The 57534-nt window shown below is 70.5% G+C and carries 45 protein-coding genes and 3 pseudogenes (1 of these 48 only partly in view); 27 read left to right on the top strand and 21 right to left on the bottom strand.

The genetic code is table 11. The features are described from left to right. Positions 1 to 577 carry the 5' portion of a lytic polysaccharide monooxygenase gene (locus tag ACIRA5_RS43360; protein ID WP_403701019.1) on the bottom strand. It extends 362 nt beyond the left edge of the window, so only the first 577 of its 939 coding nucleotides appear in the window; the start codon lies at positions 575 to 577; its stop codon lies beyond the left edge, outside the window. A 122-nt stretch (positions 578 to 699) separates the two neighbouring features. On the opposite strand from ACIRA5_RS43360, the pseudogene ACIRA5_RS43355 reads away from it, so the two are divergent. The 3 genes and pseudogenes from ACIRA5_RS43355 to cyc2 all read left to right on the top strand — a co-directional run. Continuing rightward, positions 700 to 917 (top strand): annotated as a pseudogene (locus tag ACIRA5_RS43355) (proprotein convertase P-domain-containing protein); the annotation flags it as partial. An 83-nt stretch (positions 918 to 1000) separates the two neighbouring features. Next, positions 1001 to 2167 (top strand): damage-control phosphatase ARMT1 family protein, encoded by a 1167-nt coding sequence (locus tag ACIRA5_RS43350; RefSeq protein ID WP_403701015.1) that lies wholly within the window; start codon positions 1001 to 1003, stop codon positions 2165 to 2167. 180 nt (positions 2168 to 2347) lie between these two features. Beyond that, positions 2348 to 4705 carry a germacradienol/geosmin synthase Cyc2 gene (cyc2, locus tag ACIRA5_RS43345; RefSeq protein WP_403701012.1) on the top strand — a complete coding sequence of 786 codons (2358 nt, stop codon included), beginning with the start codon at positions 2348 to 2350 and terminating at the stop codon, positions 4703 to 4705. Here cyc2 and ACIRA5_RS43340 read toward each other — a convergent pair. Continuing rightward, the gene (locus tag ACIRA5_RS43340) at positions 4665 to 6263 is read right to left on the bottom strand and encodes a hypothetical protein (RefSeq protein ID WP_403701009.1); all 1599 of its coding nucleotides are present in this window, start codon (positions 6261 to 6263) and stop codon (positions 4665 to 4667) included. The genes cyc2 and ACIRA5_RS43340 overlap by 41 nt on opposite strands. 38 nt (positions 6264 to 6301) lie before the next feature. Next, positions 6302 to 7084 carry a gamma-glutamyl-gamma-aminobutyrate hydrolase family protein gene (locus ACIRA5_RS43335; protein ID WP_403701006.1) on the bottom strand — a complete coding sequence of 261 codons (783 nt, stop codon included), beginning with the start codon at positions 7082 to 7084 and terminating at the stop codon, positions 6302 to 6304. A 117-nt stretch (positions 7085 to 7201) separates the two neighbouring features. Here ACIRA5_RS43335 and ACIRA5_RS43330 point away from each other — a divergent pair, with 117 nt between their 5' ends. From ACIRA5_RS43330 to ACIRA5_RS43315, 4 genes are all read left to right on the top strand, one after another. After that, complete coding sequence (locus ACIRA5_RS43330) at positions 7202 to 8068, top strand: LysR family transcriptional regulator (RefSeq protein WP_403701003.1); 867 nt, start codon at positions 7202 to 7204, stop codon at positions 8066 to 8068. Positions 8069 to 8160: 92 nt separating this feature from the next. Beyond that, positions 8161 to 8799 (top strand): PDZ domain-containing protein, encoded by a 639-nt coding sequence (locus ACIRA5_RS43325; protein ID WP_403701000.1) that lies wholly within the window; start codon positions 8161 to 8163, stop codon positions 8797 to 8799. 283 nt (positions 8800 to 9082) lie between these two features. Next, positions 9083 to 10222 (top strand): aminopeptidase P family protein, encoded by a 1140-nt coding sequence (locus ACIRA5_RS43320; RefSeq protein WP_403700998.1) that lies wholly within the window; start codon positions 9083 to 9085, stop codon positions 10220 to 10222. 67 nt (positions 10223 to 10289) lie between these two features. Continuing rightward, on the top strand, positions 10290 to 11219 hold the full coding sequence (locus ACIRA5_RS43315) for an aminoglycoside phosphotransferase family protein (RefSeq protein ID WP_403700996.1): 930 nt from the start codon (positions 10290 to 10292) through the stop codon (positions 11217 to 11219). Positions 11220 to 11246: 27 nt separating this feature from the next. Here the strand turns inward: ACIRA5_RS43315 and treZ are convergent, their stop codons facing one another. Further along, entirely contained in the window at positions 11247 to 12992 is a 1746-nt protein-coding gene (gene treZ / locus ACIRA5_RS43310) for a malto-oligosyltrehalose trehalohydrolase (RefSeq protein WP_403700995.1), read from the bottom strand. A 261-nt stretch (positions 12993 to 13253) separates the two neighbouring features. On the opposite strand from treZ, the gene ACIRA5_RS43305 reads away from it, so the two are divergent. From ACIRA5_RS43305 to ACIRA5_RS43295, 3 genes are all read left to right on the top strand, one after another. Next, on the top strand, positions 13254 to 13805 hold the full coding sequence (locus tag ACIRA5_RS43305; RefSeq protein WP_352048121.1) for a DUF1707 and FHA domain-containing protein: 552 nt from the start codon (positions 13254 to 13256) through the stop codon (positions 13803 to 13805). A 150-nt stretch (positions 13806 to 13955) separates the two neighbouring features. Continuing rightward, entirely contained in the window at positions 13956 to 15323 is a 1368-nt protein-coding gene (locus ACIRA5_RS43300; RefSeq protein ID WP_403700993.1) for a M14 family zinc carboxypeptidase, read from the top strand. After that, positions 15320 to 15736, top strand: a complete 417-nt coding sequence (locus tag ACIRA5_RS43295) for an SSI family serine proteinase inhibitor (RefSeq protein ID WP_403700990.1) — start codon at positions 15320 to 15322, stop codon at positions 15734 to 15736. Before ACIRA5_RS43300 ends, ACIRA5_RS43295 begins: the two co-directional genes overlap by 4 nt. Before the next feature lie 66 nt (positions 15737 to 15802). Here ACIRA5_RS43295 and ACIRA5_RS43290 read toward each other — a convergent pair whose 3' ends face one another. Continuing rightward, positions 15803 to 17053 (bottom strand): M14 family zinc carboxypeptidase, encoded by a 1251-nt coding sequence (locus tag ACIRA5_RS43290; protein ID WP_352048124.1) that lies wholly within the window; start codon positions 17051 to 17053, stop codon positions 15803 to 15805. Between the two features lie 520 nt (positions 17054 to 17573). Here ACIRA5_RS43290 and ACIRA5_RS43285 point away from each other — a divergent pair. Beyond that, entirely contained in the window at positions 17574 to 18674 is a 1101-nt protein-coding gene (locus ACIRA5_RS43285) for a cytochrome P450 (RefSeq protein WP_403700988.1), read from the top strand. On the opposite strand, the gene treY is transcribed toward ACIRA5_RS43285, so the two are convergent. Beyond that, entirely contained in the window at positions 18634 to 21039 is a 2406-nt protein-coding gene (gene treY / locus ACIRA5_RS43280) for a malto-oligosyltrehalose synthase (protein ID WP_403700985.1), read from the bottom strand. The two genes, ACIRA5_RS43285 and treY, sit on opposite strands and share 41 nt — an antisense overlap. Positions 21040 to 21099: 60 nt before the next feature. Further along, positions 21100 to 23208: a glycogen debranching protein GlgX gene (glgX, locus tag ACIRA5_RS43275; protein ID WP_403700982.1), complete on the bottom strand. Its 2109-nt coding sequence runs from the start codon at positions 23206 to 23208 to the stop codon at positions 21100 to 21102. Positions 23209 to 23385: 177 nt separating this feature from the next. On the opposite strand from glgX, the gene ACIRA5_RS43270 reads away from it, so the two are divergent. The 5 genes and pseudogenes from ACIRA5_RS43270 to ACIRA5_RS43250 all read left to right on the top strand — a co-directional run bounded on the left by ACIRA5_RS43270 (position 23386) and on the right by ACIRA5_RS43250 (position 28268). Then, a complete protein-coding gene (locus ACIRA5_RS43270) occupies positions 23386 to 24201 on the top strand; it encodes a Tat pathway signal sequence domain protein (protein ID WP_403700979.1) in 816 nt (271 codons plus the stop codon). 96 nt (positions 24202 to 24297) lie between these two features. Then, positions 24298 to 25617 (top strand): copper amine oxidase, encoded by a 1320-nt coding sequence (locus ACIRA5_RS43265; RefSeq protein WP_403700976.1) that lies wholly within the window; start codon positions 24298 to 24300, stop codon positions 25615 to 25617. Between the two features lie 113 nt (positions 25618 to 25730). Then, positions 25731 to 26969, top strand: a complete 1239-nt coding sequence (locus ACIRA5_RS43260; RefSeq protein WP_190173009.1) for an SAV2148 family HEPN domain-containing protein — start codon at positions 25731 to 25733, stop codon at positions 26967 to 26969. A gap of 130 nt (positions 26970 to 27099) precedes the next feature. Next, positions 27100 to 27405, top strand: a pseudogene (locus ACIRA5_RS43255) (exonuclease domain-containing protein); the annotation flags it as partial. 119 nt (positions 27406 to 27524) lie between these two features. Next, positions 27525 to 28268 carry a 3'-5' exonuclease gene (locus tag ACIRA5_RS43250; RefSeq protein ID WP_403700973.1) on the top strand — a complete coding sequence of 248 codons (744 nt, stop codon included), beginning with the start codon at positions 27525 to 27527 and terminating at the stop codon, positions 28266 to 28268. On the opposite strand, the gene ACIRA5_RS43245 is transcribed toward ACIRA5_RS43250, so the two are convergent. The 5 genes from ACIRA5_RS43245 to ACIRA5_RS43225 form a co-directional block, all read right to left on the bottom strand. Next, positions 28265 to 29578 (bottom strand): MFS transporter, encoded by a 1314-nt coding sequence (locus tag ACIRA5_RS43245; RefSeq protein WP_403700970.1) that lies wholly within the window; start codon positions 29576 to 29578, stop codon positions 28265 to 28267. The genes ACIRA5_RS43250 and ACIRA5_RS43245 overlap by 4 nt on opposite strands. After that, entirely contained in the window at positions 29575 to 30231 is a 657-nt protein-coding gene (locus tag ACIRA5_RS43240) for a helix-turn-helix domain-containing protein (RefSeq protein ID WP_403700967.1), read from the bottom strand. Before ACIRA5_RS43240 ends, ACIRA5_RS43245 begins: the two co-directional genes overlap by 4 nt. A gap of 290 nt (positions 30232 to 30521) precedes the next feature. After that, complete coding sequence (locus ACIRA5_RS43235; RefSeq protein WP_403700965.1) at positions 30522 to 32564, bottom strand: hypothetical protein; 2043 nt, start codon at positions 32562 to 32564, stop codon at positions 30522 to 30524. A gap of 98 nt (positions 32565 to 32662) precedes the next feature. Then, positions 32663 to 34435 carry a hypothetical protein gene (locus tag ACIRA5_RS43230; protein WP_403700962.1) on the bottom strand — a complete coding sequence of 591 codons (1773 nt, stop codon included), beginning with the start codon at positions 34433 to 34435 and terminating at the stop codon, positions 32663 to 32665. A gap of 35 nt (positions 34436 to 34470) precedes the next feature. Next, a complete protein-coding gene (locus ACIRA5_RS43225; RefSeq protein WP_403700959.1) occupies positions 34471 to 35925 on the bottom strand; it encodes a tyrosine-type recombinase/integrase in 1455 nt (484 codons plus the stop codon). 65 nt (positions 35926 to 35990) lie between these two features. On the opposite strand from ACIRA5_RS43225, the pseudogene ACIRA5_RS43220 reads away from it, so the two are divergent. Further along, a pseudogene (locus ACIRA5_RS43220) lies at positions 35991 to 36413 on the top strand (3'-5' exonuclease); the annotation flags it as partial. 92 nt (positions 36414 to 36505) lie between these two features. On the opposite strand, the gene ACIRA5_RS43215 reads toward ACIRA5_RS43220, so the two are convergent. Further along, positions 36506 to 37369, bottom strand: a complete 864-nt coding sequence (locus tag ACIRA5_RS43215) for a phosphotransferase enzyme family protein (protein WP_403700955.1) — start codon at positions 37367 to 37369, stop codon at positions 36506 to 36508. A gap of 215 nt (positions 37370 to 37584) precedes the next feature. Here ACIRA5_RS43215 and ACIRA5_RS43210 point away from each other — a divergent pair, with 215 nt between their 5' ends. The 4 genes from ACIRA5_RS43210 (at position 37585) to mgt (ending at position 42017) form a co-directional block, all read left to right on the top strand. Beyond that, entirely contained in the window at positions 37585 to 38520 is a 936-nt protein-coding gene (locus ACIRA5_RS43210; protein ID WP_403700952.1) for a carbohydrate ABC transporter permease, read from the top strand. Next, entirely contained in the window at positions 38517 to 39350 is an 834-nt protein-coding gene (locus tag ACIRA5_RS43205; protein ID WP_403700949.1) for a carbohydrate ABC transporter permease, read from the top strand. The genes ACIRA5_RS43210 and ACIRA5_RS43205 overlap by 4 nt, the downstream gene beginning before the upstream one ends. 29 nt (positions 39351 to 39379) lie before the next feature. Next, positions 39380 to 40684, top strand: a complete 1305-nt coding sequence (locus ACIRA5_RS43200) for an ABC transporter substrate-binding protein (protein WP_403701262.1) — start codon at positions 39380 to 39382, stop codon at positions 40682 to 40684. A 130-nt stretch (positions 40685 to 40814) separates the two neighbouring features. Next, positions 40815 to 42017, top strand: coding sequence for a macrolide-inactivating glycosyltransferase (gene mgt, locus ACIRA5_RS43195; RefSeq protein ID WP_403700946.1), 1203 nt, complete (start codon positions 40815 to 40817; stop codon positions 42015 to 42017). Between the two features lie 67 nt (positions 42018 to 42084). Here the strand turns inward: mgt and ACIRA5_RS43190 are convergent, their stop codons facing one another. Next, complete coding sequence (locus ACIRA5_RS43190) at positions 42085 to 44352, bottom strand: MMPL family transporter (RefSeq protein ID WP_403700943.1); 2268 nt, start codon at positions 44350 to 44352, stop codon at positions 42085 to 42087. Between the two features lie 276 nt (positions 44353 to 44628). Here ACIRA5_RS43190 and ACIRA5_RS43185 point away from each other — a divergent pair, with 276 nt between their 5' ends. Next, positions 44629 to 45177: a DUF1697 domain-containing protein gene (locus tag ACIRA5_RS43185; protein ID WP_403700940.1), complete on the top strand. Its 549-nt coding sequence runs from the start codon at positions 44629 to 44631 to the stop codon at positions 45175 to 45177. Further along, entirely contained in the window at positions 45170 to 45547 is a 378-nt protein-coding gene (locus tag ACIRA5_RS43180; RefSeq protein ID WP_403700937.1) for a DUF4440 domain-containing protein, read from the top strand. Before ACIRA5_RS43185 ends, ACIRA5_RS43180 begins: the two co-directional genes overlap by 8 nt. Here the strand turns inward: ACIRA5_RS43180 and ACIRA5_RS43175 are convergent. Both ACIRA5_RS43175 and ACIRA5_RS43170 read right to left on the bottom strand, forming a co-directional pair. Further along, entirely contained in the window at positions 45528 to 46394 is an 867-nt protein-coding gene (locus ACIRA5_RS43175; protein WP_403700935.1) for a transglutaminase-like domain-containing protein, read from the bottom strand. The two genes, ACIRA5_RS43180 and ACIRA5_RS43175, sit on opposite strands and share 20 nt — an antisense overlap. Before the next feature lie 34 nt (positions 46395 to 46428). Next, complete coding sequence (locus tag ACIRA5_RS43170) at positions 46429 to 47259, bottom strand: aldo/keto reductase (RefSeq protein WP_403700932.1); 831 nt, start codon at positions 47257 to 47259, stop codon at positions 46429 to 46431. Between the two features lie 39 nt (positions 47260 to 47298). Here ACIRA5_RS43170 and ACIRA5_RS43165 point away from each other — a divergent pair, with 39 nt between their 5' ends. The 4 genes from ACIRA5_RS43165 (at position 47299) to ACIRA5_RS43150 (ending at position 52426) form a co-directional block, all read left to right on the top strand. Next, entirely contained in the window at positions 47299 to 48336 is a 1038-nt protein-coding gene (locus ACIRA5_RS43165) for a ketopantoate reductase family protein (RefSeq protein ID WP_403700930.1), read from the top strand. Between the two features lie 10 nt (positions 48337 to 48346). Further along, the gene (locus ACIRA5_RS43160; protein ID WP_403700927.1) at positions 48347 to 48946 is read left to right on the top strand and encodes a TIGR03086 family metal-binding protein; all 600 of its coding nucleotides are present in this window, start codon (positions 48347 to 48349) and stop codon (positions 48944 to 48946) included. A 93-nt stretch (positions 48947 to 49039) separates the two neighbouring features. Continuing rightward, positions 49040 to 49669 (top strand): DsbA family protein, encoded by a 630-nt coding sequence (locus tag ACIRA5_RS43155; RefSeq protein WP_403700924.1) that lies wholly within the window; start codon positions 49040 to 49042, stop codon positions 49667 to 49669. Positions 49670 to 49825: 156 nt separating this feature from the next. Beyond that, complete coding sequence (locus tag ACIRA5_RS43150; protein ID WP_403700922.1) at positions 49826 to 52426, top strand: fibronectin type III domain-containing protein; 2601 nt, start codon at positions 49826 to 49828, stop codon at positions 52424 to 52426. Positions 52427 to 52430: 4 nt separating this feature from the next. Here ACIRA5_RS43150 and ACIRA5_RS43145 read toward each other — a convergent pair whose 3' ends face one another. From ACIRA5_RS43145 to ACIRA5_RS43125, 5 genes are all read right to left on the bottom strand, one after another. Continuing rightward, positions 52431 to 53171 carry a sirohydrochlorin chelatase gene (locus ACIRA5_RS43145; RefSeq protein ID WP_403700919.1) on the bottom strand — a complete coding sequence of 247 codons (741 nt, stop codon included), beginning with the start codon at positions 53169 to 53171 and terminating at the stop codon, positions 52431 to 52433. A gap of 7 nt (positions 53172 to 53178) precedes the next feature. After that, positions 53179 to 54099, bottom strand: coding sequence for an ABC transporter permease (locus ACIRA5_RS43140; RefSeq protein ID WP_403700917.1), 921 nt, complete (start codon positions 54097 to 54099; stop codon positions 53179 to 53181). Next, the gene (locus ACIRA5_RS43135) at positions 54086 to 54874 is read right to left on the bottom strand and encodes an ABC transporter ATP-binding protein (protein WP_403701259.1); all 789 of its coding nucleotides are present in this window, start codon (positions 54872 to 54874) and stop codon (positions 54086 to 54088) included. Before ACIRA5_RS43135 ends, ACIRA5_RS43140 begins: the two co-directional genes overlap by 14 nt. A 36-nt stretch (positions 54875 to 54910) precedes the next feature. Continuing rightward, on the bottom strand, positions 54911 to 56026 hold the full coding sequence (locus ACIRA5_RS43130) for an aliphatic sulfonate ABC transporter substrate-binding protein (protein ID WP_403700914.1): 1116 nt from the start codon (positions 56024 to 56026) through the stop codon (positions 54911 to 54913). A gap of 232 nt (positions 56027 to 56258) precedes the next feature. Beyond that, positions 56259 to 57534 (bottom strand): sulfate adenylyltransferase subunit 1 (locus ACIRA5_RS43125; protein WP_403700911.1); only part of this gene is annotated, 1276 nt, incomplete at its 5' end.

Raw genomic sequence — 57534 nt, 5'->3', positions numbered from 1 at the left:
AGATCGTGTACAGCATCTGCCGGCCGGTCCGGTCGGAGGGCAGCGTGGCCTTGATCCGGTAGGCGCCGTTCACCAGCGCCGGGTCGGTCGCGGTGGCGAACGGTTTCGTCGGCAGATCGGACCACTTGAGGGGCTTGGCCGGGTCGTACCCGGGCTTGGACAGATACAGCTTGAAGGTCCCCGTGTGCGGAATCGTCGAACTGTAGGAGAGCGTGAAGGTCGCACCCGGCGTCATCCGCGTGGAGGGCCAGTCGGCGCGGGCCAGGTCCAGCCCCTTGTAGGCGGGCAGACCCCCGCTGCACAGCTGCCCGTCCGGGATCACCTGACGGTCCCTGCCGTCCACACCGGCGACCCGGAGGTTGTCCCAGGCGGTGAAGGGGGCGCCGTTCGCCGCGATCGCCGCCTTGCAGGCCGCCGTACCGGTGTTGCTGCCGCCTTCAGGCGAACAGGCCACCACCCGGCTGACCGGATCCGTCGGCGCGCCGTGCGCCTGGGCCGGACCGGCGGCCCACGTCAGGAGAAGCAGCGGGGCCGCCACGGCGACAGCGGCCGCGGTGGCGGTGCGGTGTGCGGTCATCCGGTGGGTCTCCTCGCGGGGTGGGGGCGGCGGGTGCGGCCGTACGGCATCGCGCGCAGGCGTGGCCGCACCGTGAAGTACGGGGGCACGGGGCCGTGCGTTCAGATGCGCGAGCCGGGTGAAACCGGGCGTCGGCAGTCGAGTCCTCGATCGCTGTAGGCGGCCGCACCGGCAACGCGCCCTCCGCCCTCCGCCCTCCAGCACCTCGGACTCCGCGGACAACGTCAACACCACCTACACGGTCGACGCGTCCAGTGAGACCGCGAACGGCACGTGGAGACTCCGCGTCCAGGACGTGGCCGCCTCGGACACCGGCAAGCTCAACAGCTGGAAACCGACCCTCCGAGCGCGGCCCACGGGGGGAGGGGCGGCCCACGCGCGGCGTGGGCCGCCCCTTTCCGCTCGGCCGGTACCGTGAGCCACATGTCTGAACCCGCCGACGCGCCCGTGATCCTCAGCGACGAGCCGGGCTCGTTCCCCTGGAGCGTGCTGGCCGAGCGGCATCCGGCCCTCATCCGGAAGGTCCGGGACGCCTTCCCCTACGGCCCCGAGCAGCACCGCGCGCTCGACGCCCTGCTGAAGAACGCCGCCGAGGGCGTCATCGAACCGCTCGGCGAGCGGGCGGCGGACCGCGAGCAGTGGGAGCGGTGGGGCGCCGAGGAGTACACCGGCCGCTCCTGGTTCGACGTCCCCTTCCTCTGGTCCGAGAGCTACTTCTACCGCCAACTCCTCGAAGCCGTCGGCTACTTCACCCCAGGCGCCTGGAAGGGCATCGACCCCTTCCGCCCCTTCAAGCTCGCGGAACTCGACACCCCGGAGGCCGACGAGGAGCTCGCCGCTCTCGACCCGCTGGCCGAGCGTCCGGTCGAGGAGCGGGAGGAGGCTCTGCTGCACGGCTCGCTGTGGGGCAACCGGGCGGACCTCGGCTTCCGTCTCGCCGCCGCGGACGGGGGCCCGGTCGTCGACGCCCAACTGGTCGCCGACGACGGCGAGTCGCTGCGGTCCCTGTTCGCGGGCGGCACCCTCTGCCTGGTCGCGGACAACTCCGGCCGGGAACTCATCCCCGATCTGCTCCTGATCGACCACCTGCTCCACCAGCGCCGCGTCGGGCGGGCGCTCCTGCACGTGAAGCCGTACCCGTACTACGTCTCGGACGCCACGACCGCCGACGTGGTCGACGCCCTGCGCCACCTCACCGGCGCGAAGGGCGTGGCGGCCGAGTCCGGCCACCGGCTGTGGGCGGCCCTGACCGACGGTCGCCTCACCGTCCGGGCCCACCCCTTCTCCTGTGCCCCGCTGCCCTACGCCGACATGCCCGACGACCTGCGCCGTGAGTTCGCCGAAGCCGATGTGACCGTCGTGAAGGGCGACCTGAACTACCGCCGCCTGGTCGGCGACCGGCGCTACCCCGCCACCACCCCCTTCGCGGAACCCACCGCGTACTTCCCGGGCCCGGTCGCCGCCCTGCGCACCCTCAAGTCCGATGTGATCGTGGGCCTGGACGCCCGCACAGAGGCCGCCCTCGACGCGGCCGAGGGCGGACGCTGGCGCACGAGCGGCACACACGCCCTGATCCAGGTGCGGGCCTGAGGGCCAGGTGCGGGCCTGAGGGCCAAGCGGACACCAGCCGTGCACCGCGATCACCTTGTGGGCGCCGCCGTGCACTTCACTTGCCTCGAAACTTGCCTCGAAAAGGGGTAAATTCACGCGATGGTGTGATCATGTCCCGCCCGGCGGATGCCCCCGGAGGGCCCTGGGTAGGGCCCGGCCATGACGCAGCCGTTCGAACTCCCGCACTTCTACATGCCGTATACCGCGCGGCTGAACCCGCACCTCGACGAGGCGCGCGCCCACACGGCCGAATGGGCCCGTGGGATGGGCATGTTGGAGGGCTCCGGCATCTGGGAACAGTCCGACCTCGACGCGCACGACTACGGACTGCTCTGTGCGTACACCCACCCCGACTGCGACGGCCCGGCCCTCTCGCTCATCACCGACTGGTACGTGTGGGTCTTCTTCTTCGACGACCACTTCCTGGAGACCTTCAAACGCACCCAGGACCGCGACGGCGGCAAGGCCTACCTGGACCGGCTGCCCCTCTTCATGCCGCTGGACCTCTCGACCCCCGTACCGGAGCCGGAGAATCCGGTCGAGGCGGGGCTCGCCGACCTCTGGGCGCGCACGGTGCCGGCGATGTCGGTGGACTGGCGCAAGCGGTTCGCGGTGTCCACGGAGCACCTGCTCAACGAGTCGATGTGGGAGCTCTCCAACATCAACGAGGGACGGATCGCCAACCCCGTCGAGTACATCGAGATGCGCCGCAAGGTGGGCGGCGCCCCCTGGTCGGCGGGGCTCGTGGAGTACGCGACGGCCGAGGTGCCCGCCTCCGTCGCCGGGACGCGTCCGCTGCGGGTGCTGAAGGAGACGTTCTCCGACGGGGTCCATCTGCGCAACGACCTGTTCTCCTACCAGCGCGAGGTCGAGGAGGAGGGCGAGCTCAGCAACGGCATCCTCGTCCTGGAGACCTTCTTCGGCTGCACCACCCAGGAGGCCGCCGAGACCGTCAACGACATCCTCACCTCACGTCTGCACCAGTTCGAGCACACGGCCCTCACCGAAGTGCCCGCACTCGCCGCGGAGAAGGGACTCACCCCGGACCAGGTCGCCGCCGTCGCCGCGTACACCCAGGGGCTCCAGGACTGGCAGTCGGGCGGCCACGAGTGGCACCTGCGCTCCAGCCGCTACATGAACGAGGGGGCGGTGGAGGGCAGGTGGCCGCTCGGCAGCGCCGGGTTCGGCACCTCGGCCGTCGACATCGGCGCCCTGCTCTCCGCGGCCGGGGCGCAGCGGCTGCGCAGGTACACCCACGTCCCGTACCAGAAGGTCGGCCCGTCCCTGCTCCCCGACTTCTACATGCCCTTCGAGCTCGCCCTCAGCCCCCACCTCGACGGCGCCCGCGACCGCCTCACCGGCTGGATGTACGACAAGGGCATGCTCCAGGAGGGCGTCTGGGACGAGGACAAGCTGGACGCGTACGACCTTCCGCTGTGCGCCGCGGGCATCTACCCGGACGCGACCGAGGAGGCCCTCGACCTCGGCTCGCAGTGGCTGGCCTGGGGGACGTACGGCGACGACTACTACCCGCTGGTCTTCGGACACCGCCGCGACCTGGCGGCGGCCAGGACGACCACCGAACGCCTCTCGGCCTGCATGCCCATCGACGGCGAGCCGACCCCGGTCCCGGCCAACGCCATGGAGCACGGCCTCCTCGACCTGTGGGAGCGCACGACGGCGACGATGACGCCGGACGAGCGGCGCAAGCTGCGCGGTGACGTGGACAAGATGACGGAGAGCTGGGTGTGGGAGCTGTCGAACCAGCTCCAGCACCGTATCCCCGACCCGGTCGACTACCTGGAGATGCGCCGCGCCACGTTCGGCTCCGACCTCACCCTGAACCTGTGCCGCCTCGGCCGCGGCCCCAAGGTCCCGCCCGAGGTGTACCGGAGCGGTCCCGTCCGGTCGTTGGAGAACGCCGCCATCGACTACGCGATGCTGATCAACGACGTCTTCTCGTACCAGAAGGAGATCGAGTACGAGGGCGAGGTCCACAACGCCATCCTCGTCGTGCAGAACTTCTTCGGCTGCGACTACCCGACCGGCCTCGGCATCGTCCACGACCTGATGACCCAGCGCATGCAGCAGTTCCAGCACGTCGCCACCTGTGAACTGCCGCTCCTGTACGAGGACTTCAAGCTCTCCCAGGAGGTGCGCGGGATCATGGACGGCTATGTGGTGCAACTCGAGAACTGGCTGTCCGGAATCCTGAAGTGGCACCAGGACTGCCACCGTTACGGTGCCGAGGACCTGGCCCGCCGCGCCCACGGCTTCCTGCCGGACCGGGCCCCCGCGGTCCCGTTCCCCGCGGCGGGGGCCGGGACCGTACCGGTACCGGTACCGGTACCGGAGCCGGTGCCCAGTCCGCATGGCATGGCGGAGACGGAAGCCCCGCCGGACCTCACTCCCCGGATCGCAGCAGGCGCCACCCCGTCGTTCACCCTGCCGAAGGGGAGGGGAGCCGCCGCGGAGTTCAGCCTGTCGAAGGCCGGGGCGACGTCCGCTCCGCACTGACGTCGGCACCGGCGTTCGCACCGGTGTCCGTATGGATGTCCGTCGTCCTGGCGAGGCTCCGCTCCACGTTCGCCCTGGCCGTCCCGGAGAGTCTCGCCAGGAGCTCCCCGGCGGCCACGGTGACGGCGCGGACCTCGTCGGTGAGCGCCGAGTCGGTGGCCGCGGTCCGGGCGAGCGCGTAGTGCTCCTCGACGATGTACGCGCCCAGGTTGGTGCGCCACCAGTGCTCCAGCGAGCCGTCGCTGTCGCCGACGCCGCCGTCCGGCTCGGGGAGGGTGTCCCGCAGCGAGGCCAACGAGCGTATCGCCGCACCGAACCGGCCCTCCTCCCGCTCCAGCCGGGCGAGCCTGAGGAGGGCCGAGACGCGGTCCCAGGCTTTGGTCTGCAGCGGCACGTCCAGCCGATGGGCGCGCAGCGCCTGAAAGGTGTCGCCCAACTGCTCGAACTCGTACACGAGTGTGCTCAGTTGGCATGCGTGGCGGCGCTCCATGGCCTTGCCGTCCCGCGCGTCGCAGTACGCCCGGAAGTCGATGTCGTCCAGCCGCCGGATCAGCGCGGCGCGGGCGAGCTCGACCAGACCCTGTTCACGGGCGAGTTCGGTCCAGGTGAACAGCGGCTCGTCGGCGGGGTCGGTGCCGAAGAGCGAGTCGTCCAGGTCGCGCGCCCACCTCCGCAGCTCGGCCGGATCGGCGCCCGGCTCGGGCATCCCGCCGAGCCCGCACCAGGTGTCGAAGTCCGTCTCGCGGGCCTCGTGCAGCAGCGGCAGATCCTCCGCCTGGCCGTGCAGGCCCACCAGGACGGCGGCGAGCCGCAGTTCGTCGGTCATCGATGCCTCGGCCTCGTGCCTCAGCAGATGCCGCAGCAGCGGCAGATCGCCCTCGCGCCGGTCGAACTGGGCGGCGCGCAGCGCGAGCGCCCGGCGTGCCCGGTCCCCGGCCACCTCGTCCCACGCCGAGCCCTCGCGCAGCAGCGCGAGGTCGGTACGGCCCCGCGCGAGGACCGCCTCCCACAGCGGGGGACGGGGGTGGCGGTCGAGGAGGTCGTGCGCGCCGCCCTCCTCCGCGTTCAGGAGGAGGAAGTCGGGCTCGGTGCGCAGCAGGGCCGCGTGCAGCAGGCCGACGAGCTCGACGGGCGAGCGCTCGGGCAGGCCGAGACCGGCCCGCAGCTCGGTCCGCTCGTCGTCGATCCCGTGGTACTCCCGGATCTCCTCCTCCGTCTCGGCGACCGCCGCGCGGATCTTCTCCTCGCCGTCGGCCGGCGCGAGCCCCAGGTGGTCGTGCCAGCCGGGCAGCCCGACCAGCACCTCCAACGCCTCGTCGACGCTGTTGCCGATGACTCCGGCGGAGCCCTCCGAGTCCGCGTACAGCACGGAGCCGTCCCCGCACACGAAATACGTGCCGCCCGTGTCGTCCCCCGCCACCGCCTCCAGCGGACCGCCCGAGGCGAGCCGGACGTCCTCGCCGTGGTCGGCCCGGGCCAGGTCGAAGTTGAAGGGGAACGCGGCCAGTTCGGCCAGGTGAGGCTGCTCCCGGAGCAGCCGCAGGGCGTGATCGCTCATGCCGTCGAACGTAACAGCCGGCACCGACAACGGCTCCGTCACACCGGCTGACGCCGTCCGCCGACCACGCCGACCTCGTCGGCCCCGCCGGGTTCCCTGAGTTCCCCGACGGCCGCGTGGGCCACGGCGGCTCGCGCCAGCGCCCGCACGATCGGGTGCGGGCGTGAGCCGTCCCCGTACTGCTCCGGCTGGAAGAGGGTGCCCAGGAAGAAGGGGTGGCCCGGGAGTTCGACGATCCGTACGTTTCCGTCCTCGTCGTGGCCGCTGAAGCGCAGGCCGTGGGCGCGCAGGGTGTCGAGATGGCGGGTGGGGCCGTACGCGCAGAAATAGCGCTCGATCGTCCGCTCGGCGCCCATGACGGACTGGGCGAGCGAACCCGGTTCGATGGTGACGGCGGCCTGGTGGCCCAGGAGGGAACAGGTGAGCGGTTCGATCAGAAGGTCATCGGCGTCGGGGTCCTGCTCGGCGTGCGCGACACGGGTGAGCCCGCAGACGTCGCGCGCGAACTCCAGGAGCGCGTGCTGGAATCCGCCGCATGTGCCCAGGAACGGGATGCCCTCCTCGCGCGCGGTGCGGATCGCGGTGAGGGTCCCCGCCTCGCTGCGGTACGGGCTGCCGGGCAGCACCCACACCGCGTCGAAGCCGCGCACCGCGGCCGGGTCCTCGGCGTCCTCGGACGGCACCCAGTAGGCGTCGAGGACGAGGCGGTCGCGGGTGGCCAGGGCGTCCAGGAGAAGGGGGACACGGGTGTGGGCGAGGACGTTCGGGGAGCGGTCGCCCACGAGGGCGAGGCGAGCGGTCTGCGCCGCGATGTTCGTCATGCCCTCATCCTCGGCGCGCCCGCTCGTTCACGTCCAACGATGATTACTGCACCTTCGATAAGCAACGCTGATGGGAATGCTGGTGAGGTACAGGTTCCGTACGGGATCCTGGAGCGCATGGATCCGCATCTTCTGCGCACATACGTCACCGTGGCCCGCGTCGCCTCCTTCTCGGAGGCCGCACGGGAACTCGGCTACACCCAGTCCGCGGTGTCCCAGCACATCGCCGCGCTGGAGCAGGACCTCGGCGCGCCCCTGCTGACCCGGCGCCCCGTGGCACCGACGGCGGCGGGCGAACGGCTTCTCGAACACGCCGGGCCGCTGCTGCTGCGCCTGGACGCGGCCCGCGCGGACGTCGTACGGATGGTGGGCGCGCCCGAGCACGGGCTGACGCTCGCGGCGACACCGACGGCGCTCGGTTCGCGCACGCTCGCGGCGCTGCCCGCCGCCGGGGTGACCCTGCGGGTGCTGGCCCGCGAGGAGATCCCCGCCGCCGTCGCGCAGGGCGCGGCGGAGCTGGGTCTGGTGGACGGACTCACGGCGCCCAACGACCCCTTGCACCATCCCGACGTGGCCCCGCTGACCACGTACGGCGTCGGCGAGGAACCCGTCTGCGTGCTGCTGCCCGAGACCCATCCGCTCGCCCGGCGCGACGGGCTGCGCCTCGCCGATCTCGTCGACGCCCGCTGGCTGGACGCCCCCGACGCGGGACTGCCCCTGGCCCACCTCCGCCGGGCGAACGGCAGCGGGGGCTTCCGCCCGGCCCTGCGTTACGAGGGCACCGACGTGCGCACCCTCGCCGCCCTGGCCGCCGCCGGGCACGGCCTCGCGCTGCTGCCGCGGGCTGCGGCCACCGGCGTCCCCGGGGCGGTGGCCGTCCCGCTCGTGGCGCCGCGCCTGGTGCACCGGACGGAACTGGTGCACAGCGGGTCGCCGCGCGGAGCCGCCGCGGCCGTGGTGGACACACTTCTCGAACGTGTTTGACAGTCTCACTCGTTCGTGAATCGTCGTGCGCCGGAGCGCAGGGTAGAGCAACAGCCGGGGGCGGTCCGTAGAGCATCTGCCGGAGGCGATCCATGGAACAGGCCGCACTGCGTCCCAAACCGATGCCCGGTCAGGATCCGGGCGGTGCCGGGAGTCCGACCGGCACCACCAAGCGCCCGCACGCCGCGCGACGGCGTGGCAGGCGGCTGATGTCCCTGCTCTTCGGTCTCCTCGTCGCGACCGTGCTGGTCCTGTCGGGCGTCGGACTCGGAACCGTAGGCGCCACGGTGATCGGTATGAGCAGGCTGGCGGACTTCCAGAAGCGGGCGGAGGCGGCGCAGGGGCCGTCCGGCCGGCCGTCCCGGCCCGGGCAGGCCTCCGGCGCGTCGCAGGCCGGTGGTACCAAGTCGGCGCCCGGCGACGGGAGTCCGGTCGCTTCGACGGCACCGGAGCCCGCGCCCGGGAAGGCCACGCTCGGCATCGAGGCGGTCGACGCCCCCCACGGCGGGGGCGCGCTCGTCGTCGGTGTGCACATCCCCGGCCCCGGCTACACCGCGGGCCTGGTCCGCGGTGACACCCTGACCGCCTTCGGCGGGACACGGCTCGGCTCGGCCGGCGACCTCGCACGGGCGGTCTCGACCGCGGACCCCGGGACGACGGTCACACTCGACGTGCGCCACGCGAACGGCAACCACCAGGAACTGTCCACGACCCCGGGCATCGTGACATGAAACGCGAAGCGGCTCCCCGTCACGTGGCCCGAACAGGCGCGCCGCCTCCTCGTACGCAGGATGTGTGCCAGTACGCGCGGGGACTGAGACCTCCCCCTGGAAATAATGGAGCATCCGCATCCAACCATGAGCGCTCATGGACGCTAATGGACTGGCAGCGATCAGTCATTAGTTTGAGCTCCCTGACCGACGCCATGGCCGCAACCGGCTCGCGTCCGCATCGGCGAACGGGCAGGATGCTGCCCGTAGCCCCTGGGGAAACTCCGGACAGACGGAGGCATGGATGACCGGCACGCCCGCGCGCTTCACCGCCGGTGACCCCGCGCCCTTCACCACCGGTGACTACGAGGCCCGTATGCGGCGCGCGGCCGAGGCCGCCGCGGACGCGGGACTCGACGGCGTCCTGATCGCCCCCGGGCCCGATCTGGTGTGGCTGACCGGCTACCGGCCCGTGGAGACCGAACGCCTCACCCTGCTGGTGCTGAGGGCCGGGCAGGACCCCGTGCTGGTCGTGCCGACCCTGGAGGCCCCGGACGCGGCAGCGGCGGCCCCCATGCTGACCCTGCGCGACTGGACCGACGGCAAGGACCCGTACGCGGCGGCCGCGTCCCTGGTCGGGAGCGACGGCCGCTTCGGCGTCAGCGACAACTCCTGGGCCCTGCATCTCCTCGGCCTCCAGCGGCGGCTGCCGGACACGCGGTACGTGGCACTCACCGAAGCCCTGCCGATGCTGCGGGCGGTCAAGGACGCGGCGGAGGTGGCGCGATTGGCGGAGGCCGGGGCGGCCGCGGACGCCGCGTACGAGGAGATCCGGAAGGTGCCCTTCGCGGGACGCGGGGAGGCCGACGTCGCCGCCGACCTCGCCGGGCTGCTGCGGCATTTCGGGCACTCCCAGGTCGACTTCACCATCGTCGCCTCGGGCCCGAACGGCGCCAACCCGCACCACGAGGCGGGCGAGCGCGTCATCGAGCGCGGCGACATGGTCGTCCTCGACTTCGGCGGTCTCAAGCACGGCTACGGCTCCGACACCTCCCGCACGGTCCACGTCGGCGAGCCGGACCTCGAGGAGCGCCGGGTGCACGACGTCGTGCGCGCGGCCCAGGAGGCGGGCGTCGCGGCGGTCCGGCCGGGGGCCGCGTGCCAGGACGTCGACCGGGCGGCCCGCGCCGTCATCACCGAGGCGGGATACGGCGAGTACTTCATCCACCGCACCGGGCACGGCATCGGCGTCACCACCCACGAACCGCCGTACATGATCGAGGGCGAGGAACTGCCCCTCGTGCCCGGGATGTGCTTCTCCGTGGAGCCCGGCATCTACCTGCCCGGCCGCTTCGGGGTACGCATCGAGGACATCGTGACGGTGACCGAGGAGGGCGGATGGCGCCTCAACACCACGTCCCGCGAGATGGCGATCGTCGACTGACCGGCCACCAGGAGTACTCCCCAGGGCCTCCCGGCTGTCCAAGGCCCCCGACGGCAACGGCGCGACCATGACCCAGGCACCGACACCGACCGCGCAGACCGTCCGCCGACTGGTCCGTTCGCTGCTCGCCGACAGCGAGACGGCAGGCGCGGGACCCGACGTCCGGCCCGTCACCGAGGGCGGTGAGCACTCCACCTGGTGGGTCGGCACCCGCCATGTGCTGCGGCTCGCTCCGGACCGCGAGACCGCCGTGCGCCGGCGCCGCGAGCTGCGGCTGCGCGACCTCGTCCGCCCGCTCGTCGGGGTCGCGGTGCCGACCAGCGTCGCCCACGGCGACTGGGCGGGCGGCCTGCCCTACACCCTGGACACCCGGCTTCCCGGCCGCTCGGGCGAGGCACAGGACGTCTCCGCGGTGGGGGAGGCGGACCTCGCGGGACTGCTCACGGGGCTGCGTGAGGTGCCCGTACGGCAGGCCGAGGCGCTCGGGGTGCCACGGGTCGCGCCCCGCTCCCTGGAGGAGCTGCGGACGGCCGCGGAGCGGGCCGCCGAGGGGCTGGCCGCCGCTGACGAGTTCGACCCCGGACGCCTCGCCCAGCTCACCCAGCCCGCCGCCGGCCAGCTGGCCGCGCAGACCGCGGCCGCCGTCCTCGTCCACCACGACCTCAGGGGCGACCACCTGGTGGTGAGTGCCGACGGGCGGGTGCGCGGCGTCCTCGGCTGGGCCGGCGCGGTCCTCGGGGACCCCGCCGAGGACATCGCCGGGCTCGCGATCGCCGTCGGCGCCCCCGCCGCCGTACGCGCCGCCACCCTCGCCGACTACGGGGCCCGCCCCTGCCTGCGCGGCCTGTGGCTGTCCCGCTGCGACACGGTGATCCGCCTCGCCGAGCACCTGCGGGGCCGCGGCGAAGGCCCGCTCCCGCTGCTGCGGACCCAACTGGGTCGCGCCTGGGAGCCGATCCTCCTCGAACGGGTCACGGAACTGCCGGGCGACAGCTGAGCCCGGCCGCGCGAAGCCGCCAGGCGCTCACGCCTGCGTCAGCACCACACACGACTCGCCGGGCACGCTCAACACCCCGTGCGCGTCCGGCGTCTCGACCGGTTCCCACGCGGCCAGCACGCGCGCGTGGCGCAGCCCCAGCGGGATCGCGGCGGCCTCCTTGCCGAGGTTCACCGCCACCCGTACGTCCCCGCGCCGCAGGGCCAGCCAGCGGGCCTGGTCGTCGTAGGCGACCTTGACGGCGGCCAGATCGGGGTCCGCGAGGTCGGGTTGACGTCGGCGCAGGGCGATCAGGTCGCGGTACCAGGCCAGCACACGCGCGTGGGGTGCCTTTTCGGGTTCCGACCAGTCCAGGCGGGAGCGATTGCGGGTCGCCGGGTCCTGCGGGTCGGGGACGTCCTCCTCCGCCCAGCCGTGGGCCGCGAACTCCCGCCGCCTGCCCCGCCGTACGGCCTCAGCGAGCTCGGGATCGGTGTGGTCGGTGAAGAACTGCCAAGGGGTGCCCGCCGCCCACTCCTCGCCCATGAACAGCATCGGGGTGAAGGGCCCGGTGAGCGTCAGCGCGGCCGCGCAGGCCAGCAGGCCGGGGGAGAGGGACGCCGACAGCCGGTCCCCCTGGGCACGGTTGCCGATCTGGTCGTGGGTCTGGGAGTAGCCGAGCAGCCGGTGCGCCGAGACGCGCGTGCGCTCCAGGGGGCGGCCGTGGCGGCGGCCGCGGAAGGTCGAGTACGTATCGTCGTGGAAGAAGCCGGACGTCAGCGTCTTCGCGAGCGCCGCGAACGGGGCCTGCGCGAAGTCCGCGTAGTAGGCCTGCTTCTCACCGGTCAGCGCGGTGTGCAGCGCGTGGTGGAAGTCGTCGTTCCACTGCGCGTGCAGTCCGAGACCGCCCTCCTCGCGCGCGGTGACGAGCCGCGGGTCGTTCAGATCCGACTCCGCGATCAGGAACAGCGGCCGGCCCAGATCGTCGGCGAGGGCGTCCACGGCCGTCGACAGCTCCTCCAGGAAGTGCGTCGCGCGCGTGTCCCGCAACGCGTGCACCGCGTCCAGCCGCAGCCCGTCCAGCCGGTAGTCACGCAGCCAGGCCAGCGCGCTGCCCACGAGATACGCGCGCACCTCGTCCGAACCCGGTGCGTCCAGGTTCACGGCCGAGCCCCAGGGCGTCTGGTGGGTGTCCGTGAAGTACGGCCCGAACGCGGGCAGATGGTTGCCGGACGGGCCGAGGTGGTTGTGCACGACGTCGAGGACCACCCCCAGGCCGAGCTCGTGCGCCCGGTCGACAAAGCGCTTCAGCGCCTCCGGGCCCCCGTACGGCTCGTGCACGGCCCACAGACAGACCCCCTCGTACCCCCAGCCGTGCCGCCCGGGGAACGGGCACAGCGGCATCAACTCGACGTGCGTGACGCCCAGTTCCGCGAGGTGTTCGAGCCGCTCGGCCGCCGCGTCCAGCGTTCCTTCAGGGGTGTACGTCCCCACGTGCAGCTCGTACAGGACCGCGCCCGGCAGCGGTCGCCCCGCCCATTCGGCGCGCCACGCGTACTGAGCCTGGTCGACCACCGCGCTCAGCCCGTCCGGGCCGTCCGGCTGCCGCCGCGAGCGGGGATCGGGCAGCACGGGGCCGTCGTCCACCGCGAACCCGTACCGCGAGCCGTCCTGCGCGTCCGCGTCGCCCGTCCACCATCCGGCGCGCTCCGGATCGCGCTCCAGCGCGCGCGTGGCGCCCGCGCAGTGGAGCGTCATCCGGTCGGCCTGCGGTGCCCACACCTCGAACCGCACAGACGGTTCCCCCTTGTCCGCTCTCCGTTGCCTGTTGCCTGTTGTCCGTGTCCGCTCTTCGTGACAGAGCGCGACGTGAGTGACGCAACATGTCGTGACGTAGCACGTTCATGGTGCTTCACACGAGATCAATTCGCTTTCGAATCCACCCTTTTGCCGCGTGTTTGCCACGTGATGGACGCGTGGAGCCCACCTGTCGGCGCCAGTGGCCTCTTCCGGGTCTTCTGGACACCCCGCTCCTACTGACCGACAATCACCTCCGTGACGTCGTCCTTCGAGTTCCACACGTACCCCGCGCGGCTGTCCGACGCGGAGCGCGACCGGGCGCTGAAGGCGCTCAGTGACGGCGTCGCCCTCGGGCGCCTCTCGCACGACACGTTCGTCCGCCGGATGGAACTGGCGCTCGCCGCCCGACGCTCCGACGAACTCGCCGTACTCATCGCCGACCTGCCCACCGAGGGACGCTGGTCGAAACTGGTGTTCGGCACCGTCGAGGCGCTCTCCGGCTTCACCGTACGGCTGCGCAGGGCCTGGCAGGCCGAGCGGCTCCCCAAACTGCTGCTGCCCCACCCCGGCAACAACTATCCCCTGCGGATCGGCCGCGACCCCGCGAGCGGACTGCGCCTCAACCACGAGACGGTCTCCCGTGTCCACGCCGAACTGAGCCGCCAGGGCGGCCTGTGGGTGCTGCGCGACCTCGGCTCGACCAACGGGACGACCGTCAACGGACGGCGGGTGATCAGCGCCGCCGTCGTCAAAGAGGGCGACCAGATCAGCTTCGGACGCATGTCCTTCCGCCTCTCGTCCTCCTGAGCGACCGACCCGCACCCGCATGAGCCTTGGCCTCGGGTTCACTCAGCGATTTCCTTAAATTCCCTTACGTTCGACGGTGTTGACGTACCTCCACAGCCGTGACTGACTGTGCGTACACCATGTACATCAGGTGAATCGACGGCACCACATTTGTGGAGGTGTGCCCTGCCGCCACTCCTCCGCTACCCGACCGTGGACGAGCTGGGCGCCCGTGCGGCCGCGCTCGTCGCCCGCCGGCCGCGCGACGCCCGACTGCGCCGCGTGGGCACGTCACGGGCGGGCACGCCGCTGTGGCTGCTGTCCGTCGGACACGGCCGCCGCCAGGCCCTCGTCGTCGCGGGACCCCACGCCAACGAGCCGGTGGGCGGTGCCACGGCCCTGCGCCTGGCCGAACGGGTGCTCGCCGACCCCCGGCTCCGCGAGGGCGCCGACGCCACCTGGAACCTGCTGCTCTGCCTCGACCCCGACGGCGCCCGCCGCAACGAGGCCTGGCTGTCCGGCCCGTACACCCTCGGCCACTACTTCCGGAACTTCTTTCGCCCCGGCTTCCTCGAACAGCCCGAGTGGCTGCCCGAGGGCGCGGCCGGTGCCACCCTCCCCGAGACCCGCGCCCTCCTCGACCTCCAGGACGAACTGCGGCCGGTCTTCCAGTGCTCCCTGCACGGCGTCGACGTCGGCGGCGCCTTCGTCGAACTGACCCGCGAGCTGCCCGGGCTCGCCCAGCGCGTCGCCCACACCGCGGCCCGCCTCGGCATCCCGCGCGAACTCGGCCCCTACGACACCCTGTACTGGCCGAGGCTCGGCCCCGCCGTCTACCGCATCCCGCCGCCGCACCCCGGCGACCTGGCCGCCGCCATCACCGAGGCCGCCGTCGAGTCCACCTGGTTCCATCCGCACCGTTACGGCACCGTCACCGCCGTCGTCGAGGCCCCCATGTGGGGCGTGGCGGCCGTGGAGGACGCCACCCGGCCCGCCGACGCCGACGCCGTGCTGCGCTCCGTCAGCCACACGCTGCGCCACGACACACGGCTCCTGGAAGGCATCCTCGGCCGGATCCGCCCCGGCCTCGACACCTCCCCGGACGCGGCCTGCCTCCTCGCGCCCGTCGACGACTATTTACTCGTCGGCCCCGGCCTCGCCGACTCCTGGGACCCCGACGTGCACGACGCCGGGGCGCGCCCTCTGCCACCGCTCGACACGGCCCGCCTGACCGCCCTGCGCCTCGCCGGACGCCGGGTCGCCCTGCGCACGGCCGGGTTGCTGCACCAGCTCGTGACCGGCTCCGGGCGCGACCCGAGCGGGGCGATGCCGGAGCTCGACCGGCTGATCGACGCATGGTGCGCCGACTACCGCGAGGGCTGCGGGGCGCGCTGGATCCCGGTCGCCCGCCAGGTCGAGTACCAGGCGCGCGTGGTGATCGCCGCGTTCGAACTCGCCGGGCGGTACGCTCCCGCGCGCTCCCATTCGGGTGAGGCGGGGTGGGGTGCGCAGGCCGCGCTGCCGATGCACCGGGAATGACGAGAAACATCCACACGGTACGCAACGCTCTCCTCGCGGCCGTCGCCCTGCTCACCCTGGGCGCGACCCCGGCCCAGGCGACGTCCCCCCAGGCGTTCCCCGGCAACTGGCTCTACCTCACCCTCACCACCGGCGACGCCCACTCCAGCAGCACCCGCGGCACGCTCCTGCTCTGCGACCCGCCCCAGGGCCACGCCCGCGCGGCCGAGGCCTGCGCCGAACTCGCCACCGCCGGGGGAGACATCTCCCGGATCCCGCCCAAGCCCGACACCATCTGCTCGATGATCTACGCCCCGGTCACCGCCTCCGCGCGCGGGGAGTGGGAGGGGCGGCAGGTGACGTACGCGCACACGTTCTCGAACTCGTGTGTGATGGGGGCTGAGACGGGGGCGGTGTTTGCGTTGTCGGGTTGAGGTGGCATCGGATGACAGATGGCGATATCTGTCATCCGATATCCGATATCCGTCATCTGTCAGACGTCAAGCCGCACCGTCCCGCGCATGCCGCGCCGCCGCGACCACGGTGCGGGACTGGTGCTCGACCTGGTGCTCCAGGGGAACCCAGCGGGCCCGGAAGCGTTCGGCGAAGGCGTCGCTCCACGCGGCGACCAGGCGCTCGAGGCGTGGTGCCGCCCGGTCGTCGGCCTCCTGGAGGACCCGCAGCAGCATCGCGGCGGCTCGCAAAGGGAGCCGGCGTCCGAACGCGTCGACACTGCCGACGTAGGCCATCGTCGGATCGGGAGGCGGCGTCCGCACCCAGTCGTGGGCCAGGCCCGGCACCAGCTCCAGTGCCCACTTCGCGGCGCGCAGGAGGGGCCCGTCGGGGCCGGGGAGCCTCGGCAGCACCTCCGTGAGCACCGTCTGCACCTGGAGCGCATCGCGCAGCAGCCGGTGTGCCAGGCGTCGCATCGCCGCATCCGGTGCGGGATGCGGCGCCGGGTCGTCCACGAGGTCGCTGGCCCACATCGGCACCTCGACGACCGCGGTCAGACCGCCGTACCGGTGGGTGTGGTACCAGGTGCTGTGCCGGGCGTCGTCGGGCATGCTCGGGTACGCCGCGTCCGAGCCCGGCGCCGGCATCACATGCACCCCGGGTCCGGAAGCGGGCCAGCCGGCGGCGTCGGAGGCGCCCGTCTCCACGGGGATGTGCAGTTCCGCCGCGGACTTGGCGAAGGGTTCGGCGAGGCCCGGGATGTCCTTGGTCAGCTGCACCCAGCTGCCGCCGAGATCGGTGCCGTGCAGGGTCACCTGGAGGTAGGGCCGCAGCTCGTCGATGACCCGGGTGAGGGCGCGGGTCTCCGGGGGCAGCCGGTCGGGCGGCAGGACGGAGGGCGACCACTCGGGCTGCTCGGGGCCGGCCGGACGGAAGAACCCGAGGTGGTAGTCGAACAGCGTGCGCGGGGCCGGTGTCACATGGAGGCTCGCGCCGTCCGGGTCCGCGCAGAGGAGGAAGTGCCAGGAGGTGTCGGCCCGCAACTCCCGCTCGTGCAGTACACGTTCGGCCAGGGCCTGGAGCGTCGAGCCGCCGGTCGGCTCGTTCGCGTGGGCGCCCGCCACGACGAGGACCGCGCGCTCGGCGTGACCGACGGACAGCAGATGGAGGGGTCTGCCCGCGCGTGAGACGCCGATCTGTCTGAGGGCGCACAGCCCGGGACGGTGAGCCGCCAACGTCCTGGCGGACGAGACGATTTCGGTCACACTGGGGTAGCGCAACTCCGGCAGGAGACTCACCCCCGACTTGTCCGCCCTGCGTCGCTTTCCGCAGTACTCCACGGTCTGGGGGAACTGTCAAGGAGAAGGCGGGGCGCCGCCCCGGGGTGCCAGGTGGCGTTGATCTCCGCCAGGACGGGCGGGCGGCGCCGGAAGGGGCGCACGCGGCGCCGCTCGTGCAGGTCCGAGAGCCGGGGCCGACCTCGGGAGTCCCGGCGCGGCCCGCTCGTCGTGGCCCACCCCGCACACCGTCCGTCCGGTGCGAGCCCTGGGAGCGTGCGCGGTCGCGAGCCGGTCTCAGGGGCGAGCCCCGGTGTCACCCGTACGGGCGTACGAGGACTGCGGTCCGGGGGCCACGGTGGTCCGCTGGGACAACCACGTGCCGCTCCTCGGCGCGCAGACCCGAGGTGGGAGGCCCGCGGTGTTGTGTCCTCATGGCCTTCCCACAGAAGGCGCTTCGATCGCGCCCACCGCTACGATCGCGCCCACCGCCCCCGTCGCCCCCGTCACACCGCGCGCGACCTCGACACGACCGCCCGTCGTGCGACGGCTGCCCGACCCCCCGAGCCTGCTCACCCCCGGCATCGAACGCGACCCGTACCCCCTGTACCGCATCCTGCGCCAGAAGTTCCCGCTCGTGTACGACCGGCCGTTCGGCGCGTGGCTGGTCAGCCGGTACGCCGATGTACGCGCCGCCCTCGCCGACCCCCGGCTCGTCGCCGCGCCGCCCGGACGCACCCTGGCCCACCTGGAGGGCGGCACGCACAGCGCGCACCGGGCGCTCGTCTCACCGGCGTTCCGCGGACACGCCCTGACCGCGCTGACCGCCGGGGTCGAACGGACGGCGTACGTCCTCGCCCGCCGCCTCACCGACCGTCAGGAGGCCGACCTCGTCGCCGAGTTCTGCCACTGGCTGCCCACTGCGGCGGCGGTCGCCGCACTCGGGCTGCCGTACGAGGACACCGCGCGCGTGCACGCCTGGTGCCGCACCGGCCTCGACCACCTCGGCGGCCACCACCCCGAGCTCGACGCCTTCCTGCTCCCGTACATCGCCCGTCGGCGCGCCCACCCGGGCGACGATCTGCTTTCCGCGCTGTGCACGGCACGGGCGGACGGGCGCCCGCTGTCCGACGAGGTGGTGGCGGGGATCGCCGGGACGCTCCTCGGCGCGGGCGGCGAGGCGACCGCGCACGCGCTGGCGTCGTTCCTCGCCAACCTTCTCGATCACCCCGGCCAGCTGGCGCTGGTCCGCGCCCGCCCCGAGCTGACGGCCGGGGCCTGGGCCGAGTCGCTGCGCCGCGATCCCCCACTGCACATCGTGCTGCGCCGGGCCGTCGAGCCGGTCGGCGCGGTACCCGCGGGCGCCACCGTGGCGTGTCTGCTGGGCGCCGCGGGCCGTGACCCGGCCCGGTTCGTCGACCCGGACCGCTACGACGTCTTCCGGCCCGACCCCGGGCAGCTCGCGTACGGCTCCGGACGGCACTTCTGCCCGGGCGCGCTGCTCGCCCGGCTCACCGCGGAACACGGCCTGCACGCCCTGTTCGCCGCCCTCCCGGAGCTGCGCAGGTCCCCGGGCTTCCACCCCGTCGCGGACGGCCTGATCAGCCGCTCTCCCCGGAGCCTGCTGGTCCGTCTGCGCTGACCCGCTCCAGAAGGACCACCGGCAACGGCTCGAAGAGCTCCGCCACACGTGTGTGCCCCGTGAACTCCCGCTCCGGGGCGAGCACGTCCGCCCATCGCCCTTCCGGGAGCGCGAGCCGGGTGTCGCGCCAGCCGCCCGCCTCCGCCAGACGCAGCGAAAGCCGGGTGACGGCGGAGATCACCTCCCCGGAGCGGACGAACGCCGTGCAGTGCGCGGCGCCCGGCCCCTCCGCCGCCAGCGGCACGTACGTCGCCGCGTCGCCGAAGACCTCGGGGCGCCGCCGGCGCAGCCGCAGCGCGGCCGTGGTGAGCGCGGCCTTCGCCGAAGCCTGCTCCAAGGGCGCGAACGGCTCACGGTTGTCCGGGTCCACCAGCGCCAGGTACTCGCCCTCGGTGCCCTGGTAGACGTCGGGCACACCGGGCATCGTCAGCTGGACCAGAGCGGCCCCCAGGACGTTCGCCCGGATGTGCGGGGCGAGCGAGGCCCGGAGGTCCGTCACGCGCCGTCCGGGCGGCCCGCAGGGGCCCGTCGCGACGAAGGACGCCACCGACTCCTCGTAGGGGGGGTTCTGCTCGGTCCAGGAGGTGTGCAGTCCCGCTTCCCGGACGTGCTTGAGCAGTGCCCCCTGGACGCGTTCCGCGTCGGCCGGACCCAGTCCGAACACCGTCTGCCACGCGGCCCACGCCGGCTGGGGGTCGGGTACGCCCGTCGTTGCCTCGCGGGTCACCTCGGCCAGTACGTCCGCCCACCGCTCGGGGCACTGGGTGAGCACCGAGAGGGCGGCGCGGACATCGGCGCTGCGTTTGGTGTCGTGGGTGGACAGGGCGGTGCCGGTGGCGGGCCAGTCGCGCTGCACGCGCGCGCAGTAGGCGTGGAAGTCCTCCGGGGACACGGCCGGAGCGCCCGGGTTGCCGCCCACCTCGTTGGCCGACAGCAGGGGCACATAGCGGTAGAACGCGGTGTCCTCCACGGACTTCGCCCGCAGCGCGGACGAGGTCTGCGCGAACCGGGCCCGGAACTCCGCGTACTCGGGCCCGTCACCGGCCCGCCCGAGCAGCAGGTCCCGCACGACGTCCACGGCATGCGCCTCCTCCGGCACCGTGAAGACCGCCCGGGCCTCTCCGGCGGCCTCCTCCGTCACGACCAGGGAGGCGTCGGTGGACGGATACGGCCGGTACACCTCGACGCGCACCAGGAGCTCGCGCAGCGCGGTGGCCAGGGCCCACGGGGCGTGGTCGCGCGGTTTCGGGTCGGGGGAGGCGGCGCACAGCCGGCTCGCCACGCGCGCGAGGCGGTCGAACTCCGTGGCCAGCTCGTGCGTGATCACCTTGTACGCCGCCCGGCGCACCGTCGCCTCCCAGCGGCCGCCCCGATCGGCCTGGGGGGCCACGAACCGCCGGTACTGGCCGAGGAGTTCCCCCGCGCCCGCCGGGTTCGTGAAGAGGCCGTCGACGTGCCGCAGGGCGTCGTAGCCCGTGGTGCCCGCGACGGGCCAGGCGGCGGGCAGCGGCTCGCCGTCCGCGAGGATCTTCTCGACCACCGTCCAGCGCCCGCCGGTCGCCTCGTGAAGGCGGCGCAGATAGGCGTCCGGGTCCGCCAGGCCGTCCGGATGGTCGATGCGCAGTCCCTCGACCACACCCTCGTCCAGCAGCTCCAGGATCTTCGCGTGGGTCGCCGTGAACACCTCCGGGTCCTCGACGCGCACTCCGATGAGCTCCGAAATGCTGAAGAAGCGGCGGTAGTTGAGGTCGGTGCGGGCCAGCCGCCACCAGGCCAGGCGGTACCACTGGGCGTCGAGGAGCTCCGGCAGCGGCAGCCCCGCGGTGCCCTCGCGCAGCGGGAACACGTGGTCGTAGTAGCGCAGTACGTCGCCGTCCACCTTCAGGTGGCCGATTTCCGCGCCGAGCCGGCCCCCGAGCACGGGCAGCAGCAGTCGGCCGTCCCCGGCGTCCCAGTCGATGTCGAACCAGCGCGCGTACGGCGACTCGGGGCCTTCGCGCAGTACCTGCCACAGGGCGTGGTTGTGGCGGGGGGCCATCGCCATGTGGTTCGGCACGATGTCCACGACCAGGCCGAGTCCGTGTTCCCGTGCCGTGCGGGCGAGGGCGCGCAGTCCCTCCTCGCCACCCAGTTCACCGCGCACACGCGCGTGGTCCACCACGTCGTAGCCGTGCGTCGAGCCGGGGACCGACTCCAGGACGGGGGACAGGTGCAGATGGGAGACGCCGAGCGAGGCCAGGTACGGCACGGCGGCCGCGGCGGCCCCGAAGGGGAACTCCGGCTGCAGCTGCAGCCGGTAGGTGGCGGTGGGTGCGGCGGGTACCACCGGGGCCGGGATCTCCCGTTCGGGACGCTCAGGTGTCATGGAAACCTACGTACCCGCCGCGCCCTCTTTCGTGTCATCGACGTACGTCCGAATGACCGGCTACGCGGGCCGTTGCAGCACGGTCAGGCTCCGGTCGAGCAGGGTCAGCCGGTCGCCGGCCTGGACCTTCGCGCCCGTGCCCGCCGTCACCCCGTCCGGGAGGGCCGTGTCGACGACCACCTGCCACTGCCGCCCGTGGTTGACCGGAACCTCGAACTCCAGGGGCTTGGGCGAGGCGTTGAACATCAGCAGGAAGGAGTCGTCGGCGATGTGCTCACCGCGCGGGCCCGGCTCGGAGATCGCGTTGCCGTTGAGGAAGACCGACAGCGCCTGCGCCTGCGTGGACCCCCAGTCGCGCTGGGTCATCTCGGTGCCCGCCGGGGTGAACCACGCGATGTCGGACAGCTCGTCGTGGGTGCCCTGGACGGGCCGGCCGTGGAAGAACCGGCGCCGCCGGAAGACCGGGTGGTCGCGGCGCAGCCACACCATCGCGCGCGTGAAGTCCAGCAGCTCGCCGTCGTCCTCGGGCCACGGCACCCAGGCCAGCTCGCTGTCCTGGCAGTAGGCGTTGTTGTTGCCGTTCTGGGTGCGCGTGAACTCGTCGCCGTGGCTGAGCATCGGCACGCCCTGGGAGAGCATCAGCGTCGCGATGAAGTTGCGCTTCTGACGGGCCCGCAGCGCGAGTACGGTCGCGTCGTCGGTGTCGCCCTCGGCGCCGCAGTTCCAGGACCGGTTGTGGCTCTCGCCGTCGCGGTTGTCCTCGCCGTTGGCCTGGTTGTGCTTGTTGTTGTAGGAGACGAGGTCGTTGAGCGTGAATCCGTCGTGGCAGGTGACGAAGTTGATGGAGGCGAGCGGACGGCGGCCGTCGTCCTGGTAGAGGTCGGAGGAGCCGGTCAGCCGGGAGGCGAACTCCGCCAGCGTGCGCGGCTCGCCGCGCCACAGGTCCCGTACGGTGTCGCGGTACTTGCCGTTCCACTCGGTCCACAGCGGCGGGAAGTTTCCCACCTGGTAGCCGCCCTCGCCGACGTCCCAGGGCTCGGCGATCAGCTTCACCTGGGAGACCACCGGATCCTGCTGGACCAGATCGAAGAACGACGACAGCCGGTCCACCTCGTGGAACTGGCGGGCCAGCGTGGCCGCGAGGTCGAAGCGGAAGCCGTCGACGTGCATCTCGGTGACCCAGTAGCGCAGCGAGTCCATGATCAGCTGGAGCACGTGCGGGGAGCGCATGAGGAGCGAGTTGCCGGTCCCCGTGGTGTCCATGTAGTAGCGGGGGTCGTCTGCGAGGCGGTAGTACGAGGCGTTGTCGAGGCCTCTGAAGGACAGCGTCGGGCCCAGATGGTTGCCTTCGGCGGTGTGGTTGTAGACCACGTCCAGGATGACCTCGATCCCGGCCTCGTGCAGTGCCCGGACCGCCGACTTGAACTCCAGGACCTGCTGGCCGCGGTCGCCCCAGGACGCGTAGGTGTTGTGCGGGGCGAAGAAGCCGATCGTGTTGTAGCCCCAGTAGTTGTTGAGGCCCATCTCCACCAGCCGGTGGTCGTTCACGAACTGGTGTACGGGCATCAGCTCCAGCGCCGTGACACCCAGCTTCGTCAGGTGTTCGATGATCGCCGGGTGGGCGAGTGCCGCGTAGGTGCCGCGCAGTTCCTCGGGCAGCGCCGGATGCTGCATGGTCAGGCCCTTCACGTGAGCCTCGTAGATCACCGTGTGGTGGTATTCGGTGCGCGGGCGCCGGTCGTCGCCCCAGTCGAAGTACGGGTTGACCACGACCGAGGTCATGGTGTGCGGCGCCGAGTCCAGGTCGTTGCGCTTGTCGGGCGCCCCGAACGGATAGCCGTACACCTCCTCGCCCCACTTGATCGAGCCGCTCATCGCACGTGCGTACGGATCCAGTAGTAGCTTCGCGGAGTTGACGCGCTGCCCGCGCTCAGGCGCGTACCGTCCGTGCACCCGGAACCCGTACCGCTGCCCGGGCATGATCCCCGGCAGATACGCGTGCCGTACGAACGCGTCGCTCTCGCGCAGTTCCACCGCCGTCTCCGAGCCGTCGTCCTGCAGCAGACACAGCTCGATGCGGTCGGCGGCCTCCGAGAAGACCGCGAAATTGGTACCGGCGCCGTCGTACGTGGCACCGAGTGGATATGCCTCTCCAGGCCAGACCTGCATGGATATGACTCTTCCAGTAGTGCCGCGCCCCTGGGGGCAACTCGGAGTCGAGTCTCCCCGAAACTGAGGGAACCTCCTATGACTTATGTCCCTCTTACCCGCTGACCAGGCATACGTCGTATGCCGAACCAGTGGGGCTCAGATCACTCCTGCAGAAACAGAGGAGTAGGGGGAAATGTGCGCAAGATAGTGCACCGCCATCTGGGAAAGGTGGTGGCGGGTGCCGCCGTCGCGGTGGCCGGGACGGCCGTGATGGTCGGGATCACCCTTCCGGGCTCGGCGGGGGCCGATGAGAGCTCGGGCGGCCTGCGCGGCGGCAACCAGGCCGCACAGCAGGCGGGACAGGGACAGGGGCAGACGGCCGTCGAGCCCGGTGTCGTCGAGCGGGCCCCGGCCGAGGGCGACAAGGGCACCGGCCGTGACCCGCTGACCGACGACGAGACCAAGCGGGTCGAACAGATCGCGCTGAACCGGCAGTTGTCGACCTCCGGCGAGAACGTCGAGGGGCAGCGCGGCCCGCAGCGCATCGGTGTCGACCTCGCCGACCCGGAGGAGAACGAACTCGACGACCCGAACGCGCGGCGCCGCGCGGACGTCACGTTCTACGACTACAAGGACGACACGCTCGTCACCAAGACGGTCGACCTCGGCAGCGGGAAGGTCGAGCGGACGGACACCCAGCACGGTGTCCAGCCGCCCATCAGTCTCGACGAGATGACCGAGGCCGCGAAACTGCTGATCGCCGACCCGCTCGGCGCGGGCCTGCGGGCCGACTACAAGGACGCCACCGGCAAGGAACTCACCTCGCCCGACCAGCTGACGCTGAACAGCATGGTCTACCGGGCGACCCCGGGCGCCCAGCCCGCTCTTCTCGCGAAGTGCGGCGAGCACCGCTGCGTGAGGCTGTTCCCGAAGGTCAGGAACGGGTCCTGGATCGATGCCCGTCAACTGGTCATCGATCTGAGCGCTCGCAAGGTCGGCAAGCTCGGCTGAGCCGCGACCGACGCGCTCCCGGCGGCTGAGCCGCCTCCGTTCACTTTTCCCACTCACCTCCTTCTTTCGCATGCTTTCGCAAGGAGTCTCTTCGTCATGCGCGTGAACAGAATCAGTCGTGCCCGCAGCCGGGCGGCGGTCGGTCTCTCGGTGGCCGCACTCGCCGTCGGCGCGACGACGGCCGCGGGTCCGGCCGTCGCCCAGCCCAAGGCCGCGCCCGCGGCGGCCCCCAGCTGCAGCACGGCGTACAAGATCGAGCAGAAGCTCTCCACCGGCACCACCTGGCGCATGTGCTGGCACTACGAGAGCGAGGCCGGGCTCGTCCTGGAGAACATCTCGTACCAGCCCAAGGGTGAGGCCCAGCCGATCAAGGTCCTCACCAGCGCCAAGCTCGGCCAGATCCACGTCCCCTACGACGACGGCAAGGCCGAGTACGACGACCTCACGGGCGCCGGCTTCGGCCAGGGCCTGATGAAGATGGCGCCCGGCGAGTGTCCCGGCGGCACCATCAAGACCGTGAAGATCCCCAACGCCTGGGACCCGCAGCACCCGAACGTCAACGGCCTGTGCACCACCACCCGTTCGCGCGGCCACGCCTACCGGATGGAGGCCGACACGGGCAACAAGGTCTACCAGACCCAGGGCAAGGACCTGCTGATCTACACCGTCAACAAGGTCGGCTGGTACGAGTACATCACCGAGTGGCGCTTCCAGGACGACGGCGCCATCAACATGAACATCGGCGCCACCGGCAGCCTCTCGCCCGGTGACTACGACGCGGGCGACGGCCGCGGCTGGCCCATCGGCAAGGGCGCCAAGGCCTACGCCACCAGCCACAGCCACAACGTCTTCTGGCGGCTGGACTTCGGTCTCGACGGCTCCTCCAAGAACAAGGTCGAGCAGTACGACTCCGTGGTGAGCCCGCCCCGCAACGGCAACGAGGGCCCGACCAACAAGACCACCCGCACCAAGGTCACCAAGGAACTCGCGGGCGACGCCAAGAATCAGCGATGGTGGCGCGTGGTCAGCGCCACCGGCAAGAACAAGGACGACCACGCCCGCAGTTACGAGATCGTCCCGGGCGCCACCACCAAGTACCTCGGCCGCCCCTTCACCCAGCACGACGTGTACTTCACCGAGTACAAGAAGTGCGAGCAGTTCGCCACCAACAACCTGCTCAACTGCGGTGCCGGAGCGGGAAAGTCCGTCGACAAGTACGTCAACGGGCAGACGCTCACCCACCCCATCGTGTGGGTCAACGTGGGCTTCCACCACATAGCGCGCGACGAGGACCAGCAGCCCATGCCGGTCCACTGGCAGGGCTTCTCCCTCGCTCCGCGCGACGTCACCGCTATGAATCCGCTCACTCCGCCCGAGCTCGCCAACCAGAACGGGCATGTGGAAAACGGTAGTTGAGAAATGACCTGTCCATCGGGCTGCACCGCCCGCCGCTCCCGGAGTACCCTTCCTTGATCGTTGAGTGGGGCTGACCCACGGAAGAGCTCGGGGGAGCGGAAGGCGGTGCGCGGGTGGGCTCGGGAGGGCTGGAGTTGCCTCCTGGTGACGAGGGTCACGAGGGGAACTCCACAGATGTCCCACCCGGCGCGGTGTCCCTGGCACGGCCGATGGAGATGGGATCCATTGGACCGGAACTGGACTGGGGCGCCGACGCCTGGCGTGAGGTGCGTACGCGCGCCCAGCGAGCCGGCCGTGCCTACATCTGGCTGAACCTGGTCGAACAGCGGCTGCGCGCGGTCGTGGCCGCTGTTCTGCGTCCCATCTACGAGCCCGTCCACGGCGACGACTGGGTGGTCGCCGCCGCGGGACCCGCCGGGCAGGAGTGGGTGCAGCGCGCGGTCGCCGTACGCGAAGTCAGCCGCCGCAAGGGCTACCTGCTCGACCCGGCCGACGACAACGTGCTCAGTTTCCTCACCCTGCCGCAGCTGCGCGAGCTGATGGTGCAGCACTGGCCGTGCTTCGAGCCCTACTTCGACGAGCGCCGGGACGTCGAACTCGCGCTGGACGAGCTGGAAGTCACCCGGAACGTGGTCTCCCGCAACCGGGCCCTGTCCGAGGCGGTCCTGGGACAGGCCGAGCGTGCCGCGGCCAAGCTCCTGGAGATCCTCGGCGCCGGCAGCGACGTGCCCTCCGCGCGCCGGCTGCCTGTCGACGCCGTCGAGGACCTGGTCGGCGACCGGTACGCGGACGTGGTCGGCGTGCACTCCGACCGGGTGCGGCTGCTGCGCCAGTTCCCCGCCGAGGACCTCTTCGGCGGCGCCCGCCGCCTCGACGCCATCGGCATCGGCCTGAACCTGCTGGTGCAGAACTTCTCCGGGCGGCGGCTCGTGCGCCTCGCCGAGACGGGCTGCCGGGTGCGGCTGCTCTTCCTGAACCCGGCATCCAGCGCGGTCAAGCGGCGTGAGCGTGAACTCGGCCTCAAACGAGGCGAGTTGAGCCGGGCCGTGGAGATGAACATCCTGCACATGCGGCGGGTGCGGGCCCGGCTGCGCGACCCCGGCGCGTTCGAGATCCAGGTGTACGACGAGACGCCGCGCTTCACGGCGTACCTCGTCGACGGGGACGGCTCCGACGGCATCGCGATCGTGCAGTCGTATCTGCGCCGCGCCCGCGGCATGGAGGCGCCGGTGCTGGTGCTGCGCGGCGGCGGCCGGGTGGTCAAACCGGACGAGATCGGTGAAGAGGGTCTCTTCCCGACATATCGCGAGGAGTTCGAGGTGGCCTGGGCGGATTCGCGCCCGGTGTCCTGAAACGTCGCCCCGACCCGGGTCGTGACGTGGTGTCCGGCGCGGGAAGCGGAACGCGGTCCTCGGACTGTCAGTGGCTCGTGCGATCGTGGAGACCACTGGGGGAAAGCACCACGAAGAAGGGGGGCCGCCCATGGGCTGGCACCGGGAGCTGCTGATCGGCTTCGACCTGGAGACGACCGGGACCGATCCGCGCGAGGCGCGCATCGTCACGGGTGCCGTGATCGAGGTCAAGGACGGAGAGCCGATAGGGCGCCGTGAGTGGCTGGCCGATCCGGGCGTGGAGATTCCGGCGGACGCGGTGGCGGTGCACGGGATTTCGAACGAGCGGGCGGCCACGGAGGGCAGGCCCGCCGACCAGGTCGCCGACGCGATCGCCGGCGTCCTCACCGGGTACTGGAAGAGCGGCGTCCCGGTCGTGGCGTACAACGCGGCCTTTTATCCACGCACTCCACACGCGTCTCAAGTGTCTCGTCTCGCAGGGCGTGGTAGGGATCTGCTGCGCCTTGGACCGAACGGCCACGCGCTGGCGCCCAGCTGCCCCGCCGGAGTGCTGTGATGAGCTGGATCAGCGAATCGATGGTGGCTTTCGATCTGGAGACGACGGGTACCGACATTGAGACGGACCGCATCGTCACCGCAGCACTCGTAAGGCTGGGTCCGGACGGGAACCCAACAAAGGAGCGGACGTGGCTGGTCGACCCGGGAATTTTGATCCCTGCGCAAGCCATAGCGATTCACGGCATCACGACTGAGCATGCCCGCACGCACGGAGCCCCGACTGCTTCCGTGATCACAGAGATCACGCAGGCCATCACCGAAGTTCTCAACTCCGGCACGGCGTTGGTGGTCATGAACGCGCGGTACGACCTCTCCCTTCTGGATCGTGAATGCCGACGGCACAACGTCACTCCGCTCACAGAGCGGCTGGAAGCGACGCCTTCTCCAGTCATCGATCCCTTGGTGCTGGACAAGCACGCAGACCAGTATCGGAAGGGGCGGCGCAATCTTCAGGCGCTCTGCGCCCACTACGGGGTGCCACTGGATGATGCGCATAACGCGGGAGCGGACGCAGTGGCTGCCGCTCGGACGGCACGCAGAGTGGGTGAGAAGTACTCGTCCATAGGATCGCTGTCTCTCGCGGATCTGCATGATCTTCAAGTCCGTGCGGCGGCCGAGCAGGCTGCCTCGTTCCAGAGGTATCTGCGTCGTACGTCGGATGCGACCGCCTACGTCGAGTCGGCATGGCCGGTGATCCCGTTCAGTCGCGAGGAAGAAATGGGTCCTCTGACGCGAGGCTAGCCGGACGATGGCGAGGATGCGGACGCCGATGCCGATGGTGCGCCGGGTGCTGGCTCTGGCGGAGTGTCGGGCAATTTGCGGATACGTGGGACCGGCGAAGGCAGCACCCAGACCAGGCACATCACGGCTCCGGCCGTTGCGATCCACAGTGTCGGGCGTAGCCCGATAGCCGTGCCGAGTGCCCCTCCCGCGAGCGCGCCCAGCGGGCGCATGCCGTGGGTGAGGGTGCGGTAGGCCCCGTTGACGCGGGCGCGCAGGGCGTGGGGAATGAGGGCCGTTTGAAGTGAGCCCAGCGAGATGTCGACGATCATCGCGCCCACGCACGAACCAAATTCGGCGAGGAAGAGGAGGCCGAGGACGAGCGTGTCCGGGCCGTCCGCGAGGGGTACGAGCAGCAGCGGGACTGGGAAGGCCGCGAAGCCGACGACGACGGCGGGCCCGATGCCGACGCGGCGCACGAGACGGCCAGTGAGGGCGGCACCGACCAGCCCGCCGATCGCACCGACTCCGAGGACCGACCCCAGCACGCCTGCGCTCAGGCCGAGTTCGGTGGTGGCGTAGAGCACGAAGAGCGTGTGAAAAATGAAATTGAAGAACTGAACCGTGGCGGATCCGGCGAACGTGGCGCGCATGACGCGCGAGCGGAGGATCCACCGCAGGCCTGCGGTGAAGTGTCCTTTCGAGGGTGGCACGGCCGACGGTTCGACGGGGGTCATACGTGCCAGACAGCAGGCGGAGGCCAGATAGGTCACCGCGTCAGCGAGGAGCGCGAGCGGCGCGGTGAACAACTGGACGAGGAGACCGCCGGCGCTGGGACCCGCGACGAAGGACATGGCCCGGCTTCCGTTGACGAGGGAGTTGCCCTCGATATAGCGCTCGGCGGGGATGAGCGAGACGAACAGGATGGTGTTGCAGACGTCGAAGAGGACGGTCAACGCGCCGATCCCCAAGGCGACCGCGTAGAGCTGCGTGAAGGCGAGGGCGTCCAGGGCGTACGCGATGGGAACCGACGCGATGAGCAGGGCCCGCGCGAGGTCTGTGGCGATCATGACGCGGCGGCGGTGCGCTCTGCTGTCGGCCCAGGCGCCCGCGGGAAGAGAGAGCAGCAGGGCGGGCATGAGCTGGGCCGTGGCGAGCCAGCCCATCTGGGCGGCGTCGGCGTGGAGGGCGAGGACGGCGACGAGAGGGAGGGCGATCTGGGATATCTGGTCGCCGACCAGGGAGATGCTCTGGCCGGTCCAGTAACGGCGGAAGGAGCGCTTGCGCAGGAGGTCGGGGACGGCCGCGGATAAGCGGCCCGAGGCCGTCATCGCGGGCCGCCCGTGCTGTCCGGAGCGATGGAAGTCTCCTCGTTGCCTGCGGGCCGTTGCGGCAAGGGAAAGGCGGCCCGGACGATCTGGACGAGCCGTACGCCCTGGGGGCGGGCGGCCGGGTCGCCCTGCCGGTCCTCGTAGGGGCGCAGTAGACGGTCGAGTCTTTCGCCGAGGTCGGCGAGCTCCTCTGCCGTCAGGTAGAGCACTTGGTCGCCGATGTGCTCGGCTTCCTGCCACTCGCGCGGTAGATCGTGGCGCTCTTCGATGGCGCGGGTGATCAGCTCGAAGTAGCGTTCGGCGACCGCAGTTTCCAGTGCCCTGCTGGCCTCTGCGACGGCAGGGTCCTCGGAGTAGTTGGGCCACTGAGTGAAGCGTGCAGTGGCCCGCCAGGGTTTCTCGCGTCCCTGGCCACCCGGTGCGACCTCGACCAGCCCGTACTTTGCGAGCATCCGCAGGTGGTACGAGCAACTGGCGACGGATTCGCCAGTGAGCTCGGCCGCGCGGGTCGCGGTGAAGGGGCCTTCGGTACGGAGCAGGCCGACGAGGCGCATGCGGGTGGGATGGGCGTAGGCGCGCAGAGCGTGAGGGTTGGTGAGCTGGGTCGTGCGAGCAGGGGCTCCCGGTGGCTCGTCCTTCTGACTGTTCGACATGTTGTAAAGGTATCTTTAGAAAGATTCCTTTACAACATGTGCTGTAGATGGTTCTGAGCCAGCTCAACGTCGGTCGATGCGGGTAACCCGGTCATGGTGGCTTGAGGCTTGAGAGAGGCGCTGGTTCTCGAGCGTGAGGAACTGAACCCGCTGTGCGAGGACGTTGATGGAGGACCGGAGCTCCCGCACCTCGCGCGCGTGCTCCTGGCGAAGCCCACGCTCGGCTGCTTTCAGAGACTGGACCTCCTGCCGGAGGGATGCTGAGGGTGCGGCTGCGTCTTCTCGTTCGGCTACGAGGTTTCGGAACTCCGCCAGAACACGGGGGTAGCGGTAGGCGCTGGCTCTGCTGACGTCGGCTTCAACGGCGAGTGAGGCGACGGTGAGGGAACCGTCACTACGGGTGGGTTCTCCGCGGAGCAGACGCTCGGACGCTGCCTTGAGGGCTGCTTCGATGGGTTCAGCTGTGGGCACGGTCGATTCCCTCGATCACTCTGATGATGTCGCTCGTGTGCCCTCGCAGAGCCGTGCGCTGGAGATCCGAGAGCCCGACGAAGGTCAACGCACGCTCGGTGTCGCTGCGTGCCGCTTCCCACGCTGGGCGATGACGGGTCGTGATGGTCGAGTTCGCACAACGCGGTTTCGGGTTGGTAGTAGCAGTCGTTCAGAGTCCCGACGTGCAGAGTGTGCGCCGAGGTCTTGAGCATGGCGTGGAGGCGCCGCTCATCGACCACTCTGCCGGGAAAGTCCTGCAATTCCTCCTGTACGCGGGCAAACTCGTTGTCGGTCCGTGCGCCCCCTGGAGCGGTCGAGCGCACCCCGGCCTTGAAGTCGTCGTAGCGTTCCACGATGTCGGCCAAGCGGGCCAGGGCCTCTTCGGCGGCGACTTCCGCGCGGAAACCGGAGGGCGAAGTCCCTGCGTAACCCTCGAACATGGCTACGGAGAGGTGCTTGTACTGGACCATCCCCGCGACGGTTCCGTACGGACGGTGAGCGATGTGCCATGCCACGGTTCTGCGGAACTGGCGCGTTGTGAGATTCCACGGCTCTCCGTCGACATCGGGTACTGGAAAGCCGATGTCCGCGCAGTGTGCCCGGAACGCGTTGAGGTTCTCATTCATCCGGTTGGCGGAGATCGTTGAGTACGGGCGACCAGCGACCGGTCGGCAGAACAGCAGGTCACGGTGGGGCAGGCATTCCAGGACTTCGATGGCCTGCGCGACAGGCTCGATGACCACCCAGCTCTCCGGCGCCCCTCGCCCGCCCTTGACGAGTTGCGATCGCACTTTGTGCCTGACGACGACGCCGTCCGTACTCCGTTCGGTGAAGTGACAGCCGTCTCGGAGTTCCTTGACCTCGGAGTCGCGCATTCCGGACAGATAGGCGATGAGGATGTAGCAGGCGGCTCGCAGGAGCCGTTCCTCATGGGGGACTGCGGGAGGACTGAACCTGTCCCGCCAGGGGCGCCCGGTCTGCGGATGCGGAGTGATGGTTGTGTCCATGCCGCCAGGCTCAGGTCCGAGCCGCTCCAGTGCCCTGACGATGTGGTCATCGTAGGAGCCGCCGGCTATATCCCGCCCCGCCCCCGACTTGCGCATGATGTACGTGTAGGCGGGTGAACCGGCCAGGTGCGGTTGGAGACCGGTGCCGTCCAGAACCGGGACCCCGCGCCCACCTGCCGCAAGACTGTCGAGATAGCGGTTCAGCCGTGCGAGAGACAGCCCGTGGATCTCGCTGACAGAGGCCTGCAGTTCCGTCAATTCGGCGCGCGCACTGATGATGTCCGGTGCTGCGGTACGTACGTAGAACAGGGCGGCCTGTACCAGCGGGGCGATGACCTTGGGCGGGATCCGGGGAGTCTGGTTTTCGTGTCTGCTCACCGCCGGGCCGCCGATGAAGCGGGAGAGGGGGCGGCCGTTCCACGGATTGATCTCCAACGCGTCCGATGGCATGCCCTCTGCCGCGAGGTGGAGGCGTGGGATGACCTGGAGGCGATGGCGCAGACTGCTCGGCATCAGTTCTTCGCCGTGGCAGTGAAGCAGATAGGAATCGAGAACCGGCTGTGTCACGGTGTCCAGGCGAATCCCAGCGTGTTCGGTGTCGAGAAACCGGAAGAAACATCGCAGATTCCACCACTCCGCCGCCACTGTCGAGATGGAAGGAAGCGCACCACGAACCGGGTGTGTGGTGAGTCTCCAGAAGAGAAACTCGCGCGCGGCCTCGCGCCGGGTGGCATCACCGAGTGACTCGAAGTCGATGAAGAACTCGCTGGCGTAGCGGTTCCCCGCGTGCCCGGCGACCGCGAGATCCCAGAAACGGTCCCCGAATTGCGGCATGAGGGATGGATCGGCGGCGAGAGGTCGTCCGGACAGAACCGGTGTCGTGTCGGCAGGGCGCTTGGCACCATGGCCAAGTGGTAGTGGCTGGGCGGGCATCAGTGGCCTCCCAGTAGGTTGTGGGGCAGGAACAGCAGAGGCTCGGAAGACTCGGCGATTGCCTTGGCGCTGAGCACGTCGCCCTTGCTGAACCGCGGGACGATCAGTTGCAGAATCTGATGGTGAACCTTGCCAAAGCGCGCTGCCCACTCCGCTGCGGGCGTCTTGGCCCGTTCTGCCTCAATGTGGTTGAGGAAGGCCAGGATGGCTGGGAGCTTCCTTCGGGTGATCACGGCGTTGCTGCACCCCAGACAAGAGAAGAAGGAGACGGGACATGCCTTGCCCTTGATGCCGAAAGGCGAGTCGAAGAAGCTGCGACAGGACGACAACCACAGGTCGGATTCGCCGGACAGAAGTGGCGGCAGCTCCTCGGCGGAAACGCCGAGTGACTCCCATGCGTCCACAGGATTTTGCGTAAGCCTCTCTTCCTCATCTGGCGTTAGCACCACGGGAGTCTGGGCGTCATCGAGTGCGTCCTGCAGGCCGTCTGCCACGGCCTGTTCGTGCAGATTGCGCAATGAGGGGATGTCTGCGTAGTGCGCTGCGGCGATGTCCGGTGAATGCCCCTGCACGAACGCCGACATCCTTCCGCCGGTTACCTTGTAGACAGCTGCCTTGTACGTCTTGCGAAGCCGGGAAAGGCGCAAGTCGACGGGCTTCCCCCCGTCAGTGAGCCGGTGTGTCGACACGAAGCTCCGCGCCACGCTCGACGCAGATCCAGCGCTGAAGCCGGCAGACAGAATCCCGTCCTTCGTCCGGAACTGCCACAGCGCCGACGAGCCCGTGGCCTCTCTGACAGGGGCAGTGATCCGCAGGGCCAAGCGCAGCAGCCCGCCGGGCGAGTTGGGCGAGCCGTCCCGCACGCGCATCGTGTTCCACTCCTGGCCGTGCCGACGCCGCTTGAGGTATTCGACCTGTACGTAGCCCCGGTTGGGATTCTTCAAGCAGTCGGAGGCCAACTCTCTGGCCGCTTCCACCTCCATGCCGCTTTCGAGGCAGAACAGAAGGAGCAGGGCGAACAGGTCGCGGCTGGTCGGATACACCAACGGTGCGAGACGGCCGGGAGTATGCGCATCAGCCAGCGCCGTGCCGACTAGTTGGGCCAGCTGCTGCCGGGTGAATGTTCCTTGGCTCCGGTAGATCTCCCACAGCACATTGGCGTCGGAGTTCCAACCCGCCATCCGTGGATCCTGTCCCTGCGCCAGGAGTGCCGGCCCGTCAAGCGTCAGGCGCCGAACTGCATCGTCGACATCGCAACGTGCAGCAGTGCGCAACTGCTCGACGATGTGCGGTGAATAGGCGTCACGAGGTGTGTACGAGCCCACCGGACCGGCAGAGGTATGAGAGAGCCGCCGGAGCATGGCTGCAGACAAGCCGGATTCCTTGTCGCTGAGGCGGCGCAAGATCCAAACGATGTCGGCGATACGTGAGTACGGCGTCCTGGAAGACTCCGGATGCCTCTCTCGAAGGTGGCTCTCGAACCCGTCGAGGTGACGCGGGAGGAGGGCATTCACTCGCAGTTCCACGCCTTCCGTGGAGTCCAGCCAGCGTGCCCATTCCAGGCAAGAGCGTGCGCGATTCCGGAGAGTATGTGGGGATCCAGTCCCCTGGCCTACGGTGCATGACACCGCCAGCTCGGCACCCAGCGCGCGCAGCAACCGCTGCTGCGGCTCGTGGGTCCAGTCCACGACAGCCATCCGGTCGTCCGGGAACGTGACCTCGATCTTCAGGAGTCCGAGCGTGGTTGGAGTCTGGTCAACGGTCTGGAGCACGGGTGCGTTCAACCGAGCCCGACGTTGTCCCCGGGTTACCACGCGCTCGCTCCCTGTGTCTGCGACAACTGAGTCGCCGTGTCCGCGACCTCGGACGTCCAGGAGTCCACCGCACCATCGATCAATGCCTGAGCCTGGTCGGTACAGTCGAGGTAGATGTACGTCGTGGTGATCGAGGAGTGCCCCAGCAGGCGGCGCAAGTGATCGAGCGGGTCGCCAATGATCCGGCGGTACACGCCGTCGGCCACCTCATGCCTCTCAACCGAGCCGATCTGTTCATGGATCAGCGCAGACAGTAGATGCACGGCGAAGGTGTGCCTGAGCACATGGGGTGTGGCGGCGACGTCGATCTCGTACGTACGGCATCTCTCCGAGGCCCGCACGAAGACGGACTCCCAGGCCGACAGGGACACAGGCCGAGCTTCCTGGCCCAGCCATACGCACGCCGGCCCGACGGGATGGCCCTGCTCGTCAACGAGGTAGAGCCGGGAGCGGACCGCTGGCGGCACACGTGACCAGGGAACTTTTCGGAGCCGGCCGTCCTTCGAGGGCATCCGCACACCCCGCCGGTCGGCTTGACTTCCGAGCACCGCACCGGCCGGCAGTGGGCAGCCTCGGGCGCGCCAGCGGTCGAGCATCAGGGAACGCTCGATCTCTACGTAGTCGGCCACCGCACGGAGGACACGGTTCGGCAGCAGGACCCTGCGTCCCTTGTCCCGTTTGGCGGTCGGCGGCGCCAGGTCGAACGGCACACTCTTCATACCCCTCTGGATGTCCAGAGTGGGGAGTTCCGGCCAGCAGAGCGACGCGGCCTCCTCGATACGCAAGCCTGTGGTGACCAGCAGCTCCGCCATGACGACGTTCCGCTCCGAGTTACGGCCATGGAAGGACAAATCGGCGGCGTTGGTCGGCAGTTGACCGCGCAATCCGACATCGCGGAAGGCCGCGTAACGGGCGACGGACAGGAACTTCACGTTTCCGCGCTTGGCCGCCTTCTCTGCTGCACGGTTGTTGCGGACTCGCACCTGCTGTCCGGAGCCGGTGTGCCGTGAGCTCTCGTAGTACTTGAACGGCGTCCGCTCGATCAGGGCCTCGTCCACGGCCCATGTGTAGAACTTGTCCAAGGCGGCGACGCCCCGGTTCCAGGTCGAGGCTGAGACAACCTGTGTCGGGTCGGGAGAGACCCGCCGGGCCCGGTGGAAGGCCGTCACGTCGTCACGGTCGGCTTGCCAGACGGTCTTGCCGCGATGTTCGTGGAGGAACCGTCCCCACGTCAGCAGATCGAGAGCGTACGCCCGCCACGAGTTCGCCGACCTCACCCCGAGGGTCGGCAAGGACCACAGGAAGCGGTTCAGATGTACGTCGTAGCTGCCGTCATCGCTGAGGATGAACGGCGCCCCGGCATGCAACCCATGCCTTTCCAGTGTCCTCTGCGCATCGGTGACCCCGGCCGCTTCCAGCGCTCCCGGGTCGGTGAAGAAGATCTCCATCTGATCGCACCCCCTGGCCGATCAACGACGACGGAGAACGTGAGACACGGTCGTGCGTGGATAAGGCCTTCGACCTGACCCTGCTCTCCGCCGAACTGCGCAGGTACGGGCTGCCGTCGTTGCGCGAGCGGCTCGGCGGGACCGACCCCGCGCCGGTCGTCGACCCATACACGATCGACCGCTCCGTCGACCGCTACCGCCGAGGCAAGCGCAACCTCGAAGCGGTCTGCACGGAGTACGGCGTGTCGCTGGACTCAGCCCACGACGCCTCGGCCGACGCCCTCGCCGCGGCCCGGCTCGCCCGTGCGATAGCCGACCGCCACCCGAAGGTCGCGGCCCTCGGCCCGGCGGAGCTGCACCGCCGCCAGATCGAGTGGTACGCCGAGTGGGCGGCCGACTTCCAGAGCTTCCTGCGCCGCAAGGGGGAGACGGACGCGGTGGTCGACGGGACATGGCCGATGCGGGACGTGGCGGACCAGAAGGTCTGACCGGACCCGCGCCGGACCGGACCCGCGCCGGACCGGGCCCAGCTGGACGGCCCGCACTGCCCGGGGAGCCCGGAAAGGTCAGCCGGGAAGCGTCAGAACGGGTACCAGCGCACGGTCTCGTCCCCGTCCCGCAGCGATGCCACCCGTCGCTCGAACTCGGCCAGGGCCTTCGGGTTGCTCGGCGCATGCTGGGCCACCCAGGCGCAGCTGGCGGTCTCGCGGGCGCCTCGGAGTACGGAGCAGCCCTCCCACGCGCGCACATCCCAGCCGTAGGCCTCGGTGAAGGAGTCGTACGCCTCGGCGGGCAGCCCGTAGCGGTCGCGGGAGAGCGCCATGACCACCAGGTCGTGCTCGCGCAGATCGGCGGAGAAGGTCTCCAGGTCGACCAGGACCGGGCCGTCGGGACCCACGTGCACATTGCGGGGCAGTGCGTCGCCATGGATCGGGCCCGGCGCGAGATGCGGGGTGAGCGCGCCCGCGGCGTCCGCGAAGCCGTCGCGCCGGGCCCGCAGATATGCCGCGTCCGCGGGGTCGATCGCCTCACCCGCGAGCCGCAGCCAGCGCTCCACCCCGCCCAGCAGCTCGCGGGGCGGCAGGGGGAAGGAGGGGGAGGGCAGGGCGTGCACCACCCGTAGCAGTTCGGCCAAATCCCGCGGCTCGGCGGGACGTACGGGATCGGGCAGCCGGTGCCACACCGTCACCGGGTGACCGTCCACCAGCAGAGCCGCGGTCTCGGCCGCCCGCACCGCGGGAACGCCCGCCTCGGCGAGCCATGCGGCGATGTCCAGTTCCCGCCGGGCGCGGTCGAGGAGTTCGGCATCGCGTCCCACCTTGACCACCAGGTCACCGGCGGCGAACACCGCGTTCTCGCCCAGGGCGAGGAGCGTCGCGTCCCGCGCCGGCCCGGGCAGCACCTCGGCCGCGGCCAGTACGTCCCGCGCCCGTGCCTCGTCCATCCTTCGCCTCCGTGTCCTCGCGCACAGCCCGTGCACGACCCTTGTGTACGACCTTCGGGTAAGGCGTCGCGTTCCCGCCATCCGTCGGCCAGTGTCGCATTCGCACAGGTCGGACCGCGTGCGAGGAGTCTTGACGGCCTCCGTCTCCGTCAGGACCATGACGAGGGCCGCCGGGACGGCCAGAACGCCACGAGTCGCGCAAAGGGGCCGATTCCATGACATTGGCGAGCGCGACCAGGCGGCCGGCGACGCGCACCCCCGATGCGGGCGGGAGGCGGCGCCCCGTCGACCACGGAGCCTGGTTCCTGGTGCTGCCCGCGCTGATCCCGATCCTGGTGTTCAGCGTGGGACCGCTGCTCTACGGGATCGCGCTGGCGTTCACCGACGCGCAGTCGGGCCGCACGGCGCCCACACGGTGGATCGGGGCACTCAACTTCCAGGACCTGCTGCACGACACCCTGTTCTGGGACTCGTTCCGGATCGGACTGCTGTGGGCGGTCGGGGTGAGCGTGCCGCAGTTCCTCCTCGCCCTGGGCCTCGCGCTTCTCCTCGACCAGGACCTCCGCCTCCGTCCGCTCTCCCGCGCCCTCGCGATCATCCCCTGGGCCATGCCCGAGGTCGTCGTCGGCATCATGTGGCGGCTCGTCTACAACCCCGACGCGGGGATCCTCAACGAGACCCTCCGCGACCTCGGCCTCGGCGACGGCCACGACTGGCTGAGCGGTCTCGGCACCGCCCTGCCCGCGGTGATCGTCGTCGGCGTCTGGGCGGGCATGCCGCAGACCACGGTCGCGCTGCTGGCCGGGCTGCAGAACACCCCGCGCGAACTCCACGAGGCGGCCGCGATGGACGGCGCGGGAGCCTGGCGCCGCTTCCTGACCGTCACCTGGCCCGCCCTGAGACCGATCGCCCTCGCCATCACGGCGCTGAACTTCATCTGGAACTTCAATTCCTTCGCCCTGGTCTATGTGCTGACCAACGGCGGACCCGGCGGCCGGACCCGGCTCCCCATGCTCTTCGCCTACGAAGAGGCCTTCCGCTACGGGCAGTTCGGCTACGCGGCGGCCATGGGCTGCGTGATGGTCGCGGTGATCTCGGTGCTGCTCGCGATTCGGCTGGCAGGCCGGCTGAAGGGAGACGAGGACGCGTGAAGACCCGCAAAGGGGCCCGCGCGGGCCAGTACCTCGCCCTGCTCGCCTATCTCGTCTTCCTGGCCTTCCCTTTCCTCTGGCTGATCTCCACCGCGTTCAAACCGGCTCGCGAGCTGGCCAGTCTCCACCCCACCTGGATCCCCCGGAGCCCCACCCTCGCCAACTTCCGCCAGGCCTTCGACGAGCAGCCGCTGCTGCACGCCGCGCTCAACTCGCTGCTCGCGGCCCTCGGCGCCGCGGTCGTCGCCGTACTGATCGCGACCCCCATGGCCTACGTCATGGCGCGCCACCGCACCCCGCTCGCGAAGGCCGCCACGGGGTGGGTCGTGGTCAGCCAGGCGTTCCCGTTCGTGCTCGTGATCATCCCGCTGTTCCTGGTCCTGAAGAACCTGCGGCTGATCGACTCCCTACTAGGGCTGATCATGATGTACGTGGTGTGGGCGCTGCCGTTCGCGCTGTGGATGCTGGTGGGGTACGTACGGGCGGTGCCCGCCGAGCTGGAGGAGGCGGCGGCGGTCGACGGGGCGGGAAGGGTGCGAACGCTCGTCTCCGTCACCGTTCCGCTGCTCGCACCCGGCATCGTGGCGACGGCGCTGTTCGCGTTCATCAGCGCGTGGAACGAGTTCTTCTTCGCGCTCGTGCTGCTCAAGACCCCGGAGAAACAGACCCTCCCGGTCGTCCTCACGCACTTCATCGGGGCGGAGGGGGTCGCGGACCTCGGCCCGCTCGCCGCGGCGGCGACCCTCGCGACGCTGCCGTCCCTGGTCGTCTTCGCGATCATCCAGAAGCGGATCACGGGCGGCATGCTCGCCGGGGCGGTGAAGAGCTGATGCGCGGGAAGCTGATCCGCAGGAAGCCGATGCGTGGGAAGCCGGTGCGCGCGAGGGGATGGGTCGCGCTGGTCATGGGGCTGCTGCTCCTGCTGGGCACGGGCTGCTCCGGTGGCGGCAGCGGATCGCAGGGCGGCCGGATCACCCTGCGCTTCCAGTCCCTGGCCTGGCAGCAGGAGTCCGTCGCCGCGAACAAGGCGCTGGTGAAGGAGTGGAACGCCACCCATCCGGACGTCAAGGTCGAGTACGTCCAGGGCAGTTGGGACAGCGTCCACGACCAGCTGCTCACCTCCTTCGAGGGCGGCGAGGCGCCGGACATCATCCACGACGCCTCGGACGACCTCGCGGACTTCGCCTACGGCGGCTATCTCGCCGACCTGCGGACGCTGCTGCCCGCGCGGCTCAAGTCCGGCATACCGCAGCACAGTTGGGACAGCGCGACCTTCGGGGACGGGGTCTACGGCGTGCCCTTCCTCCAGGAGCCACGTGTCCTGATCGTCAACGCCGGATGGCTGAAGGCGTCCGGCGTCCGCATTCCGACGCCCGAACGGCCCTGGACCTGGGGCGAGTTCCGTGCGATCGCGAAGCGGCTGAGCGGCAAGGGCAGGTACGGCGTCGCCTGGCCGCTCAGGGAACCCGTCTCGGCGACGCTCAACCTCTCCCTCTCCACCGGCGGACAGCTGTTCCACCGGGGCGCCGACGGCAAGGTGACCGTCCGCTTCGACACGGCCGACGCCGTGGTGCCGAGGACCGTGCACGACGAGGTGAACACGGACCGCAGCGCCTCCAGCGCCACGCTCGGCATGGGCGGCTCCGACACACTGCCCGGCTTCTTCGGCGGGAAGTACGCGATGGTGCCGCTCGGGTTCTCCTACCGCCAGCAGATCGCGCAGCAGGCGCCGAAGGGTTTCGACTGGCAGGTGCTGCCCGCCCCGGCCGGCGCGGACGGGCTCACCCAGGGCGTCAGCCCGCAGACCCTGTCCATCGCCGCCGACAGCCCGCACAAGAAGGAGGCCGCCGCGTTCATCGACTTCCTGCTCCGGCCCGAGAACATGGTCCGCCTGGCCCTCGGCGACTGGATGCTGCCCACGGGGACCGAGGCGCTCAAGGACCCCGCCCTGCACACCGCCAAGGACGGCTGGGCGACCGGCGCCGCCCTCGCTTCCCATCTCCGCCCGGCCCCCGCCCAGTCCGTGCGCGGCTATCCGGAGTGGAAGGACAAGGTGGCGACCCCCGCGTTCCAGGAGTACTACAGCGGGGCGATCGGGCTCGCCGAACTGAGAAAGCGGCTGGTGAGGGACGGGAACCTGGTACTGGCCCGCTATCAGAGGTGAGAGGGCAGGGCCAGAGGTGAGTGGTCGGCGCCCGAGGTGAGAGGGCAGGACCGGCCTCGTGGCGGCGGTGGCCGTCGACACGAGCGAAAACAGGTTGGACGAGACGTCTCGTCTTGTCTAAGGTCGTCGCATGACCACCCGCCCCGCCCACATCGCCATGTTCTCCATCGCCGCCCACGGGCACGTGAACCCGAGCATCGAGGTGATCCGCGAGCTCGTGGCGCGCGGTCACCGTGTGACGTACGCGATTCCGCCCGCCTTCGCCGAGAAGGTCGCCGAGACGGGGGCTGAGCCGAAGCTGTGGCACTCGACCCTGCCCACGGACGACGAACCGGAGGCATGGGGGACCGAGCTGATCGACAACATCGAGCCGTTCCTGACGGACGCCCTGCAGGCCGAGCCGCAACTCGCGGCGGCCTACGAGGGTGACGAACCGGACCTGGTGCTCTACGACATCACCGCGTACCCGGCCCGGGTGCTCGCCCACCGCTGGGGCGTCCCCGTCGTGCAGCTCTCCCCGAACCTCGTCGCCTGGGAGGGGTACGACGAGGAGGTTGGCAAGCCGCTGTTCGAGCCGCTCAAGCGGACCCCGCGCGGCAAGGCGTTCTACGACACCTTCGCGCGCTGGATCGCGGAGAACGACATGGACCTGAGCGTCGAGGACTTCATGGGCCGCCCCGACCGGTGCCTGGTCCTCATCCCCGAGGCACTCCAGCCGAACGCCGACCGCGTCGACGAGAAGCGGTACACCTTCGTCGGCGCGTGCCAGGGCGACCGCGCCGCGCAGGGGGACTGGCGGCGGCCCGCGGACGCCGAGAAGGTGCTGCTCGTGTCGCTGGGCTCCACCTTCACCAAGCAGCCCGCCTTCTACCGCAGGTGCGTCGAGGCCTTCGGCGGGCTGCCGGGCTGGCATGTCGTGCTGCAGATCGGCCGCTTCGTCGACCCCGCGGAGCTGGGGGAGGTGCCCGGCAACGTGGAGGTCCACCCGTGGGTGCCCCAGCTGGCCATCCTCCGCCAGGCCGACGCCTTCATCACACACGCCGGAGCGGGCGGCAGCCAGGAGGGGCTGGCCACCGGCACCCCGATGGTCGCCGTACCGCAGGCCGTCGACCAGTTCGGCAACGCCGACCTGCTCCAGGCGCTGGGCGTGGCCCGCCACCTGCCGATGACGGAGGCCACGGCCGAGACCCTGCGGGAGGCGGTCCTCGCCGTGGTCGAGGATCCAGAGGTGGCGCGTCGACTACGGGAGATCCAGGAGCGCTCGGCGGGAGAGGGCGGCACCGGACGGGCGGCCGACCTCATCGAGGCGGAACTGCGCCTGCGTCAGGCGTAGCCCCGACGCACGGCGACGTGGCCGAGGCATGCGCGCCCCGGCCACGTACGACCTCACCGTGCGGAGATCAGACGCTCACCTTCTCGCCCTCGACCGCCGGCGGTCCGGACGCGGCCTCCGGCGACTCGTCGTGGGTGAAGTCCGGCAGCCGGTTCAGCCACTTCGGCAGATACCAGTTGCGCTCGCCGAGCAGCGCCATCACGGCCGGCAGCAGCACCCCGCGAATGATCGTCGCGTCGATGAGCACCGCGGCCGCCAGGCCCACACCCATCTGCTTCATGGACTGCATGGACAGCGTCCCGAAGATCGCGAAGACGGCGACCATGATGACGGCGGCGCTGGTGACGACACCGGCCGTCGTGACCACCCCGTGCCGGATCGCGTCCTTGGTGTCCCGGCCCCGCAGCCGCGCCTCACGGATCCGCGAGACCACGAACACGTGGTAGTCCATCGAGAGCCCGAAGAGGATCACGAAGAGGAACAGCGGCAGCCAGGTGATGATGGCGCCCACGCCCTGCGCGCCGACCAGCGAGGCGCCCCAGCCGTGCTGGAAGACGGCGACCAGGATGCCGTAGGCCGCCGCGACCGACAGGAGGTTGAGCACGATCGAGGTGATCGCGATCGTCAGCGAGCGGAACGAGAGCAGCATCAGCAGGAAGGCGAAGACGACCACGAACGCGAAGACCGGGGCCACCGAGCCCAGCAACTGGTCGCTGAAGTCGTGCGATCCGGCGACCTGTCCGGTGATCGGCGCCTGGACGCCGTCGACCTTGCCGAGCGTGTCGGGCCGCACCGTGTCGCGCAGCAGCTGAAGGCTCTTCTCCGCCTTGTCCTGGTCGGAGCCGCCCACGAGGGGCACGTACACGAAGGCGACGTTCTGCGCGGCGTGCACCTTGATGTCGACCGGGCCGCGCGAGGCGCCCGAACTGATGGCCTGGGTACGGAAGTCGGCGAGCGCGGACTTCACGTCGGCGGCGTTGATGTCGTGCGCCTTGACGACCACCTCGGCCGGTTCGGAGCCGCCCGGGAAGGCGTCGTTGACCCGGTTGTACGTCCCCACGATCGGCAGCGAGTCGCCGAACTCCTTGTCCAGCGTCAGCTGTTGCGTCTTCATGCCGAGGGCGGGAGCGGCGATGGCCAGCAGCGCACCGGCCGCGACGACCAGCGAGACGGCGGGCTTGGCGAGTACGACCCGCAGTACCGCGCTCCAGAACCGGCTGCCCTCCTCGGCGGACCGGACGCGCTTGCCCCTGGCCCGCCGCTTGTCCGGGTGCAGGAACGGCAGGCGGCCCTTCTCGACCCGCTCGCCGAGCAGCGAGAGCAGCGCGGGCAGCACGGTGACCGAGCCGACCATGGCGACCGCGACGACCATCAGCGAGGCCAGTCCCATCGCCTCGAACTCGGCGAGCCCGGTGAAGAGCATGCCGGCCATCGCCACGCACACCGTGACACCGGAGACGACGATGGCGCGGCCACTGGTGGCGGCGGCGATCCGCAGCGCGGCACCGGCGTCCCGGCCGGCCTCGCGCTCCTCGCGCTCACGGCGCAGATAGAACAGGCAGTAGTCGACGCCGACGGCCAGACCCACCAGGAGCATCACGGAGTTGGCGGTGTCGCTCATCGGCTGGAGGTGGCTGACGATGCCCATCAGACCCATCGTCGCCATGATCGCGGTGAGCGCGAGCGCCACCGGGAGCAGCGCCGCCACCAGGGCGCCGAAGGCGATCAGCAGAATGCCGAGGGCCACCGGCACCGCGGAGTACTCGGCCTTCTTGAAGTCGTCACCGAACGCGTCGGAGAAGGTCTTCTGCATGCTGGCGCCGCCGATCTCCTCGATCCGCAGCCCCGCGTGGTCCTTCTGGACGCCCTTGACGGCGTTCAGCACCGGCTCGACGCGGTCACCCGCGGTCTCCGCGTCGCCCCGCATGTCGAACTGCACGAGCGCGCTGCGCCCGTCCCTGGAGATCGTCTTCGTGTCGTACGGGGAGGTCACGTCCGTGACCTTGCCGGTCCCCTCGACGGCCTTGACGAGGGCCGTGACGGCGGCGCGGAAGTCGGCGTCCGTCGCCTTGACGCTCGCGTCCTTCCCCTGGATCAGGACGCTCTCACCGGCCGGGGCCTTGATCCCCGAGTCCTCGATGATCTTCGCGGCGGTGTGTGTCTCGCCCTTGAGCTGATCGCTCTCCTTGACGTCGACGCGGCCCGCCGCGGAGCCGAGCCCCATCGCCAGGACGACGAACAGCACCCAGATTCCCACGGCGGCCCATCGGTGCCGGGCGCTCCAGCCGCCTGCCCGCGCGGCGATGCCCCGCACCCGTATGTCTCCGTTCCCCATGACGGGCCAGCCCCCTTGTGCACGGTGACAGCCCCCTGCCGTCACCTCTGCTTATGAAGGTAGGGGCCGGATAAGAACCTCTCCTCGTGCTGCCCGGTGAACCCCGGGACCTCCGGCTCCTCCCCGCGGACCCCGTCGCCTCCGCACTGGGGAGGACAGGGGCCCCTTACACCTATCCGGGCCTCTCGGGGATCCGGATCAGGGTGCGGCCGCCGATCGGGACCGGGGTGCGGGTGTTGATCCACAGGGGCCCGACGGCCGTCCTATGGTGTGCGGATGACGACGACGTACGCCGCACTGCTGCGCGGGATCAACGTGGGCGGCAACAAGAAGGTGCCGATGGCCGAGCTCCGCACACTGATCGAGGAACTCGGCCACGACGACGTACAGACGTATCTCCAGAGCGGCAACGCCGTCTTCTCCACCGACCGCGGGGACGAGGACTCCCTGGCAGCCGAGTTGGCCGAGGCCATAGAGAAGCACTTCGGCTTCGGCGTCGGCGTACTGGTCCGCGACCACACCTATCTGAGGGCCGTCCGGGAGGCGTGTCCGTTCCCGGCCGCCGAACTCGAGGGCAAGCAGCTGCACGTCACCTACTTCTCGGGCCCCGTCGACCCCGAACGCTTCGCCTCCGTGGACCCGGCGGTGTTCCTGCCGGAGGAGTTCCGCATCGGCGACCGGGCGCTCTATCTGTACGCACCCGACGGCCTGGGACGCTCCAAGCTCGCCGAGGCCCTGTCGAAGCCGCGGCTCATCAAGGGCGTCACCGCCACCAGCCGCAACTGGAACACGGTCGTCAAACTCGAGGAGCTGACCGGTGCCTGAGCACAACCCCGCCGTGGAGGCCGCCATCATGGGCGAACTGCGGCTGCTCGACGCGGAGGTCCGCCGCTCGCCGGAGCGGCTCGGAGCACTGCTCCACCCCGACTTCTACGAGTTCGGCAGCTCCGGGCGGCTGTGGGACCGCGCCTCCGTCCTCGCCGAACTGACCGGCGACGCCGCGCCCGGGTCGCGGCCCCTCACCGCCTCACGGATGAAGGGCGTCCAGCTCGCACCGGACCTGGTCCACCTCACCTTCGACACGGAGGAGGACAACGGCCGCCGGGTGCACCGCAGTTCGCTGTGGCGGCGGACGGAGGAAGGCTGGCGCCTGTACTTCCACCAGGGCACACCGTTCAGGTCCGGCCCAGAGTGATCTTTCGTACGCCGCCATAGGTGGTGTACGAGACGATCTCGTCCGGGACCGTCAGCCTCGGGTCCCGGTACAGGCGTCGCAGCTCGTCCTCGCTGCCGGCCGCGGCGACGGAGTCGATCAGGGCGAGCTCGTCCGCGTCGAGCGCGGCGTCGTCGAGGATCTCCGGGCCCCAGGCGTCCCAGGGCAGTAGCTCGACGCCGTTGAGAGCGGCCAGGTCGCGCAGGACGTCGGCGCGGACGCACCACAGGCCGTGATGCGACAGACCCTCGATGCCGTTGAGGTCGAACACGCCGAACCTCCGGGGGTCGGCTCCTGCCTCGCGGCACGCCCGCCAGGCGTCCGTGGCCACCAGGAACTGGTCGCGGGGCACGTCCATCGGGTCGAAGTCGATGTCGTACTCGTGGTGGACCTGTGGGTCGGCCAGCCGCCAACCGCCGTCAGGCAGCCGGTACTCGGTGACCCAGTGGTCGGCGTAGTACGCGTCGAAGTACCGGGCGAAACCACAACGGAGCCGGGCCGCCGTCCCCGTGGCCCGCAGCAGGGAGCAGTGCAGCAGCGCGAAGTCCCGGCACGTTCCCACGAACCGCTCCGCGGGCGCCCGCCGTTCGGTGAGCGGCGCGTCCCGGCGCTCGGTGAGGATCCGCAGCACCTCCGTCGCGTCACGCGACTCCGCGTCCTGGTGCACCCGTTCCTCGGGGATGGCATAGTCGAAGCGCGGGCCCTCGCCCCGATGGATGATCAGATCTCGCACGACGCGGGCGAGTTCACCAGGATCGCGGGGCAGTCCGCCGAGGTCCAGGGCGTCGCCCGGATCGCTGCAAGGCGTCTGCTTCAGGTACTGGTCCATGCCCGGAACCCTCGTCCTTGCCCCAGGGGCAGGGTCAACCCAGCGCCGCCATGTCCTCGGCGGTGAGCCGTACCGCGCCCGCGTCGAGGTTCTCCTCCAGATGGACGAGGGATCCCGTGCCCGGGGTCGGGCAGAGCACCGGGGAGCGGTGCAGCAGCCAGGCCAGGGCGATCTGTCCCGGTGTCGCCCCGTGCGCGGCGGCGATCCGGGCGCACTCAGGGGCGGCGGTGAGGGAGCCGTTGCCCAGCGGGAACCAGGGCAGGAAGGCGATGCCGCGCGCCTCGCACAGCTTCAGCAGCGGTTCCGAGTCGCGGTCGAGCAGGTTGAATCGGTTCTGGACCGAGGCGATGTCGGTCGACTCCAGTGCCTCTGCCAGCTGTTCGGCGGTGACGGTGTCGAGCCCGATGTGCCGGATCTTGCCCTCCGCGCGCAACTCGTCGAGCGCGCCCAGCTGTTCGGCCATCGGCACGGCCGGATCGAGCCGGTGCAACTGGTACAGGCCGATCGCCTCGAGCCGCAGCCGCCGCAGGCTCGCCTCGCACATCGCCCGCAACTGCTCGGGCCGCCCGGCGACGTGCCAGGCACGGTCACTGGTGCGCACGACGCCGCCCTTGGTCGCAATCAACAGGCTCTCGGTGTACGGGTGCAGCGCCTCGGCGACCAGCTCCTCGGTGATCGAGGGACCGTAGTTGTCGGCGGTGTCGACGAGGGTGACCCCGAGCTCGACGGCCCGCCGCAGCACGGCCACCGCGTCCCGGACGTTCCCGCGCGGCCCCCAGTAGCCGGGACCGGTCAACTGGGCGGTGCCGTAGCCGAGCCGCCGCACCGGCGGCAGACCGCCGAGGGCGAAGCTTTCCGAAACCATTTCATGGAGGGTACACACGACTGTGCGAGGCTCGTCCCCATGCGCTACATCATCATCGGAGCGGGAGCGGTCGGCGGGGCCATCGGCGGTCGGCTGGCGGAGGCGGGCCACGAGGTGGCACTGGTCGCGCGGGGAGCGCACTACGAGGCGCTGCGCACACGCGGGCTGCGGCTCATGACCTCGGAGGGGACACGTACGCACCGGCTGCTCACGGTCGACGGGCCCGCGGCGCTCGGAGAGCTGCGCGCCGACGACGTACTGGTCCTGGCGGTGAAGACGCAGGACAGCGAGGCGGCCCTGGAGGCGTGGGGCCCGGCCCCCGTGGTGGGCGGTGGCACGGCCGCCGAACGGCTGCCGCTGGTCTGCGCGCAGAACGGGGTGGAGAGCCCCCGGATCGCGCTGCGCCGCTTTCGTCGGGTGTACGGGGTCTGCGTCTGGCTGCCCGCGACCCTCGTCGAGCCGGGTGCGGTGTCGGCGGCGGGCGCCCCGCTCACCGGAATCCTGCACCTGGGCCGCCATCCGCACGGCACGGACGACACGGCCCGCCGCATCGCAGCCGACCTGGAGAAGGCCCACTTCGAGGCACCGGTCGTGCCGGACGTGGCGCGCTGGCAGTACGCCAAGCTGCTCGGCAATCTCGCCAACGCGATCGAGGCGGTCAGCGGCGTCCTGACCAGCGAGGAGGGCCTGGCGCTCTACGCGCGGGTGCGCGCGGAGGGCGAGGCGGTGCTGGCCGCCGCCGACCTCGCGTACACCGGCGAGGAGGAGCAGAAGAAGGTCCGCGACAACAAGATCCGGTTCGAGCCCTTCGACGGCTCCGAACGCGGCGGCGGCTCCTCCTGGCAGTCCCTCGACCGCGGCACCGGCACCATCGAGGCCGACTACCTCAACGGCGAGATCGTCCTCCTTGGCCGGCTGCACGGTGTGCCGACCCCGCTCAACGAGCTGCTGCAGCGGCTCGCGAACACCTTCGCGCGCGAGCGCAGGGCGGCGGGGTCGCTGCCGGTCGCGGAGCTCGTACGCATGGCCGACGAGGCTGTCGCGTTTGTTCAAGAGGAGCGCGCGCCGCGTCCCTAGCGTGGAGCGCATGAGCAATCCGTACAAGAACGTGCACCCGTACATGGTGGAATGCGCCGCCGAGGCCGCCCGGGTGGCCGGCGGTGTCACGGCGGCGCAGCTGGCGGAGCCCGGTCCCACGCACTGCCCGGACTGGGACCTGCGCGCCCTGGTGAACCACTGGGTCCTCTACACCTCGCACGGCCTGGAGCACCGTGCGCTGCGGCGGCAGCTCTCCGAGGAGCTGACCGGCCGCGACTTCACGGCGGATCCCGGCTGGGCGCGGGCATACGCCGAACAGCTCGACCGTGCCGTGACCGCCTGGGACGACCCCGCGGTGTGGGAGGGCGAGGTCGACCTCGGGATGGCGAAGATGCCCGCCGCCGACATCGCCTCGATGATCGTCAAGGAAATGGCGGTGCACGGCTGGGACGTCGCGACGGCCACCGGCCAGGAGTTCCGGATCTCGGACGGCGCGGCCCGGTTCGTCCTGGACGTCGTCGACACGCACGCCGAGCTGTACCGCCAGTACGACGGCTTCGCCGATCCGGTACCCGTGCCCGACGACGCGCCCGCTTTCGAGCGCGCCCTCGCCCACAGCGGCCGGGATCCACGCCTGGCCCTGCGGTAGGGCTCGTCGCACAAGGAGTCGGGGGATTGGGCCAGTGAATCACCCTCGGATTGGATCGCGATTCTGTGCCATTGACTGGCTAGCCTCGACGGTATGACGAACCCGAGGACGGACGACTCGCCCACCCGCGTCGACTTCTACTTCGACCCGGCCTGCCCCTTCGCCTGGATCACCTCACGCTGGATGCTGGAGGTCGAGCGTGCCCGCCCGCTCGACCTCCGCTTCCGCGTGATGAGCCTTCACCTGCACAACCTGGGCAATGAACTCCCCGACTGGTACCGGGAGTTGGTCGACAAGTCCGTCGGTCCCGTGCGGGTCGCGGTGGCCGCCGCCGCACAGCACGGCGAGAAGGTGCTGCGCGACCTCTACACCGCCTTCGGCACCCGCATCCACGACCGGGGGGTCGAGGACTTCGACGCCGTGGTCGCCGACTCCCTCGCCGAACTGGGGCTCCCGGCCGCGTTGGCCGCCGCGGCCCACGACTCCGCGTACGACGAGGCGGTACGCCGCAGTCACGAGGCGGGCCGGGAGTCCGGCTCGGACGGCTATGTGGGCACGCCCACCCTCCATGTCGACGGAACGGTGTGGTTCGGCCCCGTCCTGCGGGCCGTTCCGCGGGGCGAGCGCGCGGCCGAGCTCTTCGACAGCTTCCGTGTTCTCGCCGCCCACCCGGACTTCTTCGAGCTCAAGCGGACGCGGACGGGAGGACTGTCTTTCGACTGAACAGCGGTCTGGAATATGAACACTGCTCGGATGAATGGGTGTCCATGGGGAGGGAGTTGGGCCGTTCTCTGTCGCATTCATTGACGGTGGCGCGTCATAGATCCTACCTTTCTCGGCGTTGGGTACCGGCTGATCCCACGGGAGGGGAACATGCCCATGCGCCGAAGAGCCGCCCTAGTCACCCTGATCTCCACGGTCCTGGCCCTCGGAATTCCGGGTGCCGTGTCCTCCGCCCAGCCCGCGTCCTTCGACCTCTACGTCTCCCCGAGCGGGAGCGACCACGCGAACGGCACCGCCCGCCACCCCGTACGCACCCTGGAACACGCCCGCGACCTGGTGCGCAAGCGGGTCGCGGGGATGAAGGGCGACCTGACGGTCCACCTCGCGTCGGGTACGTACCGGCAGACCGCACCCCTCACCCTCGACGCCCGGGACTCGGGCACCGGCGGCCACCAGGTGATCTGGCAGGGTACCGGGAACACCGTCATCAGCGGTGGCCGGCAGGTCCAGGGCTGGCGCCCGGTCACCGGGAGGGCGGGCCTGTGGTCCGCGCCCGCTCCCCAAGGCCTCACCGACACCCGGCAGTTGTACGTCGACGGGGTGCGCGCCCAGCGCGCCCGCGGAGCCGTGCCGGTGACCCTCACCCAGACCGCCACCGGGTACACGGCGTCCTCCGACGCCCTCGCGCACTGGAAGCACCCCTCCGACGCCGAGTTCGTCTACACCAGCGGCGAGTCCCTGTGGAACGTCGAGCGCAACGGCCTGGGCCAGTGGACCGAGCCGCGCTGCCGCATCGCCGCCGCCGAGGGCACCACGATCACGATGGTCCAGCCGTGCTGGGACAACTCCAACAAGCGCGTCGAGTTCCCGGACATCCCCGGCCGCACGGTCAGCATGGTCGGGCCAGGCCACCTCACCAACAGCGGCAAGGCGACGTACGTCGAGAACGCCTACGAACTCCTGGACCAGCCCGGCGAGTGGTACCTCGACCGCAGCGCGCACCGGGTCTACTACCTGCCCCGCAAGGGCGAGAACCTCGCGCGCGCCGACGTCGAGGCGGCACAGGCCGAGAAACTGATCGACGGACGGGGCACGGCCGCCGCGCCCGTCCACGACCTCGCCTTCCGCGGCCTGCAGTTCAGCTACGCCACCTGGCTCACCCCCTCGGGGCCCGAGGGTTTCTCCGAGATCCAGGCGGGCTACACCATCACCGGCGAGAAGGGCTGGGCGACCCAGGGCCTGTGCCAGTACGTCGAGGGCGGCACCTGCCCCTTCGCGTCCTGGACCAAGATGCCGGGCAACGTCTCCTTCGCCCACGGGCAGCGCATCGCGTTCAGCGACGACGTCTTCGCCCATCTCGGCGCGTCCGGCCTCGACCTGGGCACCGGCTCGAAGGACTCCACGGTCAGCGGCAGCGTCTTCACCGACATCTCCGGCAACGGACTGGAGATCGGCGGAGTGGACGGGCAAACCCCCGCCTCCGGAGTCCAGGTGACGGACAATCACCTCTACGGGCTGCCCCGCGAGTTCCACGGCGGCGTGGCGATTCTCAACGGCTGGACCCAGAGCACCACGATCGCCCACAACCAGATCGACCACGTCGGCTACAGCGCCGTCTCGCTCGGCTGGGGCGGCTGGCCCGACAAGATTGGCGACCCGGCGACCCCCAACCCCAGCCACGACAACACGGTCCGCGACAACCTGATCTTCGACTACATGCAGATGCTCGACGACGGCGGCGGCATCTACACCCAGGGACTGACGGGCACCTCCCTGGCCGACGGCGAGAAGGTCACCGGCAACGTCATCCACGACCAGTGGGGCCTGGGCAAGAACGTCTACACCGACAACGGCTGCACCTACGAGACGGTCGAGGGCAACGTCCTCTACAACGCCTCCTACGCCAACGTCGCCTCCCGTCACACCGACTACCGCGACACCCTCGGCAACAACGACCCGACCCTCGTCAAGGACAACTGGTGGGAGGAGGGAACCGCCGACGGCGACAACAAGGGCCTGGTGACGACCGGCAACAAGATCATGGCGGCCCCGTCCGACGTACCGTCGCAGATCATCGGCAACGCGGGACTCGAACCCGCCCACCGCGGACTGCTGAACCGCCGCGTCGGCGCCGTCTCCACCCCGGAGGCACCCTCCCGCGTCGGTACGAGCACGGCGGGCGTCGACGCCCTGTACGTCACCTTCAACCCGAGCTTCGTGGACGGCGGTTCACCGGTGACCGGCTACACGGCGCGGGCGTACGACGCGTCCGGGCGCCAGGTGGGCGAACAGGCCGTCGGCGCGGCCGAGTTCAAGCGCACGGCGGTCGTACGGATCGGTGGACTGCCCGCGTCGGCCGGCCCGCTCACGGCCACCGTCACCGCGAACAACGCCCACGGCGCCAGTGCCCCGTCGCTCGCCTCGCTCCCGCTGACCCCGACCGCCGTGACCGGGCTGCCGGGTGCACCGACCGGCCCCAAGCTGCGTACGGCGTCCACCGCGGCCACCGTGGCCTGGACCCCGCCGACGGCGACGGGCGACGCCAAGGTCGTCGGCTACCGCGTCACCGTCTCCGACGGCCGCGCACCGATCGACGTCACGGGCCGGGACGTGCTGGTCGGCCAGCCCTCGGCGAAGGGCATGTTCCGGGTGATCGGCGGCCTCAGGCCGGGCACCTCGTACACCGTCACGATCGCGACGGTGACGGCGGCGGGCACGGGACCGGCGGCCACCGTGACGGCCAGCACCAAGGCATGACCGTTCAGGCGCCGAGCGCCACCGGCACGGGGACGCGTGCCTCGTCGTACCGGTCCAGCAGGACCCGTGCCACCTCCGGCGCCGGGCCCAGTACGTCGGCCAGTACGTCCGCCTCGGCGGCGCCGCGGGCGATGCGGTCGGGGAGGAAGCCGGGGGCCAGGACGTAGGGGGCGACGGCGACACGGGCGCAGCCGAGGGCGCGCAGTTCACGCACCGCGTCCTCGGTACGCGGAAGGGATGCGGAGGCGAACGCGGGCCGCACGGCGCACCAACCGGTGTGCCGCCACTCCCGCGCGATTTCTGCGATCACCGCGATCGCCTCCGGGTCGGTGGACCCCGCGGAGGCCAGCACGACCCCCGTCGAGGACTTGTCGGCGGGGGTCAGCCCCGCCTCGTACAGCCGGCGTTCGAGCGCCGCCGTCAGCAGGGGGGAGGGGCCGAGCACCTGCGCCTGGCGGATGCGCAGCCGCGCCGGGGCCTCCCGCAGGACCGCCGGGATGTCCGCCTTCGCGTGGAAGGCGCGGGTGAGCAGGAGAGGGAGGGCGACCACATCGCGTACGCCCTCCGTCGCCAGGGACTCCAGCACCGCCGGCACCGAGGGGATGTTGAAGTCGAGGAAGCCGGTCTCCACGCGCAGGCCCGGACGCCGGGCCCGCACACGCCGTACGAGGGCGTGCACCGTCGCGGCATGACGCGGATCGCGGCTGCCGTGGGCGATGACCAGGAGGACCGGACGACTCGTCATGACGGGCTCAGCTCTTCACCAGGAGACCGCGGCTGCGCAGCACCCACCGCTCCAGCGGGCTGAAGATCAGCAGGTCGATGGCGATACCGACGAACAGGATGAGGAAGATGGCGAGGAAGACCATCGACATGGAACTGGCGGTGCGGCCGTTCTCCAGCAGCTGACCGAGGCCGATGCCCAGGTCGGGGGAGGAGGCGATGATCTCCGCCGCCATCAGGGAGCGCCAGGAGAACGCCCAGCCCTGCTTCAGACCGGCCAGATAGCCGGGCAGCGCGGCCGGCATCACGATGTGCCAGGTCCCGCGCAGGCCCGTCGCCCCCATCGTGCGGCCCGCCCGCAGGAACAGCGGCGGCACCTGGTCCACGCCCGACACCAGGCCGTTGGCGATGGAGGGGACGGCGCCGAGCAGGATCACCGCGAACATCATCGAGTTGTTCAGGCCCAGCCAGATGACGGCCGGCGGCACCCAGGCCACGGAGGGCAGCGACTGGAGCCCGGAGAGGATGGGGCCGATCGCGGCGCGGACGAACTTCACCCGGGCCACCAGCAGACCCAGCGGGGTACCGATCGCCAGGGCGAAGAGGAACCCGAGCAGACCGCGCGAGACACTCGTCCAGATGTAGTCGAGCAGCGTGCCCTGCAGCCAGGCGTCCTTGACCTCGCCCCAGACGTCGGACGGGGAGGGCAGCTTGCTCGGGTCGGTGACGACCTTGAACGAGATCAGCGCCTGCCACACCACCAGCACCAGGGCGATGGCGACGAGTGGCGGCAGGATCTTCTCGACGAAGGTCTGGCGGAAGGCCGGCCGGCCCGAATGCGCGGTCGTCTCCAGGGCGTCGAGGCCCGCTTCCAGGCCCGCCATGTCGTTGCCGGGGCTGTCCTTGACGGGCCGGCCGGCCGCGTCGGCCTTCGTCTCAGTGCTGGCCATGGCGGCGGATCTCCCCACGCAGTTGTTCGGTGATCTCGACGGACAGCTCCGCCACGGCCGCGTCCTCGATACGACGCGGCTGCGGGATGTCGACCCGCCACTCGTGGGCCACCCGGCCGGGGCGCGAGGACAGCAGGACGACCCGCTCGGCCAGCCGCACCGCCTCACGCACGTTGTGGGTGACGAAGAGGACGGACAGCTGGGTCTCGCGCCAGATCCGGGTCAGTTCGTCGTGCAGGACGTCCCGCGTGATGGCGTCCAGCGCCGCGAACGGCTCGTCCATCAGCAGGATCTGGCTGTCCTGGGCGAGCGCGCGGGCCATCGCGACGCGCTGGCGCATACCGCCGGACAGCTCGTGCACCCGCTTCCCGTACGCGCCCTTCAGCCGGACGAGTTCGAGCAGCTCCTCCGCCCGGTCGCGGCGGTCGGACTTCGCGACGCCGCGCAGCCGCAGCGCGAGCTCGATGTTCTTGCCCGCGGTCAGCCACGGGAAGAGGGCGTGCTCCTGGAACATCAGGGCCGGACGCCCGTTGGTCGTGATGTTGCCCGCGGTCGGGGCGTCGAGGCCCGCGACCAGGTTGAGCAGCGTCGACTTTCCACACCCCGAGGCCCCCAGGAGGGTGACGAACTCGCCCGGCGCGACATCGAGGGTGATGTCGTCGAGGACGAGCTGGGGCCCCGCCGGTCCGGCGAAGGACTTCGAGACATGCTCGATCCGGGCGGCGTGCTCCGTCACTTCGGCGCCGTCGGCGGCCTTGGCGAGGGTTGTGGCCATGGTCGTCACCTCCTGGGAACTCATCGGTGTGGGTCCTTACTTGACGCCGAGACCGGCGTCGTCGACCGTGCTCTCGCCCGCGGCCCCCAGGACCTTGTTCAGGAGCGTGAGGTCGTAGATCCCGTTCAGGTCGGGCTTCTCCAGCAGGCCCGCCTTGACCGCGTGCTCCGCCTCGGTGTTGAGGGTGGAGGCCAGCGGGTCATTGGTGATCTGGATGGACTTCCAGGCCGGGTCGAGCACGTTCGCCGGGAGCTCCTTGCCGGAGTCGACCTTCAGCTGGGCGTTGGCCGCGGACTTCGCCTGGTCGGAGTTGGCGTTGATCCACTTGTTGGTGTCGACCGAGCCCTTCAGCACGGCCTCGACGACCTTCGGGTGCTCCTTGAGGAACTTCTGCGACACGATGATGTTCGTGATCACGAACTTCTTGTCGGGCCACAGGGAGGCCTCGTCGAGCAGTACCTTGCCGCCCTCGGCGACCAGCTTGGACGCGGTCGGCTCCGGCACCCAGGCGCCGTCGATGGAGCCGGACTTGTAGGCGTCCGGGGTGATCTTGTTGTCCGTGCGGACGACCGAGACGTCGCCCTTGCCGCTCTGTGCGTCGACCTTCCAGCCCTGCTCCGCGATCCAGTTGAGGAACGCCACGTCCTGCGTGTTGCCGAGCTGCGGGGTCGCGATCTTCTTGCCCTTGACGTCCTTCAGGGACGTGATCTTCTTCGGGTTCACCACGAGCTTCACGCCACCGGACGCCGAACCGCCGATGATGCGCAGGCTCTTGCTCTGGGACTTGGTGAAGCCGTTGATCGCGGGCGAGGGGCCGATCCAGCCGATGTCGATCGAGCCCGAGTTCAGCGCCTCGATCTCGGAGGGGCCCGCGTTGAAGATGGAGTACTCCGCCTTCGTGCCGCCCAGTGCCTTCTGGAAGAGGCCTTCCTGGCGGCCCACCAGCGCGGTCGCATGCGTGAGGTTGCCGAAGTAGCCGATCTTCACGGTGTCCAGACCCTCGATCTTCGAGGACCCGGCGGCGACGTTCTCCTTCGAGGAGGAGTCGGCCTTCTTCTCGGAGCCGTAGCTGCAGGCGGCGAGCGCGAGCAGGGGCAGTGCGACGGCGGCGACTATGCCGCGGCGTACAAGGGTCGAGCGGATGGCAGGCACGGGAGGGGTTCCTCTCGTTGGCCCGGCGGTCACGATCTCAGGTCGTGGCCGGGAGGTCGGCAGGTCTTCGTCGTCGCATCCGGGACGTCGGGTGGGGGGACGGGGCGCGCAGGCAGTGCGCGTACGTCATTACGCACATCGCGCCACTCCGCCCTGCCCGCTGCCGAGGGCGCCGCTGCCGACGCGGCCGCCCTCCTTGGCGAACGTGGAGTAGAAGTCGGTGGACTTCATGTCAGAAGTCCCACCCGTCGTCGTCGCCCTCGTCCTTGACCGGCTGCGGCGCGGCGAACGACTCGCCGACCATGCCCGCGGTCAGCGTGGTGCCGTCCGCCGGGTCGATCAGGATGAACGCGCCGGTGCGCCGGGAATCGGCGTACGAGTCGAGCGGAAGCGGCTCGGCGGCACGGATCTTGACACGGCCGATGTCGTTGGCGACCAGCTGACCCGGGTGCGGGTGCAGCGACAGGTCGTCGAGCGTCAGCCGGGACGGGATGTCCTTGACGATCGCCTTCACCGTGCGGGTGCCGTGCTTGAGCAGCACCCGGTGGCCGACGGTGAGCGGCTGGTCGGCCACGTGGCAGACGGTCGCCTCGACGTCCTGCGTGGTCGGGGGCGCGTCCTTGCTCGGCACGATCAGGTCGCCGCGCGAGACGTCGATGTCGTCCTCCAGCAGGAGGGTCACCGACTGCGGGGTCCACGCCACGTCGACGGGCTTGCCCAGCAGATCGATCCCGGCGACCTTCGTGGTGCGCCCGGAGGGCAGCACGGTCACGCTCTCGCCGACCCGGAAGCTACCGGCGGCTATCTGACCGGCGTACCCCCGGTAGTCGGGGTGTTCGGCGGTCTGCGGGCGGATCACGTACTGCACGGGCAGACGGGCGTGGCAGTGCCCCAGGTCGTGGCTGACCGGGACCGTCTCCAGGTGCTCCAGAACCGTCGGGCCGCCGTACCAGTCCATGTTCGCGGAGGCGTCCACCACGTTGTCACCGGCGAGCGCCGAGATCGGGATCGCGGTGATCTCGGGAACGCCCAGCTCGGAGGCGTACGCCGTGAACTCCTCGGCGATCGCGGCGAAGACGGACTCCTTGTACTCGACGAGGTCCATCTTGTTGACGGCGAGGACCACGTGCGGGACGCGCAGCAGTGCGGCGACCGCGGCGTGCCGGCGGGTCTGCTCGATGACGCCGTTGCGGGCGTCGACGAGGACGACGGCCAGGTCGGCGGTCGAGGCGCCGGTGACCATGTTCCGGGTGTACTGCACATGCCCGGGGGTGTCGGCGAGGATGAACCGGCGGCGCGCCGTCGCGAAGTAGCGGTAGGCGACGTCGATGGTGATGCCCTGTTCGCGCTCGGCGCGCAGGCCGTCGGTGAGGAGGGCGAGGTCGGGAGCGTCCTGGCCCCGGCTCGCCGAGACGCGCTCGACGGCCTCCAGCTGGTCCGTCAGGACCGACTTGGAGTCGTGCAGCAGTCGTCCGACCAGGGTGGACTTGCCGTCGTCGACGGACCCG

The sequence above is a fragment of the Streptomyces sp. NPDC096311 genome, from assembly GCF_044763085.1.
GTDB lineage: Bacteria > Actinomycetota > Actinomycetes > Streptomycetales > Streptomycetaceae > Streptomyces.
This window is presented reverse-complemented; position numbering and strand designations above follow the sequence as displayed.

Bases quoted from the DNA above. Each gene is read 5' to 3' on its own strand.
- ACIRA5_RS43325 (WP_403701000.1), top strand. From the start codon at position 8,161: ATGGAACAGGCCGCACTGCGTCCCAAACCGATGCCCGGTCAGGATCCG.
- glgX (WP_403700982.1), bottom strand. From the start codon at position 23,208: ATGCAGGTCTGGCCTGGAGAGGCATATCCACTCGGTGCCACGTACGAC.
- ACIRA5_RS43175 (WP_403700935.1), bottom strand. From the start codon at position 46,394: ATGGACCAGTACCTGAAGCAGACGCCTTGCAGCGATCCGGGCGACGCC.
- ACIRA5_RS43145 (WP_403700919.1), bottom strand. From the start codon at position 53,171: ATGACGAGTCGTCCGGTCCTCCTGGTCATCGCCCACGGCAGCCGCGAT.
- ACIRA5_RS43210 (WP_403700952.1), top strand. From the start codon at position 37,585: ATGACATTGGCGAGCGCGACCAGGCGGCCGGCGACGCGCACCCCCGAT.
- ACIRA5_RS43240 (WP_403700967.1), bottom strand. From the start codon at position 30,231: ATGTCGAACAGTCAGAAGGACGAGCCACCGGGAGCCCCTGCTCGCACG.
- ACIRA5_RS43295 (WP_403700990.1), top strand. From the start codon at position 15,320: ATGACGAGAAACATCCACACGGTACGCAACGCTCTCCTCGCGGCCGTC.
- ACIRA5_RS43165 (WP_403700930.1), top strand. From the start codon at position 47,299: ATGCGCTACATCATCATCGGAGCGGGAGCGGTCGGCGGGGCCATCGGC.
- ACIRA5_RS43235 (WP_403700965.1), bottom strand. From the start codon at position 32,564: ATGCCGCAATTCGGGGACCGTTTCTGGGATCTCGCGGTCGCCGGGCAC.
- ACIRA5_RS43190 (WP_403700943.1), bottom strand. From the start codon at position 44,352: ATGGGGAACGGAGACATACGGGTGCGGGGCATCGCCGCGCGGGCAGGC.
- ACIRA5_RS43265 (WP_403700976.1), top strand. From the start codon at position 24,298: ATGCGCGTGAACAGAATCAGTCGTGCCCGCAGCCGGGCGGCGGTCGGT.
- ACIRA5_RS43185 (WP_403700940.1), top strand. From the start codon at position 44,629: ATGACGACGACGTACGCCGCACTGCTGCGCGGGATCAACGTGGGCGGC.
- ACIRA5_RS43170 (WP_403700932.1), bottom strand. From the start codon at position 47,259: ATGGTTTCGGAAAGCTTCGCCCTCGGCGGTCTGCCGCCGGTGCGGCGG.
- cyc2 (WP_403701012.1), top strand. From the start codon at position 2,348: ATGACGCAGCCGTTCGAACTCCCGCACTTCTACATGCCGTATACCGCG.
- mgt (WP_403700946.1), top strand. From the start codon at position 40,815: ATGACCACCCGCCCCGCCCACATCGCCATGTTCTCCATCGCCGCCCAC.
- ACIRA5_RS43135 (WP_403701259.1), bottom strand. From the start codon at position 54,874: ATGGCCACAACCCTCGCCAAGGCCGCCGACGGCGCCGAAGTGACGGAG.
- ACIRA5_RS43160 (WP_403700927.1), top strand. From the start codon at position 48,347: ATGAGCAATCCGTACAAGAACGTGCACCCGTACATGGTGGAATGCGCC.
- ACIRA5_RS43140 (WP_403700917.1), bottom strand. From the start codon at position 54,099: ATGGCCAGCACTGAGACGAAGGCCGACGCGGCCGGCCGGCCCGTCAAG.
- ACIRA5_RS43215 (WP_403700955.1), bottom strand. From the start codon at position 37,369: ATGGACGAGGCACGGGCGCGGGACGTACTGGCCGCGGCCGAGGTGCTG.
- ACIRA5_RS43245 (WP_403700970.1), bottom strand. From the start codon at position 29,578: ATGACGGCCTCGGGCCGCTTATCCGCGGCCGTCCCCGACCTCCTGCGC.
- ACIRA5_RS43155 (WP_403700924.1), top strand. From the start codon at position 49,040: ATGACGAACCCGAGGACGGACGACTCGCCCACCCGCGTCGACTTCTAC.
- treY (WP_403700985.1), bottom strand. From the start codon at position 21,039: ATGACACCTGAGCGTCCCGAACGGGAGATCCCGGCCCCGGTGGTACCC.
- ACIRA5_RS43340 (WP_403701009.1), bottom strand. From the start codon at position 6,263: ATGAGCGATCACGCCCTGCGGCTGCTCCGGGAGCAGCCTCACCTGGCC.
- ACIRA5_RS43350 (WP_403701015.1), top strand. From the start codon at position 1,001: ATGTCTGAACCCGCCGACGCGCCCGTGATCCTCAGCGACGAGCCGGGC.
- ACIRA5_RS43320 (WP_403700998.1), top strand. From the start codon at position 9,083: ATGACCGGCACGCCCGCGCGCTTCACCGCCGGTGACCCCGCGCCCTTC.
- ACIRA5_RS43335 (WP_403701006.1), bottom strand. From the start codon at position 7,084: ATGACGAACATCGCGGCGCAGACCGCTCGCCTCGCCCTCGTGGGCGAC.
- ACIRA5_RS43330 (WP_403701003.1), top strand. From the start codon at position 7,202: ATGGATCCGCATCTTCTGCGCACATACGTCACCGTGGCCCGCGTCGCC.
- ACIRA5_RS43200 (WP_403701262.1), top strand. From the start codon at position 39,380: ATGCGTGGGAAGCCGGTGCGCGCGAGGGGATGGGTCGCGCTGGTCATG.
- ACIRA5_RS43250 (WP_403700973.1), top strand. From the start codon at position 27,525: ATGAGCTGGATCAGCGAATCGATGGTGGCTTTCGATCTGGAGACGACG.
- ACIRA5_RS43315 (WP_403700996.1), top strand. From the start codon at position 10,290: ATGACCCAGGCACCGACACCGACCGCGCAGACCGTCCGCCGACTGGTC.
- ACIRA5_RS43225 (WP_403700959.1), bottom strand. From the start codon at position 35,925: ATGGAGATCTTCTTCACCGACCCGGGAGCGCTGGAAGCGGCCGGGGTC.
- ACIRA5_RS43150 (WP_403700922.1), top strand. From the start codon at position 49,826: ATGCGCCGAAGAGCCGCCCTAGTCACCCTGATCTCCACGGTCCTGGCC.